The sequence below is a fragment of the Peptostreptococcus equinus genome (genome assembly GCF_027125355.1).
Taxonomy (GTDB): Bacteria; Bacillota; Clostridia; order Peptostreptococcales; family Peptostreptococcaceae; genus Peptostreptococcus; species Peptostreptococcus equinus.
The window spans coordinates 1899426-1957096 of sequence record NZ_CP114052.1 but is presented as its reverse complement, the minus strand read 5'-3'; the positions used below and the strand labels follow the sequence as shown (position 1 = coordinate 1957096).

Sequence of the window (57671 nt, the reverse complement as noted above, 5' to 3'; positions counted from 1 at the left end):
AATCTAAATTCTAGTTCGCCAGAATTATAGTCATAACTTAGGGATTTATTATTAGATTTAAAACTTCCCTTGGATCTTAATAAATTACCTAAATCGCTAGAGTTCTCTATTTCATTAAATATGTTTTCGAGTTTATTTTCATCCATTTCTAAATCTGTATTTAGTGTTATACTTTCAAAATCGCTATTAAGATCATGATTTTCATGGCAAGAGCAAGACTCTCCAGGTTCATGGTAATGAGTGTGTATATTAGGAGAAAACATACTCAATTTATTGCATGGAAGTATGGAAGAAATCTCAAAGTTATCCCACTCACTATTTACAATATTTAATTTAGGGTTTATAATTCTTATTTTTTCAAGAATTTTATCTATATCTAATTTTTTTTCAATAGCTTTTTGATAACGACTGAAAACAATAGTATTTGAGTTTTTTATTTGATTTTCATAAAATTCGCCAAAATTTTTTAAATACATATCAAATTTGCTAATATCTACTACTGTAACTATTATACCAAATTCAAACAGATCTTTTTTTTCCATACAAATATCTTTAATATCTGATAATTTAGCAATACCAGAGGGTTCTACAAGAATATTTTCTGGTGCGTAATTCTTTTTAATGTCCAAAAGACTTTTTGAAAAATTTCCTGCTACAGAGCAACATATACAACCAGCGTTTATCTCTTTTACATTTACACCAATAGCTTCAAGTATAGGTCCATCAATGCTTACCTCACCAAATTCATTTTCTATAATAGCTATTTTATTAAAATCTTTAGATTCGTCGATAATTTTTTTTATAAAGCTAGTTTTACCAGCGCCTAAAAAACCTGATATTATGTTGATTTTTGTTTTAGTCATGAGTATCTCCTTTATAAACCTAATAACAGTATACAATGTATTTCTAAAGTTTACTTAAAGAAGAAAATAAGAATTAATTAAGATTTATTAACAATAAGCAATAATTTAAGTAATAAATATCAAATAAACTTGAGAGTTATTTGCATTAATAGTATTATAATATAATTACAATATATTTTAAAAAGAAAGCGAGGATGGACATGACAAAGTATATTGATATAATTGTTGGTTTTTTTGAATCTGGAAAGACATCTTTTATTAACTCTATGTTGTTAAATGAAGTGGATATAGAAAGAGAAAAAGTATTAATAATAAAGTGTGAAGAGGGATTTGAGGAATATCTGTTTAAAGATAAAATAAATGTTATAAATATAAATAATAAAAGACAATTAGAAGATGACATTATCAATAAAAAATTAAATGATATCAATCCAGATTATGTAATTATAGAATATAATGGTGTATGGGAGATATCAGATTTATTAAAAAGAAGATTAGCTAAAGGGTATGAAATAAGAAATATAATAAATACAATTGATTATAATAGTTTTGAAAATTATATAAAAAATATGGAAAATATTATTTTGGATAAAGTTCATAATAGTGACTATATAATAATCACAAAATTTGATGAAGATAATGTTGAAAATAGAAAAGAATTAGAATTAATTAAAGCAAAATTAAAATCTATAAACAAATCATCTAAAATTTATTTAAAGAGTGAATTTGATGAACATGATAGAAACTTAATAATAAATAATAATATTAGTCTATCTGATAAGCAAATAATAAAATTTGCTTTGGGATTTATATTTATTAACTTTTTTGTTATGTTTTGTCAGGTATTTTTTAATGAATTTTATAATAACAAAGTGGAAAGGATATTAGCTATATTTTTGAGTATATTAATTCAAATATTACCATTTTTAATACTAGGAGTAATAATATCAAGTTTAATACAGATGCTGATACCGAAAGAGAAATTTGATAAAATATTTGAAAAAACCAGTGTAAAATCTATGTTATTTGCTATGTTTGCAGGATTATTTTTCCCTGTTTGTGATTGCACAATGGTGCCTATAGCTAGTTCTATAGTTAAAAAGGGATATTCAATCCCCGTTGCTATAACTTTTCTATTAGCAGCTCCAGCAATCAACCCAATAGTAATATTATCAACATATTATGCATTTCCTAACCAACCGATGTTTGTATTTTATAGAATTGGTTTCGGTATTTGTATAGCTGTATTTGCAGGGATAATTACTATATTGCTTGCAAGAGATAAAGAAGAAGTGGTAAAAGACTATATAAACAAGTATACGTTAACTGAATCAAGCATTAGTTACAATTATAGGAGTGATGTAGGAAAATTAGAAGCAATAAGCCTTCACACAAAAAATGAATTATATAAAATAGGATTCTATGTGGTAATAGGTGCATTTATATCTGCATCCATACAGGTTTTTGTCCCCAAATATGTATTTATAAGTTTAAATCAAATTAATTATTTATCTGTTTTGAGCATGATATTTGCTGCATTTTTTATATCTGTATGTAGCAATTCTAATGCTTTTGTGGCTAGAAGTTTTTATAATTTAATGCCAAGTAATGCTATATTGGCTTTTTTAGTAATGGGACCTATGTTAGATATTACAAATGTATCCTTGATGTTAGCTACATTCAATAAAAAGTTCATATTTAAAATGATATTATTTCTGACTATAGTATCGTTAGTTATATTTTCTTCAGTCGGAGGTGGTATACTGAATGTTTAAAAGAATCAATTTAGAAATGCTAATACAAGGATTAATAGAACTATCACTTGCTATTGCAATTTTATTTGCAATAGAGAGTAAAAAAATCAACAGTTTTGTACATCCCAAATTTAATGGTTTATTATTAATAAGTTCTATATTTTTAATATTTTTATCATATATGTCATTTAAAAGTATGGAAAAAGCAAAACATATAAATAATATAGCTACTTACTTTGTGCTAGCAATACCATTAATCTGTACTTTTTATATAAATGATAATGCATTTAAATTTAGTCAAAATATAGAAAATACATCTATAAAAATAAGCACAAAAAACAATAATAAAAATGTAGATATTCAAAAGACAAACAAAAAGCTATATGTTGCTAAAGATGGAAAAGACTATATTGATGTTAATGATGACATGTATGTCAAATGGTATTATGAGACGGTATTTAACCTTGAACCATATAAGGATGTAGAATTTAAATTTTTGGTAAGAGTATTTAAAGATTCTAGTCAAAATGAAAAGTTTATTGTTTTGGGTAGGTTAGGAATGGTGTGTTGTATGGCAGATTTACAGCCATGTGGTTTTATATATAAAGATTCAGGATTTGAAAAATTACAAAATAATCAATGGTATTTGGTAAAGGGAAAAATAAAAGATAATCATGATATAACTTATAATTTAGAGACCTTACCTATTATGTATGATGTAGAATTTGAAAGGGTTAAAAAACCAAAAGATGAGTATGTATATTTAAGATAAAAATGGGTATAAATAAATATTTAAACAAAGGATAAAGATTGTTTCAATTTTTATCCTTTTATATTAAAAAGAAAAAGCAGTTTTATATTTAAAAAAATAGCTGTAAACTGGCTAATAGCTTGAAAATATTGCTATTTAATGATAGTATATAATTGAAGAATTTTATACAAAAATATATAAATTTATATATTTTATTTGAAGAAAGGTAAATTTATGGCAAATAGAAATTATAAAGGAATTCTAGTAAAAAAAGCAATAACATCTGTATTAACATTAACAATATTATCAGGTAGTATTTTTAGTGTATATGGTGAAGATAATAAAAATTTAAAACCTTACTTTGTACCTGGAAAGACTAATAATCAAACAGTTACTAGTGGTAATTTAAGTATTACAAATAAAAATGAAAAGGGAACGGAACTTAGAAATTATATAAAAAGAGCTACTACTGGGACTTATACATCAGCGTCAACATCATATGATCCAAGGCCTCTAAACTATATGACTTCCGTAAAAAATCAGCAAAATTTAGGTATATGTTGGGCATTTGCAGGAATATCTGCATTTGAGACATATTTATTAAAAAATAATATGGGATATAATGATTTTAGTGAAGAACATATGAGATGGTGGGCTAAAGGTGGTATATATAACTGGGATATTTCAGATGAAGAAGGGTCTTATAATGATACAGCAGTAGGATATTTTACTTCATGGTCAGGTCCAAAAATGGAAAAAGATATACCATATAATGGAACTGTAAAAGATACAGAAGGAGCAACAAAACCAACTAATTTTGATAGTGCACCTTTGTCTCCATACAAGGTTACTGATGTAATGAAGGTATCTAATAATGCCACTTCTATAAAAAATGCTATATTAAAATATGGTTCGGTGACGTCAGGATATATGCACAGTGAGAAGTACATAGGTACAGATAGAAAATCAATTTACTCAGGGGAATCTGATGGTCAAAATCACGCAATAGATATAGTAGGATGGAATAACAATTATCCACGTTTTAACTTTGATGGATATAATCGTATGCCTAATAGTAATGGAGCATGGCTTGTAAAAAGTAGCTGGGGATCTGAAGAAGGAGAAAATGGATATTATTGGATTTCATACGAAGATACCAACATAATGTCTTCTGATGATAATTTTGCAATAATGAATGCTAGGGATTCTAAAAATCAAAAAATATATCAGCATGAATACTCATTATTAGCAACTATTTTTTCAAATGATGGGCAAATAATGGGAGCTAATAAATTTAAATTTGGAAATAATGAAATATTAAAGAGCGTTATGTTTTATACTGATACTGTAGGCGCAAAATATGAGTTATACTTTGTGCCATCTCCAAATGGAGTTCCAAGTAATACACAGAAAACTTTTCTAAAATCAGGTATAGTAGATCATTCAGGCTATACTACAATAGATATAAATGACTATAAATTGCCAAGTGGATATGGTTCTATTGCTGTTAAGATTAGTAATAGCTCTGGAAGATTGCCATCTTTAGGGGCAGAGGATGCTTTAAATAATAGTTCCTTATTTGTGCCAAAAGCATCTTTAGGAGAAAGTTATACATATGAAAATGGGTATTTTGTGGATCTTAATACAATAAAAGAATTTAAACCTACTAATCTGTCGATAAAGGCTATTACAGATAAAGCGAATTTGAGTACAAATACTAAATTATTATCAGGAAATACTAGATTCGAAACTGCTATAGAAATAGCAAAAGAAGCATTTCCTAAAGGAAGTGATAATGTAATACTAGTTAATTCGTCTGCAATAGCGGATGCACTTACAGCTACATCTCTTGCAAAGTTAAAGGATGCTCCTATATTGCTTACAGGTAGCACAAGTTTAAATTCAAATACATATCAAGAAATTAAAAATTTAAATGCAAAAAATATAACTATAATTGGTGGAGAATCTTCTGTTTCAAAATCGATTGAAGATGAATTGAGAAAAACTTACAAGGTGGATAGATTAGCAGGAAACTCAAGAATTGAAACTAGCGAAAAAATAGCAGATCAAGTGAGAAGTATGAGTGGGGATATAACAAAGGTATCTGTAGTGAATGGATACAATGGACTACCAGATGCAATAAGTTTTTCTCCAATATCTGGAGAAAAAAATATACCAATTTTACTTACTAGCAAAAATGGAACATTTAGTTTACCTAGCTTTATTGATAAATCAAAGTTAGTTGAATCGTATGTGCTAGGAGGAACTTCTAATGTTCCTATAGATGTAGATAGGCAATTAGCTGGAGTTACTAGATTGAGCGGAGATACTAGAAATGACACAAATGCTAAAATTATTGAGAAATTCTATCCTATGGCTCAATTAGATAATGTTTTTGTCGCAAAGGATGGCTATCCAAATTTAGATTCATTAGTAGATGGATTAGCGGTAGGAGTATACGCTGCGAAAACAAAATCACCTTTAGTTATAAGTCATGGAAGCCTAAGTTCTGAACAAGTAAGAGTGTTAAAATCAAAAACTTTTAAGAATATAATTCAAGTTGGATCAGGAGAACACAGTCAATCTGTAACAGAGATTTTAAATATGAACTAAAGTATATATAAATATAAAGTGGAGGTGTCATATGAAAATATATAATACAATGACAAGAAGAAAAGAAGAATTTGTGCCTACTGAGCCTGGAAAGGTAAAGATGTACGTTTGTGGACCAACAGTATATAACTTTATACATTTAGGCAATGCGAGACCATTTACTGTATTTGATTCACTTAGAAGATATTTTGAATACAGAGGATATGATGTAACCTATGTTCAGAACTTTACAGATGTAGATGATAAAATAATAAAGAGAAGCCATGAAGAAGGAATCTCTCCTGAAGAAGTTGCTGAAAAATATATAAAAGAATATTTTATAGATTGTGATGGTCTAGGTATAAAAAGAGCTGATGTCCATCCGCAGGTAACTGATAATATCAAGCAGATAATAGAGTTTGTACAAGATTTAATAAACAAGGGATATGCATATGAAACAAATGGTGATGTTCTATTTAGAACAAGAAAATTTGAAGAGTATGGAAAATTATCTCATCAAAACATTGAAGAATTAGAGCTTGGCGCAAGAATAGATGTAGATGATAAAAAAGAAGACCCACTAGATTTTGTATTGTGGAAGGCAAAGAAGGAAGGTGAACCAGGATGGAAGAGTCCATGGGGAGAAGGCAGACCAGGATGGCATATCGAGTGCTCAGTAATGTCTAACAGATACCTTGGTGATACCTTAGATATACATGCAGGTGGTCAAGACTTACAATTTCCACATCATGAAAATGAAATAGCTCAAAGTGAATGTAGAAATGGTCATCAATATGTAAAATATTGGATGCACAATGGTTATATAAATGTTGACGGAGAAAAGATGTCTAAATCATTAGGAAATTTTTTCACTGTAAGAGATATATCAAAGAAATATGACTTGGGTCTAGTAAGATTCTTCTTGCTTTCTACTCATTATAGAAATCCAGTTAATTTCAGTGACACCGTTTTAGAACAGTCAAAAGCAGGCCTAGAAAGACTTACAAATTCTAGAGATAATGTAGAATTCATATTATCAAAATTAGAAGAGTCTACAATAAAAGAAGAAGAAAAGGATTTAATAAAGGCTTTAGAATCCTATAGAGATAAGTTTATAGAGTCGATGGATGATGATTTAAATACAGCAGATGCAATTAGTGTAATATTTGAACTAGCCAAATTTATGAATACTAATGTAAATCAAAATTCATCAAAGGAATTTGCTCAGAAAAATCTAGATATGTTTAATGAACTTACTGGAGTTCTTAATATAGCAGGTAAATCTGAAGACAATGATGAAGAGCTGAAGACAAAGGTAGAAGAATTGATTGAAGAAAGAACACAAGCTAAAAAAAATAAGGACTTTGAACTTGCTGATCAAATACGAGATAAACTAATTAATATGGGAATCTCTATAGAAGATACAAGACAGGGTGTAAAATGGAAGAGAATATAAAAAAATACTCACAAATAAGTGAACAAGAGTTGGCTAGGATTTCCCCGCTAACTCTTGCTTACTTAGGAGATACAGTTTATGAATCATATATAAGAGAGTACTTGATTAGAAAAAATATATTTATGAAGATAAATGATCTTCATAAATATGCTATAAAATATGTGAATGCAAATGCCCAATCAAAGGCAATAAAATTCTTAGAGATAGATATACTAGAAGAGGATGAGTTGAGTATATTTAAAAGAGGAAGAAATCATAAGAAAAACACAGCGGCTAAAAATGCTAGTATAGTTGATTATAGGCACGCTACGGGTTTTGAGGCAGTAATTGGATATATTTATCTAAAAGGGAATACTCATAGATTAAACTATATTATTCAAAAAAGTATAGAGATAATAGAAGAAAAATAAGGTGGTGAATAAAGTGGCTCTAATAGAAGGCAGAAATCCAGTAATAGAGGCTCTAAAAAATAATAGAGAGATAGACAAAATTTTAGTAAATAAAACTTCAAAAGAAGGATCTATCAAAAAGATTATTGGAATGGCAAAAGATAATAATATTGTAATTCAACAAGTTGATAGACATAAGCTAGATGAACTATCTGAAAGTCATGCCCACCAAGGAGTAATAGCTATCTGTAGTGAATATAAATACTACGAAATAGAAGATATAATAGAGCAAGGAAAAACTAAAGATACAGATTCTCTATACATAATATTAGATGGAATTACAGATCCTCATAATTTAGGTTCTATAATAAGAACTGCAGATGCGGTAGGAGCAAGTGCGGTAATAATTCCAAAGAGAAGAAGTGTACATATAACTCCAATAGTAGCAAAAGCATCAGCAGGTGCAGTAGAGTATATGCCTGTTTGTAAAGTCACAAATATAGTAAGTACAATAAACATGTTAAAAGAAAATGGAATATGGGTAGCTGCTGTAGATATGGGTGGACAAGCATTTTATCAGCAGAACTTAAGAGGACCACTAGCACTTGTAATTGGAGCAGAAGGATCGGGTATATCTAGATTAGTAAAGGAAAACTGTGATTTTACAGTATCAATGCCAATGTCTGGAAACGTCAGCTCTTTAAATGCTTCTGTAGCAGCTAGTATTATTTTATATGAAATCTATAGACAAAGAAATGACTAGGGTTTTATATAAATCTCGAAAAATTTTGATAGTAGATGGATATAATATAATAAATGCCTGGTCCAAGCTAAAGACTATATCCGAAGAAGATCTACAAACTTCAAGAGAAATGTTGGTTAATCATGTACTAGAATATTCAAAAATTAAAGGTTTAGAAGCATATATAATCTTTGATGCTTATAGGGTAAAAAACTCTGAAGAAAATATTCAAAAGTATCATGAGATTACTATTGTATTCACAAAAGAGAATCAAACTGCAGATTCATATATAGAAAAGTTTATATCATCTTTATCAAAGTATGATGAAATATATGTAGCAACTAGTGATTATGCAGAACAGCAGATAGCTTTAGGTAAGGGATGTTATAGAATACCTGCTAGAGAATTAATAAGTGATGTATCAAATGCAAAGGAAGCTTTACGTAAGAAAAGTTCTTTTAAGTCAAAAGAATATAATAGTATGAACCGTTTAGAAAATAAGATAGATAGTTCAGTTTTAGAAAAACTAGAAAAAATAAGAAGAAACAAGTAGTAGCATCATAAGGTTTGGAGGTTTTATGTCTAGATTAGACAACGATATGCTCTCAATCGATAATGGGCAAAATGATTTGGATATCAGTTACTTAAAGAAAGCTAAAGAAGGAGATAAAGATTCGATAGATTTTTTGATAGATAAATATTCTCCTATGGTAAAATCTAAGGCCAGACTATATTTTTTGGCTGGAGCAGATAGAGATGACATAATACAAGAGGGGATGATTGGATTGTACAAAGCCATTAGAGACTATGATGCTGTAAAAACATCTGCATTTAAGAGTTTTGCAGATATGTGTATAACAAGGCAGATGATCACAGCAGTAAAGACATCTAATAGGCAAAAGCACATGCCTCTCAATACTTATATTTCTCTTAGTAAACCAGTATTTGAAGATGACTCAGAAAAGACACTTCATGAGATAATAAGAGATGAGTTGGACCAAGATCCTGAAAAACTGTTATTGGGAAAAGAGAGCTATATAAATACAGAGAAAAATATAATGAAACTTTTGAGTCCATTTGAAGAAGAAGTACTGAATTTATATTTACAGGATAAAAGTTATCAAAATATAGCAGAAAAACTTGAAAAAACAGTTAAGGCAGTCGATAATGCAATACAGAGAATAAAAAGAAAATTGGATAAATATCTTGAAAATAGCTTGGATTAATAGTAAAATACAACCAAGTTTAAAATTATTTTATTAGGAGGAATTAAAATGGCAAAAGCTAAATTTGAAAGAAACAAGCCACATGTTAACATTGGAACAATAGGTCACGTAGACCATGGTAAAACAACATTAACAGCAGCAATAACAAAGACTTTATTTGATAAGTATCAGTTAGGTGAAGCAGTAGACTTCGCTAACATAGATAAGGCACCAGAAGAAAGAGAAAGAGGAATCACAATATCAACAGCGCATGTTGAATATGAAACACCAAACAGACACTACGCACACGTAGACTGCCCAGGCCATGCGGATTATGTAAAGAACATGATAACAGGAGCAGCACAGATGGACGGTGCAATCCTAGTAGTTGCAGCAACAGATGGACCAATGCCTCAGACAAGAGAACATATCCTACTATCAAGACAGGTAGGTGTACCATATATAGTAGTATTCCTAAACAAGTGCGATATGGTAGATGATGAAGAACTATTAGAATTAGTAGAAATGGAAGTAAGAGAATTACTAAACGAATATGAATTCCCAGGAGATGATACTCCAATAGTAAGAGGATCAGCATTAATGGCATTAGAAGAGCCAGGATCAAAGTGGTCAGATATAATAGTAGATTTCTTCGAAGAAATAGATGAATATATTCCAGCACCAGAAAGAGCAGTAGACAAGGACTTCTTAATGCCAGTAGAAGACATCTTCTCAATCACAGGAAGAGGAACAGTAGCTACAGGTAGAGTAGAAAGAGGAGTATTAAAGGTATCTGATGAAGTAGAATTAGTAGGATTATCAGAACAGCCAAGAAAGGTAGTAGTAACAGGAGTAGAAATGTTTAGAAAGTTACTAGATCAGGCAGAAGCTGGAGATAATATAGGAGCACTACTAAGAGGAATCCAAAGAGATGAAATAGAAAGAGGCCAGGTATTAGCAAAGCCAGGTTCAGTACATGCACATACAAAGTTTACAGCAGAAATATATGTGTTAAAGAAAGAAGAAGGTGGTAGACATACTCCATTCTTTGATGGATATAGACCACAGTTCTATTTCAGAACAACAGACGTAACAGGTGAGTGTAAATTACCAGAAGGAATAGAAATGGTAATGCCAGGAGATAACGTAACAATAGAAGTAGACCTAATCAACTCAATATGTGTTGAAGAAGGTTTAAGATTTGCCATAAGAGAAGGTGGTAGAACGGTAGCTTCAGGAGTTGTGGCATCAATAATTGAATAATTAATTTAATTATATAAAGTCAGTAGTTTTTACTACTGACTTTTTTAATATAAAAATAAAAGTAATTAGATATCAATATCTGTATATTGGATTATATTGATAAAAAAAAGTCAACAATATGTAGAATTAATGTGAAGTTTATATGAACAAAAAATCAATTGCAAATTAAAATGAAGGGTGCTAGACTTTAATATGAAAACGGTATTCTTATTGAAGCCAATTCAACGACAATTCGCTGATGACTTTCAGATAGGAGTGATCAGTTTTTTTATGAAAATTTATATTAGGGGAGGACCTTATGTTAACTAGTCTTGCAGTTATATTATTACTAGGTATGTTTTTGGGAGGAATTTTTGACAAACTTCGTCTACCTAGTTTAGTTGGAATGATAATAGCAGGTATTATCGTAGGACCACATGGTTTAAATTTATTGAGTAAGCCGTTAATTGATGTATCGGGTGACCTTAGGCAGTTTGCACTTATAATAATACTTACAAGAGCAGGTTTGTCTTTGGATGTAGAAGATTTATTAAAAGCTGGTAGACCAGCTGTTTTACTATGCTTTTTGCCAGCGTGTGCTGAGATATTGGGAGTAGTTGTTCTTGCGCCACCAATATTCGGAATATCAGTAGTTGAAGCTGCCATAATGGGAGCTGTAATAGCTGCAGTTTCTCCAGCAGTAGTAGTACCAAGAATGTTAAAATTACTAGAAGAGGGATATGGAAAAGAGCACAGAATTCCCCAGATGATTTTAGCTGGATCTTCAATGGATGATATATTTGTAATAGTAATGTTCACAGCATTTATATCATTAGAAGTAAGTGGATCTGTATCAGCATCAAGTTTTGCACAGATACCAATTTCTATAGGAACTGGTATAGCCATAGGTATTTTAGTGGGTATTATAATCAATAGATTTTACAGCGAATTAAAATTAAGAAATACAGTTGAATTGATTGTAATGTTATGTGTATCATTTTTACTATTAGAATTAGAACATGTAGCATCAAAGGTTGTTCCAATCTCAGCTTTACTTGCAATTATGAGTATGGGTATGGTAATAAATAGAAAAAATCCAAATCTAGCTAGCAAATTAGCCAACAAATATAATAAAATATGGGTCGGCGCAGATGTAATGTTATTTGTACTAGTAGGAGCAACAGTCGATATGAAATATGTAATGGCATCAGGTGGACTAGCTTGTATATTAGTAGTAGGAGCATTATTATTTAGAATGGTAGGAGTTCTACTTTGTCTAGTAAAAACAAAGGTAAGGAAAAATGAAAGAGCATTTTGTATGCTTGCGTATACACCAAAGGCAACTGTCCAGGCTGCTATAGGTGCAATACCGCTATCTATGGGATTGCCTTGCGGTCAAGTAGTATTGACTGTGGCTGTAGTATCTATATTACTTACTGCACCATTTGGAGCATTTATTATAGATAAGACATACAAAAAATTATTGACTAGGACTTAATGTTTTAAAATCAAATATTTTAAAAAAATCAGATAATTTGTTTAGATTATCTGATTTTTTGGTATATATTTATCATAACCGGAAAACGGTACAAATAGAATTAATATTTTAGGAGGTAGAGATTATGTCAAACAATAATTATGTAGAAATTTTGAAGTATGCAATGAATATGGAAAAGAAAGCTGAAGAATTTTATGGTATGTATTTAAACAAGGTACAAGCGGAGTCAAACAAAGAAATATTTAAAGAATTAGCAGAAATGGAAGATGACCATTATGAAATCCTTAAAAAAGAATTAGATAAGATTAAGGCAGATGGTAAATTCAATGATATAGACACTAGCGCACTTAAAGGTGGAGAAGATATTTTTAAAACTAATGAAAGAGATATAAAAAATATAGATTTTTCAAAGGTTGTAGAAGATTTACCTATATTGAGGATGGCTTATGCTATGGAAAGTGACTTTGCTAAATTCTATACAGAAGCTGCAAAATCAGCAGATGATCCAAATGCTAAGAAGTTGTTAGAGGTATTAGCTGATTGGGAAATAAAGCACAGAGATTCATTTGATGAAGAAATCAAACTAGCAACTCAAAATTCTTGGTTTAATAATAGTTTTGCACCATTTTAAATATTAATAAAATATAAGATAATAATACAGGTTTCGTGTATGGGTCGGAAAATTAATTTTCTGGCCTTTTTTATTACAATAGAAATTTAATAGACTATTTGATTTGTATAACAAATGGGGTAGAATAGTATTAAGGATATTAATCAATAAAATATCTAATATATTAGTAATTTAGGAGGTTTATATATTATGAAAATAGCAGTAACGACAGAAAAAGATGTGATTTGTGGACATTTTGGGCACGCTAAGAACTTTACAGTATTTACAGTAGCAGGTGGTGAAATCATCTCTAAATATGAATTAAATCCTGAAGGTAACCATTGTTCTTCAATGCCGGAATTTATAAAGGAGAATGATATAGACGTTGTAATTACTGCAGGTATGGGACAAGGTGCTGTCGATAGCTTAAAAGAAAAGGGAATAAAATCTTTTTCCGGTGCAGAAGGTAATCCAGAGGAAGCTGTACAAAAATATATTGATGGCAGGCTAGGAGATGCGGGTGCAAACTGTATTGGTCACGCATTTGAACATGAAAATGAAGATGGTAAGGTATGTAAACACTAAATTTAAATAAAATACTGAGTTGTATTTTATTTACAATCAATATAAAATATTTAAACCTCCAAAAGTTAAAACTAATAATTTAACGATTGGAGGTCTATTTTTTATACATATATCTTATAAATGCTCCTTTGCACTTAATTCAGTTACTTCTAATTTGAACACGCCAGTGCGTGATAATATACTGTTTGGAAAATCCCAATTGTCTTTTCCTGTAGCATGTTTCATAATAAGCTTTAAGGCATGTTTTTTATCATTAATATCTTCGATAGGAGATACTTTGCCCGTTCCTATGATTGATTGGTAGAAATATGAGTGACCACATGCCGTATCATTCTCCTCAAGCTTTCCATTAGTATCCATCTCGAAACCAACGCATGGATTTTGAGATATTAATATAGCCTTTCTACCTTCTTTAGCACCGTGAAAATAAAGAGTAAATTTTGAATTATGCTCATAAAAGCCGAAATTAAGTGGAAGTATGTAGGGACCATTTTCGTGGTTAAAAGCGATTCTCGTTACTTGGCATTTTTCCATAATTTGTGATATTTTGTATATATCGGTGATTTGTCTATCTCGTCTTCTCATATTTTACCTCCATTAAATTAAAAAAATTAAAAAAGTTTTCAACAAATTATAATGAATTATATAGTATACTATCTTTTCTTAATTTTATTATATATACATCAAAAGATGCAAGTAAAAATATAAAGCAAGAAATATATTACTATCTTCCAAATAGTGTATAAAAATAAAAAACTTTATTTATTTTAGCATAATATTTATAAATTTAAATATTATATATAAAAATTAAGAAAATTTAATTATTTGTATGAAATACCTTGACTAAAACTTGATAAAAATATAAACTGGACTTGTAATTAAAATATTTAATTAATCACATCATGTCTCTGATAGTTAGTTGCTTTTATCACTTATTTATTATCAGTGACAAATAATTTTAAGGGGGTTAGTCATGGAGACTAGTGTAAAAAAAACGAAGTACCCTTTAGGGTTCTATATTTCATGTTTGACTTATACGTTTGAAAGATTCGCTTTCTACGGAAGCAAGCCATTATTAATTTTATTTCTAATAACAGCCGTAGCGAAGGGTGGTTTAGGTATTAATGAAGCTGAGGCAGCAATAATTACAGTTAACTTTACTGCATGGACTTATATAGCACCAGTTGTTGGTGGTTTTATTTGTGATAAGTGGTTAGGTGCTAGATATGCAGTTTCAATAGGCTGTTTGTTAATGGGGCTAGGATACTTAATAGGTTGGAAAGCTGATTCTGTAACTATGGTAAATATGATGATAGCGGTTGTATCTGTAGGTACAGGTTTATTTAAGGGAAATCTTGCAGGTATTATTGGTAGATTGTTTGATGATCCTGAAATTTTGGATACCGCTTTCTCAGTACAGTATTCATTTGTTAATATTGGTGCTATGTTAGGTTCGGCATTAATGGGATACCTTTATATGACAGCATTTATGGATGGTAAAATGCTTGGGTTTAGAACAGTATTTCTAGTGTGTGCTATACTTGTATTTTTAGGAGGTATATTCTTTACACTAAGTTACAAGACTTTAAGAGGTCAAGGTATTAAGCCATTTAAATATTTTACAGATGTAAATGGAAAAATAATAGGAGAAGAACCAAATGAAACAAAAGAAGAAATAAAGGAAGAGGCCGCAGCACCTCTTACTAAATTAGAAAAGAATAGAGTCGCTCTTATAGTATTTATATCTTTTGTATCAATAATATTCTGGTTGTTCTATGAACAGCAATCAGTATCTTTGACTATATATATGTCTAAATATGTAGATATGACTGTAGGTGGTTTTAGATTCTCAGAAGCACATGTTTCAACTACTTGGAATGGTCTATTATGTGTATTCCTAAGTTTAGCAGCAGCTAAATTATGGGCAAGACTTGCTAAGAGACCTCAGGGAGATATGTCTATGTTCCATAAGGTAACTTGGTCATTTGTATTCCTTGGACTTTCTTATTTAATACTTGTATTTATGGAAATGTCAAGAGGTGTAGGGGCTCCAGAGACAGTTAAGACAAGTGTACTTTGGTTATTTGCTTTTGGATTTGTTTTAACACTTGGAGAAATCTGTTTCTCTCCACTTGGAAACTCATTTGTAAGTAAGTATGCACCAAAGAAATATTTATCACTATTATTAGGTGTATGGCTATTTGCTACATTTGCAGCTAATAAGTTAAGTGGTTATGTTGAAGGATTTATTGTAAAATTAGGTATAATGAATATATTTATTACGTTCACTATAGTATCATTTATAACTGCAGCAATAATGTTTGTATTAAGCAACAGATTGACAAAATTATTAGATCAAGAATAAAAATTTTAAATTTTAATTTCAAAAAAGGTATTCGATTAATCGAATACCTTTTTGTTTTTTAATTTTTTAATATCTATTAAATATATATGGTTAGTCATTACCTATTATAGTTAGTTCTTTATTAAAATTATTTAATACTTCGCAACCATCTTCAGTAATTAAAACCAAATCTTCTATTCTTACACCAAATTCTCCGGGTAAATAAATACCTGGCTCTATAGAAAATATCATACCAGGTTGGGCAATATCTGTATTTATAGAAGAAACATCGCCGTAATCATGATCTTCTAAACCGATGTGATGTCCAGTTCTATGAGTAAAGAATTCTCCATATCCTTTTTCAGTGATATAATCTCTACAAGCTGCATCTATATCGCAGAATCTAGCACCAGGTTTAGAAGCCTCTATACCTCTTTTATTGGCTTCTAAAACGATTTCAAATACTTCCTTTGCCTTTGGGCTTACTTCCTTCCAAAATACTGTTCTAGTCATGTCTGAGCAATACATGTCTTTTTTACAACCAATATCTATTATAATAGCATCTCCTGGTTTTGCATATCTATCCCCTGGTTCTCCGTGTGGATTAGCTCCATTGGCTGCCATACCTATAATAGGGTCAAAAGATAAGCCTTCAGCACCCATTTCTTCGTACATTTTAATCAGTTCACTAGCTATCTGTTTTTCTGTCTTATCGTCTGTTATCTTTCCTATGATTTTTTCGCAAGCTTCATCATTCATCTTAGAAACTTTTTTCATAAGATTTTTTTCTTCTTCATCTTTATACATTCTAAGTGTATCCACAATGTATGATGCGTTTATAAATTTACTTTTACCACATTTTTCCATCAGGGACAATAAAAATCTAGCAGGCCAGTTTTTATCTACCCCCATAGGAGCATTTTTATCAACGTATTTTGAAACTATTTCAATAGAGTCATCAGTGTCGGTAAATATTATCTTTTCAACCCCTAAATCCTCTTCAATTGGAAAAAGTGCATTTACAAATAATTTGTGGTCACCTTTTTCACTTAAATACAAGGCGAAAAGTCTTTCACCAGGATTTAAAAAATAACCTGTAAGATAGAATATTGAAAGTGGATCGCTTACCAGAAATTGTGGTATATTATCCTCTTTCATTTTTTTCAATACACGACTTACTCTGTTTTCCTTCATAATAAGATTCCCCTTTAATTCTTATATTTTGAATAGAGTGAGAATAGCTATTCAATTAATATATATTATATCACTCAACTGAATAAAATTAAACGAATCATCAAAATATTATGATATAATAAAATTAAGTATTTTTGAAAATTCTAAAATTTTTATGAATGAAAAGGAGACTTTAAAATGGAAAAATTGAGGGAACTTTATCCAGCTATCGAAGCAAATTTTACGGATTTTATAAAGGTAGATGATATTCATACAATTTACTATGAAGAATCAGGAAATCCTGAGGGAAAACCAGTTGTTTTTTTACATGGTGGACCTGGATGTGGAACCGCACCATCGTGCAGACAATTTTTTGATCCAAAATTTTATAGAATAATACTTTTCGATCAGAGGGGAAGTGGAAAATCAACTCCTCATGCTAATTTACAGAATAATGATACTGATAGTATTATTTGTGATATGGAAAAGATTAGAGAAAAGCTAAAAATAGATAAATGGTTGGTATTTGGAGGAAGTTGGGGCTCCACTCTAGCACTTTCTTATGCACTAAAACATCCTGATAAAACAATAGGACTTATATTGAGAGGCATATTCCTAGGGCGTCAAGAAGATATAGATTGGATATACCAAAAGGGTGGAGTATCAAATATATTTCCAGATAAATGGGAAAATTTTGAGAAAATTATACCTGAAGAAGAGAGAAATGATATGGTCAGTGCTTATTACAAAAGACTAACAAGTGAAGATAGATCTACTAGAGTGGAGGCTGCAAGAGCATGGTCTATGTGGGAAGGTAGTCTAGTAACTTTAGAGCCTAATGATGAACTAGTAGAGGATTTTGGTGATGAAGATTATGCTATTTCTATGGCCACTATAGAGTGTCACTTCTGGATGAATAATATGTTTAGAAAAAATATGAATTATATATTGGATGAAGCAGATATAATAAAAGATATACCTACTCATATAGTGCATGGAAGATATGATATGGATTGTAGATTCATAGGAGCATACCTATTGAGTAAGAAATTAAACAATGTAAAGCTAGATATAACTGTATCTGGTCATTCATCAGGAGAGCCTAAGATAGTTGATAGTTTGGTTAGGGCTACAGATGAGTTTAAAAAACTATTTTAACTAATATCTGTTATAAAATAATACAAACAACAAAGTAGACATATTTAATTTATATAATTTATTTTAATTTATAATCAAAAACGTAAAAAGGAAGGTAATTTATGAAGGTAAGTCAGAGAATTGAAGAACTTAGAAATTTGATGAATCAAAATAATATAGACATGTATATAGTACCTACGGCTGACTATCACGATAGTGAGTATGTAGGCGAACATTTTAAAGAAAGAGCGTTTATTACAGGATTTACAGGATCTGCTGGAACAGCTCTTATATTGAAGGATAGTGGTGCAAAGCTTTGGACAGATGGTAGATACTTCTTACAAGCTACTCAGCAGCTTGAGGGTAGTGATGTAGATCTTATGAAGATGGGAGAAGCAGGAGTGCCTACATTGGAAGAGTTTATAGAAAGTAACTTAGAGCCGGGACAAACTGTAGCCTTTGATGGTAGATCTATTTCATTTGGTCAAGGAATGTTTCTAGAAGAAATTGTAAAATCAAAAAATGGTAGTATAATTTATAATATTGATTTAATAGATAAAATATGGACTGATAGACCAGAGCTTTCTAAGGAAAAGATATTTTATTTAGAAGAAAGCTTCTCGGGGGAATCAACTCATAGTAAAATCTCTAGACTTAGAGAAAAAATGAAAAAACTAAAAGTAGATTCACATATAATCACTACTTTAGATGATACTGGATGGTTATTTAATATTAGAGGTAAGGATGTTGAATATTTTCCACTAGTGCTATCATATACAGTAGTGTATAAAGATAAAGTAGTTTTATATATAGATGATGAAAAAATTCCAGAAGATATAAAAACCATTATAAAAAATAATAATGTAGAAGTTAAACCGTATAATGATATATATGAAGATGTGAAATCACTAAGTATGAGTGTATTAGTTGATCCAGATAGATTGAATTATGCTATGTATAAAAATATTCCAGATTCAGTGAAAATTGTGGAAGCTATGAATCCAACTATACTTATGAAAGCCATGAAGAATGAAACAGAAATATCAAATATAAGAAAAGCGCACATTAAGGATGGTATTGCACATACAAAATTCATATATTGGATGAAAAAACTGGTAAAAGAAGGAAAAATTAATCAGGAAACAGAAATTTCAGCCTCAGATAAATTGGAGGAGTTGAGAAAAGAGCAAGGTGATTTTATCTGCCCTAGTTTTGAGCCTATAGCAGGTTTTGCAGAACATGGAGCTATAGTTCACTATGCAGCTACAGAAGAAACTAATAAAAGGTTAGCAATGAATAATTTATTCCTTACTGACACAGGAGCTAACTACTTACAAGGATCTACTGATATAACTAGAACTACAGCATTAGGTGAAATTAGCCAAGAGATGAAAGATGATTATACTACAGTTCTTCAAGCTAATCTAAGATTAGCAAAAGCAATATTTATGTATGGATGTACTGGTATGAATCTAGATATATTAGCCAGACAGCCATTCTGGGAAAATGCAAGAAACTTTAATCATGGTACAGGGCACGGTGTAGGATATTTAGGAAACATTCATGAGCCACCATCAAGTATTAGATGGCAGTTTAGAAAGCATGAAGTACATCCTTTCGAAGAAGGAATGGTTATAACTAATGAACCAGGGATATATATTTCAGGCTCCCATGGGGTTAGACTAGAAAATGAAATGTTAGTGCATAAGACAGTAAATAATGAATATGGACAGTTCATGAGATTTGAAGTACTGACATATTGCCCCTTTGATTTAGAGGCCATAAATATGTCTATGCTAACAGAAGAGGATAGAAAAGAGCTTAACAATTACCATGCGCGTGTATATGAAACAATTAGCCCATACTTAAGTGAAGATGAAAGATCTTGGTTAAGAGAAGCTACAAGATCTATATAGCTTGGTCTAAATATTATATAGAAATAAATAGAATAACATAAATTATCTTAAAAGAGATTGTTAATATAAATTAATAATTTATATTAACAATCTCTTTTTTTATTTTTATAACTAAATCAAAAAATTTTAAATCTAATATAAAATAAATATTAATAAAAATATAAATGGGTATATTATAGGTATATCGATTTCCTAAAAAGGATAATATAAGATTTAAATTTATTTAAGCAAAGTATTAATAAAGGAGAACAAAAAATGAGCAAAAAAGAAATTTTAAGCGGTAATCAGAGTATTGCTAGAGGTTTTTACGAAGCTGGTGGTGGGGTTGCAACAGCATATCCTGGATCACCAACTGTAGAAGTTATTGAAACAATGAAAGAATATCATGAGGATATATATTCAGAGTTTTCTATGAATGAAAAAGTTGCATTAGAAGTTGGTATAGGTGCATGTTACGGTGGTTTGAGGACTATGGTAACTATGAAGCATGTAGGTGTAAATATATGTATGGATCCATTGATGAGTTTTACGCAATCTCCTGTAGATGCTGGTTTCATGCTTGTTACAGGTGATGACCCTGGAATGGCGAGTTCTCAAAATGAACAGGATAACAGAATATTAGGTAAGTTTGCAAACATGCCTATATTTGATCCATCTGATTCCCAAGATGCAAAGGATTTTGTTATAAAAGGGTTAGAGTTAAGTGAAGAATATAAGACACCTGTAATGTTAAGAATCACAAGCAGAATTTGTCATGCTAGATCAACAGTAGAACTAGGTGAAAGAGAAGAACATATGGGTCCAAAGTTTGAGCCAGATCCATCAAAATATTGTATGCTTCCGCCTCATACTTTTAAGCACCAGTATACAATGAAAGAAAGAATTGAAAAGTTACAGGAACGTGCAAATGATTTAGAAATAAATAAATTGGAAGAAAAAGGAAGCGATGTACTAGTAATAACTTCAGGTATATGTTATTACAATTTTAAAGAAGTATGTCCAGATGTAGATGTATTTAAATTAGGTATGGTTTACCCACTTCCTATAGATAAGATAAAAAAATTATCTGAAAAATATTCTAAAATAATAGTTATAGAAGAAATGATGCCATTTATTGAAAATGAATTAAAATTACATGGTATTGATTGTGTAGGTAAAGAATTCTTTAGTTTCACAGGTGAATTACATTCAGAAGTAATTGAAGAAGGATTAGTAAAATTAGGTGTTATAAAAGAAAGACAGCTAAAAGATACTTCAAAAGATGATACTACAGCAAGAGGACCATTATTCTGTGCAGGATGTCCTCATAGACCAGTATTTGATATATTAAAGAAAGCAAAAGTAAATGTAATTGGTGATATAGGATGTTATACTATGGGACTATTATATCCATGGGAAGTATTAAATGCTAATATTAGTATGGGCTCATCACTTGGTATAATAAAGGGAATGAGATTAGCTATGGATAAACAAGGAGATGATCAGAAGCCAATAGTAGGAGTTATAGGTGATGGTACATTCTTCCATAGTGGTTTGCCAGGTTTTGCAAATTTAAAATACCAATTAACAGGTGAAGAGAACATCACTATGATAGTTTTAGACAATGCTACAACTGCGATGACTGGAGGTCAACCAACAGGAGAATCTTACCATATGGATAACATGGGTCAAGATATGTCAGTAGAAGATATCATAAGAACTATGGGGTATGATGATATACAAAGAGTAGATCAGTTTAATTACAAAGAAGCTAAAAAAGCTATAGTGGATGCAACTAAGAGAAAAGGTGTGTCGGTTATTATTACAACTAGACCTTGTGCATTAAGATATAAGATAAAGGAAACTCCATTTGAAGTAGATCCAAGCATTTGTATAGGTTGTAAGACTTGTATAAAGACAAATTGTCCTCCTCTAAGAATGAAGAAGTACGAAGGATTTGATAAAGAAAAATCATCTATCGATCCAAACCAGTGTGTTGGATGTGGAATTTGTGCTCAGGTTTGTCCAGTAGGCGCAATAAAGAGAAAAAAAGAATCTAAGTAGGCATAGGGAGGTTGATTGAAAATGGTAAATACTAATATAATTTTAGCAGGTGTAGGTGGTCAAGGTCTTGTAATGACTACAAAGATAATAGCTGAGGCAGCATACTTATCAGGACTTGATGTAAAGACTAACGATGTTGTAGGTTTATCACAAAGAGGTGGTAAGGTATGGGGTAGTGTTAGATTGGGTGAAAAAGTATTCTCACCTAATGTAAGACCAGGAGAAGTTGATATATTGTTGGGATTTGAAGCTCTAGAAGGTAGAAGATTTAGGAAAGAGTTAAAGAAAGATTCTTCAGTGGCTATAGTAAATAAATATCAGATGGTTCCAACTCTTGTTCAGCAAGGAAAAGAAGAATATGCAACTGATATAGAAGAAGAATTGAATAAATATGCAGGAAAACTTATCTATGAAGATTTTACTCAAAAAGCTGTGGAACTAGGTAATAAAGCAGCAGCTAATATAGTTCTATTAGGTGCATGTTCTGTATATGTAAAAGATATTCCAGAAGAAAAATGGGTTGAAAGTATAGTGAAAAGTGTTCCTCCAAAATTTGTAGAGCTTAATAAAGAAGCTTTTGCATTAGGGAGAAAATTAGCAAAATAGGTTCTCTGATTATATTTACATAAAAAATAACGCTGGCTTTTAGCCAGCGCTATTTTTATTTTAAAAATGTTTATTTAAAATAACAAGAGTTATTCTCGAAATTTATCTTTTTATATCGTCTTCTTTATCTGCTTTTAATATTGCATTTAGAAGTACTGATGCACCTTCTGTACATTGTTCGTCTGATGCAAATTCAGGTTCGCAATGAGATAGTCCGTCTTTTGTAACTACGAATATCATTGTAGTCGGTATCATATAAGCTACGAACTGAGCATCATGACCTGCGCCTGAATGTATTGGCATATTAGCTATTTGAAGTTCATCAGCTGATTCTTGAACAAATTCAACTAACTGTTTGTTCCAATAAACTGTATCTCTTTCCCAAGCTAGCTTTATTTCACATTTACAACCAGCCCATTCTTTTTCTGGTAGAGATTTTACTATTTCTCTAACAGCTTCTAGAACTTTTGGATCTTCATGTCTCACATCTAGTGAAAACTCTACGAAATCTGGAATTACAGTATGTACACATGGATGACATACGATTTCTCCTGTAGTATATACCAATTCTGGTCTATTTAATTTATCAATTTCTTCATGTAGATAACAAAGAGCCTGAGAAGCAGCAAATAAAGCATCTTTTCTCTTATTCATAGGGAAAGTACCTGCGTGGGCTGCCTGGCCTGTGAAATTGATTCTATAGTTGAACATACCAAGTACACAGTCGACAATACCTACTGTTTTATTGTTATCTTCTAGGATTGGACCTTGTTCAATATGTAATTCAAAATCACACATATATTCATCAGGATTTAATCTGTTTTTCTTGTCTCCCTTATATTTAAAGTTTTCAAGCTTGCTTCCAAAAGTTGTTTCTCCATCTTCAACACTCTTAGAATTCATCATATTTTCATATTTGAAGTTTTTAGCAATTTCTGGAGGTAAATAGTCATTACATACTATACCAGAAGACATCATTGCTGGTGGATATAGAGAACCTTCTTCGTTTGTCCATATCATTGCAACTATATCATGTCTGTGTGGTATATTTTCTGCTACTATTGTTTCTAGTACTTCCATAGCACCCATAACACCTAAGATACCGTCGTAGTTACCACCATTTTTAACTGAGTCACAGTGAGATCCTGTAACTATTTTCTTTAAACCAGGTTCAGAACCAGGTAGAGTTGCATACATATTAGCTAAATCATCATATGTGATTATAGCACCTATTTTTTCCATTCTCTCTTTAAAGTAATCTCTAGCTTGTATTGCTTCAGGGCTTAGAGAGTATCTAGTAATACCTCCGTGACCAGCATCTCCAAATTTTGAAAATGTATGTATTTTTTCTGACATTCTTTCTAAATTACATTTGTACATTTAAAAATCTCCTTTCTTTATAACTAATATAAAACTCTCGCACTAAGTTTTACATTAGTAAAATATGTATTTTTATTTGATATTATTTTTATTAAAAATACATGGACTATTATTTTGTTTTCCACAAAAAATTGTTTATATATTTGTTTATATTTTCTTTATGTATTTATTTTTATAATTATATTATTTGAGTATTAATTGTATTTTATTTACTTTTGTTTATATATTAATTTAATTTTTTATATTATAAAACCTCCGGCTTTTCTCTCTTTAATAGTTGTCCTCTAGAATCCTTACCCACATATTCTCCATTTTCAGCTATTAATTCACCTCTAGAGAATGTAGCCACTGGATAGCCTTTAACTTTATAGCCTTCATATGGAGTATAGTCAACGTTTTCATGTAGATTATCTACAGAAAGTGTAACTTCCTTATTTGGATCGAATACTACTAGGTCAGCATCAGAATTTACAGCGATTGTACCTTTCTTTGGATACATACCAAATATCTTTGCTGGGTTAGTAGATGTAAGTTCTACAAATTTTCCTAAAGAAATTTTGCCTTCATTTACACCGTAATTGTATATTAGAGCCATTCTTGGTTCAACTCCTGGTGCACCATTTGGTATCTTTGTGAAATTATCGATACCCATTCTCTTTTGTTCCATAAAGAAAGGACAATGGTCTGTTGCTACTGTCTGTAGTTTTCCTAATCTTAGAGACTGCCATAATAATTCATTATTAAATCCATCTCTTAATGGAGGACTCATTACATATTTAGCTCCGTTGAAATTTTCTTCTTTGTAGTTTTCTATTGATAAAAGTAAGTACTGTGGACAAGTTTCACCCATAGTCTTAAATCCGTTCTTTCTAGATTTTGCTATTACATCAGCTGCTTCTTGATTACTTACATGTACTATGTAAATAGGAGCGTCTAACATTTCTGCTAATTTAACAGCTCTATTTGTAGCTTCAGCCTCGCATTTTTGAGGTCTTGAAATTGCATGATATAGAGGTTCTGTTTTACCATCATTTAATAATTTATTGATATTATAGTTGATTGAATCGTAGTTTTCAGCATGTACACATACTAAACCATCATGGTCTTTTGCTATTTGAAGTATTTCTAATAGTTCCTTGTCAGTAAGTCTCATACCATCGTAAACCATAAATACTTTGAATGTAGGGAAGCCGTTCTTTAATAGAACAGGAAGTTCTTCTCTTGTTTGGTCATTTAATTTTGTAACACCTAAATGGAATCCATAGTCAATTACAGCTTTTCCTTCAGCTTTTTGGCTCCATATTTCTATAGTTTCATTTAATGATTTTCCTTGTGGTTGAACAGCATAGTCAATAATTGCAGTAGTACCACCTATAGCGGCAGCTTTTGTTCCTGTTTCAAAGTCATCACTTGAGAATGTACCACCAAAAGGCATATCCATATGTGTATGTACATCAATACCTCCAGGAATTACATATTTTCCACCTGCATCGTAGACATTATCACCATCAATAGAGCTAGCTATTTCTACTATCTTTCCGTCCTTTATACCTATATCAGCGGTATAATTATCAGAACTTGTTAAAACATTGGCATTTTTAATTACTAAATCATAATTAGACATATAAAAACCTCCTTATGTGTGTTGTGTTTTAGAACACAAAAATAATATTTAATTATTAAAATTTTTGGCTGAATTTTTAAAGTAAATTAAAAAAAGAAAGTATTATTCGATTTTATTTAGATTTGATTTGATTGATTTGTTTAAAATGAGAATATCACTACCATTCTAAAAAGTCAATAAAAAAGTTTAAAAATTCAAAAAATATCTATATAAATTCTAATAAAGTTTGAATATTAGGGTATTTATATAGATATTTTGACTTTAATATGATTATACTTTGTATTATAAAGAAAATATTATTTAACAATCTTTAGTATATAATATTTAGTTTTTATTTTATGTATTAAATATAATTTTATATTATAAATTTATTTACAGTACTTATTAATTAGTCTATTTGCAGTACTTTGAGACAAATTTAAAGCTTCTGCCAACTTGTATGAAGAAGGGTAAGTAGAATAGTATTTTCTAATTATTTTTCCTTCAGTTTCTTCCAATATAATTTTGTAATCAGCTTTTTCGGGAATATTTATATTAATTTGATGTTCTTCCATAATTGATTCATTTTCATTATTTAAAATATTTACCGGAAGTTCATTGATTGAAATGACTCCATTTTGGCAGTTTATTACCAAAAATTCAATCAAATGCTCAAGTTCTCTTATATTACCTGGCCAATCATAGTTGTTAAGTATATCGTATATTTGTGCTGGCATTTTTACTTTGGAATCATATTTATTATTGTAATACAGTAAAAAATGACTTATTAATACGCTAATATCTTCTGATCTATCTTTAAGTGCAGGCATATTTAATTGAACTACATTTAATCTGTAATATAAATCCTCTCTAAATTTTTTGTTTTTTACTGCATCTTCTAGATTTTTATTTGTCGCAGTTATTATTCTAATGTCTGCAATAAATTTTTTATCAGAGCCGATAGGTAGAAATTGCTTTTCTTGAACTAATTCTAAAAGCTTTGCTTGTGTTGCCATTGGGATTTCACTTACCTCATCCAAAAATAAAGTCCCACCCTCTGCTTGTTCAACAAGACCTTTTTTACCACTGCTTAGGGCACCAGTGAAAGCACCTTTTTTATAGCCGAATAATTCTGACTCTATAAGATTTTCTGGTATAGTAGTACAGTTTATATTTATAAATGGTTTATTTTTTCTATCGCTATTATCATGTATAAATTTAGCAAGTGAAGTTTTACCAGTACCAGATTTACCTGTAATTATTAGGTTTACATCTTTGCTCGCAAATCTAAGCGTCTTTACCAAAGTTTCTTGCATATTCTTACTTTTAAAATAAGAGAAAGTATTTTTTATACTGTCTTTTCTGTTGGATATAATTTTTTCTTTACTAAGTTGCTTTTGAGTTTGATCAAGAGTGTTGTGTAGAATTTCATACTCTGTTATATCTCTGCAGTTTTCCACTACATATAAAACATCTCCATCTGAGTTTAGAACTGGTACAGATGTATTTAATATAATGCGTCCTTTGGCTGTTTTTTGTTTATATGTGATTTCTTTTTTATTTTTTAAAACATCATCGAATAGTAATATATCTACATAATTATTATCAATAATATAGGATATATGTTGGCCCAATATATCAGATCTTTTTACACCATAATTTTTTTCAAATGTGTTATTGCAATATATACAAATACCATCACCATTAGCCACAAAAATTTCGTCGTAAGAGTAATCAATTATTTTTTGAAAAAATTCTGCTTTATTTTTAGGAAGCAACTGCCCTACATCCATATATTCCCCAGTTTTTTTATCTAACATATAATTCTCCTTAAGCATTAAGTCATTTATGAATCATATTCTAGCAAAAAAATGTAAAATAATCAACAAAAATATTTTTTTAAGTCAAAAAAGACTTGTCAAAGTGTTATAGTGAGTCAAAAATGAATTATTGATAGTGCGAATGATAAACACTAGCATTAATGAATTTTTAAAATGTGTAAAATTCAACATAAATAGTTGTTTTATGATTTTGGCATGGAATTTGCAATAGTACTAAGTGTGAGTGAATTGAAAGTTAGATTTGATTGATTTGAACCGAGTTTACTTAGCATGATTTGATTGAAAAATTAAATATTTGGAGGTGTTCTGATGAGTTTTATTGTTGCTCTGTCTTTATCTACAGGGATATGCTGTGGTATATGGGCTCTTATTGCGTCTTTTACGTCGCTACACTTAGTTACTTGGATTGGTTTTGCTGGTTGTACAGCATATTTTGCTTCAGGTCGACATGGTTTAGACGGAATAAAATCAGCCTTTTTTGCACTTATGTCCGGAGTTCTTTCAGCCATAATAGCTGTCTGGATTAGTGGGAGATTTCCTGAGATAGGGGCAGTTGCTATTTTAATGACTGGAGTAATATCAGGTACTATGTGTCTGCAGTCTGTAGCAAAACCTCTTTGGTTTATACCAGGAGCCTTCATAGGTTGTTTTTCAACCTTTGCGTTTTTATCTTCTGGAGCAAATCTTTTCGGTCCAGATATAATCACACACATTCTGTCTTTGTCTCTTGGTACTATTTTAGCTGTATCTTGTGATAAAGGAGCAGGATTATTATTTAAACACTTTGGAAAAGAAGAAGTGTAATACTCAAATCAAAAAGCAAATTACTAATATTAATGGGGGGTTTACTATGAGCTATGTAGAAAAAATTAAATATGGAGAAAAAGCAGAAAAAGATTACGATATAAGAACTGCTATGGAAGAAGCCACTAGATGTCTGTTGTGTGAAGATGCTCCTTGTAGTAAAGGATGTCCAGCAGGAACAAACCCTGGAAAGTTTATAAGATCTATCAGACTTAGAAACTTTAAAGGTGCAGCAGAAACTATCAGAGAAAATAATATTTTAGGTGGTTGTTGTTCATTAGTCTGTCCATACGGAAATCTTTGCGAAAAAGAATGTGCAAGATGTGGTATAGATGAACCAATAAAAATAGGTAAGTTACAGAAGTTTGCAATTGACCATGAAAAAGAAAGTGGTATGCAAATTTTAAAAGCATCTGAAAAGAAATTAGGTAAGAAAGTTGCTTGTATAGGTTCAGGGCCTGCTTCACTTGCATGTGCAGCGAAATTAGCTCAAGAAGGTGTAGATGTAACAATATTTGAACAGTTTGAAAAAGCAGGCGGTGTATTAACTTACGGAATTACACCATCTAGATTACCTCAAGAAGTAATCGAACATGATATAGACCAAGTAAGAAACTTGGGTGTTGAATTTAAGTTTAATACTAGAATAGAAGGAAAAGAAGGTATAGAAAACTTATTAAAGGAATATGATGCTGTATTTGTAGGTGTTGGTTTATGGTCTGGATCTATTCCTGATATAAAAGGAAAAGACTCTAAGGGAGTTTATTCAGCTCAAGAGTTTTTAAAGAAAGCTAGAGAAAATAATGGAGATATAGAAATTGGAGAAGATGTTCTAATCATAGGTGGTGGAGACGTTGCTATGGATTGTGCTTCTACTTCAAAGCAGGTAGGTGCAAAGAACGTGGCTATAGTATATAGAAGAACTATAGAAGAAGCACCATCTTATTATGAAGAAATAAGATATGTTCAATCAATGGGTATTCCAATTCACACTAGATTTGCCCCTGAAGAAATATTGGCTGATTCAAATGGAAATGTAGAAAAAATGCTATTTAAATCATGGGACAATGTTTCTGAAATGACTATGAAGGCAGATACTGTAGTATTCGCTATTGGACAAAAGCCATCAGAAGATTACAAGGATGTAGAATATCCTAAGGGAGTATTTGTAAATGGAGATATAGTAAATGGTGGTTTAACAGTAGTTCAGGCAGTTGCTGATGGAAAACAATCTGCAGAAGAAATTTTGAATTATTTAGCTTAATTAAGGGGGAAAATCATATGGCATTAGTAAAAGATCTTTCAATAGAATTTTTAGGAGTAAAGTGCGAGAATCCTTTCTTCTTGTCTTCATCTCCAGTATGTAGTAATTATGAAATGATAAAAAAAGCTTTTGAAGCTGGTTGGGCAGGAGTATATTATAAGACAATAGGTATATTTATACCTGACGAATGTTCACCAAGATTTGACATAACAAGAAAAGAAGGTGCAGTTTGGACTGGATTCAAAAATATGGAAATGATTTCAGACAAACCTTTAGAAAAGAACTTAGAATATATAAAAAGATTAAAAGAAGAATTTCCAACTAAAGTTATGGCCGTAAGTATAATGGGTAGTGATGAAGAAGAATGGAGAATACTTGCGAAGAAAGTAACTGAAGCAGGCGCAGATCTTATTGAATGTAACTTCTCATGTCCACAGATGACAAGCCATGCTATGGGATCAGATGTTGGCCAAAATCCAGAATTAGTAGAAAAATATACTAGAGCAGTTGTTGAATCTACTCATCTTCCAGTAATAGCAAAGATGACTCCAAATATCGGTAACATGGAAGTTCCTGCTCTAGCAGCTGTAAAAGGTGGAGCAAAAGGTATAGCGGCAATAAATACAATCAAATCAATCACTAATATAGATATAGAAAACCTAACTGCAATGCCAGTTGTTAATGCAAAATCATCTATTTCAGGCTATTCTGGAGCAGCTGTAAAGCCTATAGCTCTTAGATTTATCACTCAGATGAAGCAACATGAAGGTCTAACAGATATTCCTATCACTGGTATGGGTGGTATAGAAACTTGGAATGATGCTTTAGAATTCCTATTAGTAGGAGCAAGCAACTTACAGGTTACAACTTCTGTAATGCAATATGGTTATAGAATAGTTGAAGATATGATAAGTGGTTTATCTCACTTTATGGAAGAAAAGGGCTTTGATAAACTAGAAGATATGGTGGGATTGGCACTTCCAAATATAGTACCAGCAGAAGATCTTGATAGATCATTTAAAATCATACCAAAGATTGATTATGACAAGTGCGTAGGTTGTGGAAGATGTTATGTATCTTGCTTTGATGCAGCTCATCAGGCTATTGACTGGGATAAGGAAAACAGAAAGCCAATTATAAATGATAAGTGTGTAGGCTGTCACTTATGTTTAAATGTATGTCCAGTCTTAGATTGTATTCTACCAGGAGAAGTTAAATTTAAAGAAGGTAGACAAGAACATGAAATAGAAATGAAGCATAAATATATATAAAGATTTATAAAAATTTAGCATTTTTCATATTATATAGAAGAAAAATTATTATGATGTAAGTTATATAAAATATAAAGGGGTGGATTTATCCATCCCTTTATAAAATAGGAATTATTGTATTTTAAAAGGTGAGTATTATGGAAGAAAATAAAAACTCAAAAGAATTAGTTAAAACGGTAGGGCTTGCTACGGCGACTTTTACAGTGGTAGGTTCTATTATAGGTGCAGGTGTTTTCTTTAAACCTCAAGCTATATATACAGCAACAGGTGGTGCGCCGGGAATAGCGATGCTCTGTTGGTTAATTGCTGGATTAGTGACAATTTGTGCAGGACTGACAGTATCAGAATTGGCTACATCAATACCTAAAACAGGTGGTATGGCTATTTATATAAAGGAAATGTATGGAGATATGTTTGGGTTTCTTGCAGGTTGGGTCCAAGTATTTTTGTACTTCCCTGCTATGATAGCGGCGCTTGCAGTAGTATTTGCAGATCAATTTGTAGCCTTGTCTGGAATGCCATCAATGAAGATGCCGATTACAGTATTAATGTTGATAATAGTATTCTTCTTTCATTTGCAAGGTGGAAAACAAAGTGCAGCTATAGGTAATATATCTACTGTAAGTAAAGTATTGGTTCTTTTTATAATTATAATAGCAGGATTTATATTAGGAAAGAATAATGCCTCGATAACGCAACCTTTTATAGGTGAAGGCGTAAATCCAGTTGTGGCTGGTGGACAGGTATTACTTGCACTTTTTTTTGTATTTGATGGTTGGATTAATGTTTGTGCATTAGCAGGTGAAATGAAAAACCCAGCTAAAGATTTATCTAAGGCAATAGTAGGTGGAATATTAATAGTACTTGCTATTTATGTGATAGTAAATATAGCTTACTTAAGAGTTTTACCAGCTAAAACACTGGGGGGCTCAGCTTCTCCTGGTTTAGATGTAGCTAAAGCTATATTTGGAGACATAGGTGGACTAATTATAGGAGCTGGAATAATGATATCAGTATTTGGATGCGCTAGTGCATTTAGTTTTACTGGATCAAGAGTATTATATGCAATAGCCCAGGATGATGTGCTTCCTAAAAGTGATAAACTTTCTAAATTAAATAAAAATGGTGTACCAGGAAATTCAATTATAGTAATTGGTATAATATCTTTTATATATGCTATGAGTGGACAATTTAACTTATTATCCGACTTTGCTATATTCTCTATTTGGATATTTATTGTACTGACATTTTTTGCTGTATTTAAAAACAGAAAGCTAAAGGATCCAAAAACTTTTGCATTTAGAGTACCAGCATATCCACTTGTTCCTATATTAGCTATATTAGGTGGAGCATTTGTATTAGGAGTTCAGCTCATAACTAGCACATTATTATCATTGGGTAGTATAATAATATTACTTTTAGGAGTGCCTATTTATAAATGGGGATCTAAAAAAGTAAAAAATAATAATATATAGTATATAGACAAAAAATATTTTAAATTCAAAGCTTAAATAGCTTTTTATATAGAAAAATAGATTGACTTTATATACTATTTATGGTAAATTATCTAAGACGGCTTTCTATGGTCGTCTTAGTTTAATTTGGAAAAAATAGGCTACATGCTTTGTAAAAGCTCCTGTCTGTTCCGTTTTTTTCAAGTTTAATATTTATTTTTGGAAGGTAATAGTTACTTGATTTTTTCAGGAGCTATATCATCATATATAAATTTTTTTGGAGGTGTAACAGATGAGAGTGAAAGTAACATTAGCATGTACAGAATGCGGTCAGAGAAACTACAATACTACAAAGAATAAGAAAAACAATCCTGACAGAATAGAATTACAGAAATACTGTAAGTTCTGTAAGAAGCACACAACTCATAAGGAAACTAAGTAATTAGATTTTTTAAGGAAGTGAGTATATGGCTAAAGAAAATGTAGAAGTTTCAGAACAGAAAGTTGGCTTTATAAAAGGAACAGTTAAAGAACTTAAACAAGTTACTTGGCCGACAAAAGGCGAACTTGCTGGTAAGACAACAGTCGTACTAGGAGTTGTAATAGTATCTACTTTATTTGTATGGTTAGTAGATACGGGGCTATCCAAGCTGCTAAGTTTGATAGTTAAATAATGGCTACGTTGAAAGGATGATTTTGATGTCAGAAGAAAGAGATTTAAATTGGTATGTCGTTCACACATACTCAGGACATGAAAATAAAGTAAAAACTACAATTGAAAATACTGTAAAAAATAGAGGTATGGAAGATATTATCCAACAGGTAATAGTTCCTACTGAAGAGGTAGTGACAACTACTAAGACTGGTAAAGAAAAAATTAGTCAGAGAAAAGTATTTCCAAGCTATGTTATTATCAAAATGGAAATGACAGATGAATCATGGTATATTGTCAGAAACACTAAGGGTGTTACTGGATTTGTAGGTCCTGGGTCTAAACCAGTATCATTGACAGTAGATGAAGTTAAGGCTATGGGAATAGAATTACCTGAATCAAAGATTGTCAGTGGAGAAATTGATTTACACAAGGGCGATACAGTAAAAGTAATCAGTGGTGCTTTTGTCGATAATGTAGGAGAAGTTGACGACGTAAACATTGAAAAAAGAGAAGTAAAAGTCTATGTAAATGCATTTGGTAGGAAGGCTCTAGTAACATTAGGGCTTGAAAATATAGAAAAAGTATAAGGAGGTGCAATAAAATGGCTAAGAAAATTATTGGACAGATTAAATTACAGATACCTGCAGGAAAGGCAACTCCAGCTCCACCAGTTGGACCAGCACTAGGACAGCACGGTGTTAACATTATGGCGTTCACAAAGGAATTCAATGCTAAGACAGCAGATCAGGCAGGTATGATAATACCAGTAGTAATATCAGTATACCAGGATAGATCATTCAGTTTTATAACTAAAACTCCACCAGCTGCAGTTCTTATCAAGAAGAAAATCAACCTTCAGTCAGGTTCAGGAGAACCAAACAAGAAGAAAGTTGGTAAAATAACTTCAGCTCAGGTAAGAGAAATTGCTGAATTAAAGTTGAAAGACCTTAACGCTTCTTCAGTTGAATCAGCAATGAAAATGATAGCTGGAACAGCTAGAAGTATGGGTGTTGAAGTAGTTGACTAATAACTACTAATATTTATTTTTATTCGCTATAGAGGACAAGTCGTTCGCTATTAGTGGGAGGTTTAAAACCGTATTACCACAAGGAGGAAAGAAAATGGCAAAAAAAGGTAAGAGATATGCAGAAGTATCTGCAAAAGTAGACAGAAGTGTTTACTATGATGCATCTCAGGCTCTACAGTTATCAGTAGACACTGCAGCTGCAAAATTTGATGAAACAATAGAAGCTCACATTAAGTTGGGTGTTGACTCTAGACATGCTGATCAGCAGGTTAGAGGTGCTGTGGTATTACCACACGGAACAGGTAAGACGAAGAGAGTATTAGTTTTCGCTAAGGGTGAAAAGGCTAAGGAAGCAGAAGCTGCAGGAGCAGATTTTGTAGGAGCTGACGAATTAGTAAAGAAAATCCAGGGAGAAAACTGGTTTGAATTTGATATAGTAGTTGCTACTCCTGATATGATGGGTGTAGTTGGTAGACTAGGTAGAGTATTAGGACCTAAGGGATTAATGCCAAATCCAAAGTCTGGAACAGTTACATTTGATGTAGCAAAGGCTATTGAAGAAATTAAGGCTGGTAAGGTTGAATATAGATTAGATAAGACTAACATTATTCATACTACAATCGGTAAAGCTTCATTCGGACAGGAAAAGTTATTTGATAACTTCAAGGTTTTAATGGAAGCTATAGTTAAGGCCAAGCCATCAGCTGCTAAAGGACAGTATTTGAAGTCTATAACAGTATCTTCAACTATGGGACCTGGCGTTAAGATTAACCCAGTTAAGTATGCTGATTAATAATCGATTGAATTAATAATCGAATTACTGTTGACACAGGTTGACAAATAGTATATAATTGTCAATGTTAAAAAAGAATAGATTTGCCGTAGACAGTGGGTGCAATATGCTTAATTTTCCCGCCGAGGTTACGATATACGTGATACTTGAACCCTTATTGTCTACTTGATAATAAGGGTTTTTATTTTATACGGTAAGTGCTAAACTTTATTTTTGTGAAGGAGGTGCACTAAGAATATGAGTAATGCTATTGAAATGAAATCAGCAGTGGTTTCAGAAATTGCAGAAAAATTACAGAAAGCTTCATCTGTTATCGTAGTTGACTACAAAGGTTTAACAGTTGAACAGGTTACAGAATTAAGAAGTCAGATGAGAGAAGCTGGTGTTGATTACAAGGTATACAAGAATACACTTGTAAGAAGAGCTGCTAAGGAAGTTGAAGGAGAAGCTTATGCTAACTTCAATGATGAACTATTAGTAGGACCAAATGCTATAGCTTTTGGATATGAAGATCCAGTTGCTCCAGCTAGAATACTTAAGGGATTTATGGATAAGAATCCTAAGAAGTTATCTTTAAAGATGGGTATAGTAGAAGGCGAATTCTATGATGAAAAGAAAATTGTTGAACTTGCAGATATACCATCAAGAGAAGAACTTATCGCAAAACTTCTTGGCAGCTTGAAGGCTCCACTATCAAACTTTGTTTACTTATTGGATGCTGTTGCAAAGAAAGACGGCGAAGAAGCTACAGAAGAAGCATAATATTAAAGTCCAGTTAACTGGCACATATTAAAATTTAAATTATAATGACACACGGAGGTGCAATAAAATGACAATAGAACAGATATTAGAAGCTATAGAAAATATGAAAGTTTTAGAATTAAATGAATTAGTTAAGGCTGCAGAAGAAAAATTCGGTGTATCTGCATCTGCTCCAGTAATGATGGCTGGTGCTGCTGCTGGCGGTGCTGCTGCTGGTGAAGAAAAGACTGAATTTGATGTAATATTAACTTCAGCTGGTTCTTCAAAGGTTGGAGTAATCAAGGAAGTTAGAGCTATAACAGGTCTTGGATTAAAGGAAGCTAAGGAAGTTGTAGATAACGCTCCAAAGGCTGTTAAAGAAGGCGTTTCTAAGGAAGAAGCTGAAGAAATTAAGAGTAAGTTAGAAGCTGCTGGTGCATCAGTAGAAGTTAAGTAATTAAAATTAATTTCAAAAATAAAAAATACTATCAAAGGGTTGTCTGTATCATTTTGGATCGGGTGGCTCTTTTTTTATGTAAATAAATATATGTTTTGATTATGGACTTGTTTTAACTAAAAAAAATAGAAATGGCTATTTATGAGCCTTTGACTTATGTCAAAAAGCTACCCAAAAGTTATTATTTCGGTTATAATGGATATAATGAGATTTTTATATACATTTTGATAATATATAAATTTGTGACAAGATAGGTGGTAATTTATGAATAAGAAAGTGATAGCATTGTCTGGTATTACAATTATAAGTGCTAGTATTTTTATAAATTCTAATATTTTCGCAGCAGATTCATCAAAGACTGACGCTGAATCTATAGCTTGGACTAAAGCTTTTATAAAAAGAGAGATGGGCAGGAATATTAGTGATACAGAGAAAGAAATTAATAAAGTTAATGAAGATAGCGATATAAAAAAATTTGATATGTCTAAGGCTCAAAAGAGGTTTGAAGATACTTTATTTGTGGGTGATTCTGTAACTGAATATTTGAGAGAAGCTAATATACTTGATTCTTCTAGTGTGGTTGCCAAAAAAGGTGAACATGTAAATCAAGCAGAAAAGCATTTAAATGAAATAAAGGACTTAAAACCTAAACAAGTAGTTATACTTTATGGTGCTAATGACATAACATATTCTTCTCCAGAAAAATTTAAAGAAGAGTACATAAAGTTGGTAAAGTCTATAAAAGAAGTTGATAAAGATGTAAATATATTTATTCAAGCTCCTTTACCAGTTTACGAAAAGGTAGCTGCAGCCAAGGATTCGAGAATAAATAATGAAAATATTAAACTATTTACAGAAAAGGCTAAACAGGTAGCTAGTATGACTGGCGCGCATTTTCTTTCATCCGATGGATTAATTACATCTGATGAAATGTATGAGCCAGATGGAATACATCTAAAATATGCTTTCTATAGAAATTGGTTGCATTTCTTGAGTGAAAACATATAGAGGAGGTGTAGTTTTGAATAATAATAATGATGACAAGAAGAAGGAAAAAGCAAAAAAAGAATCTAATACTAGTAATTTTGAACAAACAGCTAGGCTTAGAATAATTACTAGTGAAGAAATTGAACATACAAGAAAAGGCAAAGATGATGAAATTAACCCTTTTAGAAACTTTGTAAAAAGAAAACCTCTAAAAACAAGTTCTATATACAGAAAAAAATATGCTATTTTATGGGTTGTTGTATTTCTAGTGTTTGTACTTGCTTATCAGTTTGTGAAGGTAAAAGAAATTAATTTTTCTGAACTGAGCACACAAATTGAAAATAATGTCAGTATGGACGAGCTTCAAAAAGGAGATGAGTCTACTCTTAGGAAATTATATGGTATAGATAGAACGGATATTGAAAAATTCTGTTCATATGCTCCGAAGAGTAATATGATAGCCAGTGAAATTTTAGTAATAAAAGCTAAACCAGAAGCTGTGCAGTCGATAGTGAATAAAATACAGGTTAGAATAGATTCACAATCTAATAGTTTTAAGAATTATGCTCCAGACCAATACAGTATAATAAGCCAAAGTCAGTTAAAGGTTAAGGGAGATTATATTTATTATATATCAGCAAAAAATATGAATAAAATTGATGAAGCTATAAAGGCTAGTTATAAATAAAGGACGGTGAAGAAAGATGAGTTTTACAAGTTTAACGTTTTTGATCTATTTCTTCCCGTTGGCGGTTATTTTATATACGTTCACGCCGAAGAAATTTAAAAACAAAGTTCTCCTATTGTTGAGTTTGATATTTTACAGTTGGGGAAATCCTATATATCTATTGTTGATTATTTTATCCATAGTCATTACCTGGCTAGGGGTAAAGCTTATGTACAATATTAAAAACAAAAGAGAAGAAGCAAAATTTTATATGGTATGTCTAATAGTTTTCAATGTTTCTATACTGGCATTTTATAAATATTATGGATTTCTGATAGATAATATTAGCATACTTACTGGATTAAATCTAAAGATAATTAACTTACCACTTCCTTTTGGTATATCATTTTATACTTTTAAGATAATTTCTTATATAGTGGATGTGTATCTTGGTAAATGTAAACCTCAGTCAAGGCTTACGAGTTTTGCTTTGTATGTGTCTATATTCCCACAAATTGGTGCAGGACCAATAGTTCAGTACTCTGATATGGAGTCAGAGCTATTTGAAAGAAAAGTAACTCCTGAGAAGTTTGGCAAGGGTGTAGAGAAGTTTATAATGGGGCTTGGTAAAAAAGTATTGATAGCTAATAATTTGTCTCTTATATGGGTGCAGGTAAAGTCTATACCAGGATTAGAGATGTCAGCTTTGACAGCTTGGTTAGGAATTATAGCCTTTACACTATATATATATTTTGACTTTAGTGGATATTCTGATATGGCTATAGGTCTTGGAAGAATGTTAGGATTTACTTGGGCTGAGAACTTTAATTATCCATATATATCAAAATCAGCTAGTGAGTTCTGGAGAAGATGGCATATATCTTTAGGTAACTGGTTCAAGACATATATTTATATTCCTCTAGGAGGTAATAGAGTATCAAAATTATTGAACCTAAGAAATATATTTGTTGTATGGATGGTTACAGGTTTATGGCATGGTGCTAACTGGAATTTTATATTCTGGGGGTTATTTTATGGAATTATAATTTATTTAGAAAAAATAAAAATAGCTAAGCCACTTTCGAGAATGAATAGTAAAATACAGGTTTTATACTGTCTTTTCATTGTTGTAATAGGCTGGGTAATGTTTGATTTACAGTCTGTAGGGCAGATATTTAAGTTCTATGCCAATATGTTTATTATAGGCTCGACAGGTTTAGTTGACTCAAATGCTCTTTATATAATTAGAACATCATGGAAGTTGTTTTTAATAGCTATCCTAGGTTCTACACCATTTGTTCTTGGTTTATATGAAAATATAAAAAGAAGGTTTGGAAAGAATGGTTATATATTCTTAGCAGTATTTTATGCGATTATAGTATTGTTATCTATATCCTCATTGGTAGCTGATAGCTATAGTCCATTCTTGTATTTTAAGTTTTAGTAGGGGGTGAAGTTAATGAGTAAAAAGATAAGATATCGTGAACCCGACATGCCTGAAAGTTTAAGAAAACTACTAGAACTAGATGTAGAAGACCCTAGATTTGATGATTATTATAGGAAAAATAGATCATCAAAAACTAAAAGACCACAATCGACTTCAAATTCAAAGAAAAAAGCTATTGCTACAAAAAAATCTACACATACTAAGAAAAAGTTAGGTACTAGTAAATCTAATGATCAAAGAAAAAATAGTCACTCAAGTAGATTAGGGGATTTAAGTAAGTCATCTAAAACAAATAATAGCGCCTCAAATGCCAATTTAAGAAAGGGAAGATCTTTTTCCAATAGAAACCATGGGGAATTAGACAAAAGGCCTAAAAAAAGCAATAAAAGGGCTGAGATACATAATTCAAACAAATATAAGCTAGACAAAGAGAATGTTGTTAAAAATAATAGAAATGCAATAAAAAATAAATCCTCTAATATAAAAAGAAACACATATATAGGGGATAGAAGAAAATCCTCTCAATCAAAACCTAAATCACATGTAAGTATAAGTGGTATTTTATTTTATATACTTAATTTACTTCGCATGTTAATAGATTTTGTAATCAATGGCGGTGATAAAAAATTATATATAAATAAGGAAAATAAAAAGAAATTAGATAAGAGTTATTTTAGAATTAATACAGCAATTTTATTTGTTATTGTTTTTGTTCTATTGTTGCTTAATATTGTGACACCTTCAAATAAAATATCAGAAGCGGAGAATAGAACATTGGCTCAGGCTCCAAAATTTTCTATAGATAGACTTATACATGGCAAATATGGTGAAGATTTTTCCACGTATGTGTCTGATCAGTTTGTATTTAGAAAGAATTTCATTAAAACAAAAGCAAATTTTGATAGATTTATGGGCAAGAAAGAAATCAATGGAGTATATATCTGCAAGGATGACTATTTGATGGAAGGCTTTAAGAGAAGTGATGATAAGACAACAGATGCTAAAGTGAAGGCTATAAATAACTTTTCTAACAAGAATAAGAGTATAAAAGTAAGTGTATTATTAGCTCCGAATAAAGTAGAAGTTTATAATAATTTAATGCCAACTAATGCACCAGTCGATTCGCAAAAAGAATATTTAAATTATGTTAAAAAAGGATTGGATGATAAAATCAAATTTGTAGATGCACTTGATCCTATGCTAAGAGCAAAGAATAACGAACAGCTATACTTTAGAACAGATCATCACTGGACTGTAGATGGTGCTTATTTAGCATATAAAAGCTATTGCAAGACTTTGAATATTGAGCCAGTAGGTCTTAATTCATTTACAAAGTCTCTTGCAACAGATAAGTTCTATGGTAGCCTGTATTATAAAAATGCAGCCCAGATAGGTAAACCTGATAAGCTAGAGATGTATTTACAACAAAATGATTTAGTAGTTCTTTCAAAATATTATGATACAAAGAAAAAAATTCCTAGTTTGTATGATGCAGAAAAGTTGGATACAAAGGATCCATATCAGGTTTTTACTGGAGGTAATCATACTCAGATAAAGATTAGAACCAATGTAGATACAGATAGAAAGTTATTAATATTTAAAGATTCTTATGCTAATGCTATGCTGCCATTTTTGGTAAATAATTATTCGGAAATCATGGTAGTTGACCTTAGGTATTATACAGGAAAAGTTCAAGATTTAACTTCTAATGGTTCATTCACTGATGCTTTGATATTGGCTAATGCCAATACATTTAATACAGATTCTTCAATATTGAATCTTAATTATTAATAAGCAAATCAGTTATAAATTAATTTTAAAATATCAAATATAAAAAGCCTAGTGAAAATATTTTTCACTAGGCTTTTTATTCTTTCTCCCTCTTTTTATTTTTTTAATCTGGCATATTAGAAAAAATATCGCTTATACTATCTTTAACCTTATCGACTTCATTAGCGATGTTCTTTTCTATCTTATTTTGCCTCTGAGAAGGATTTAATTGTATAGCTCCGCCACCGATTATGGATTTTAAAAACTCAACTTCATTTTTTATATATTTATATTCTATTAGAATTCTTTCTATGGCTTGACTCTTTGTATTTATATTATTTTCTTCCATGTAGTCTAATATTATTTGATCAAGATCGGGGCTTATATATGATGTCAATCTAATTCTGTTATTTTTCAAGTTTTACACCAACCTCGTATAATCCCTTTGCAGTGGCCATTTGGCTATCTTCAACTTTAATGTATCTATCATCTAAACTCAAATTAAGCGCTGTACCTCCTGATACATATATATCCATTTCATCCAAGTTATTCCAAGTTTCTTCAATGATTTCGTTTGTATCATCAGAAGTTAATTTGTAAGCTAATTCCTTTAATTCTGGATAATCATCGGCTGAATCAATTTCAGGTAAACTCTTAGTGATTCCATTTTCTACCAGTCTTTTTTGTACCATTTTTAATGCATTTTGATTTCCAGATTCTATAGTTGTGCTTAGTTTATCATTGAATTTAAAGCCCTTATCAAAGTAGCTAAGTTCAGTAGTTCTAAATCCTATATTAACCATACCTACTGGTTTATGCTCGTTTATTTTACTACCCATAGCATATATTAAAGCTGCATCTGCTTCTCTAAATATGTTTACATTTTCTATCTTTATAGTTTTGACGCTGTTATTTATTTTATTCTTTACAGAGACTGTAGAATCCTTATATTCCCTCTGTATTTCCTTTAGCGTGCTCTTCTTGAAAATTTTGTATGGAACGCCTATTATCAGACTTACATTGTCTGATACGGCTATTTCACTTAGTGCTGCACTTATCAATATTCTAACTACTGATGATGTTTTACTGTCTCCAGCATTTCTGATGCTTTTCATACTTTCTTTTTCTGAAAGGTCTCCTACAAAGTATTCTGCACCATCTATTTCTACATATATTGGATTCTCTTTGTAGTCATCTAATGAAATATTTCTACCATCGCCATATATACTTTTGAATAAACAAGTATACTCTTTTTCGTTGTATAATGAATATCCTTTTACATAACCTCTACCAATATCTAATCCTATTATTTGAGTGTCCATCTTATTTTCATTCTCCTTCTTTTTAATATTTGTTTTATTTTGGTCTTTTTTCAATAATTTTGATTTTTCTTCTTCATTTTTTACTGTTTTATCTTCTGAATACTGTTTTTCATCTGATGTATATTTTTCAACTATAGTATTTTCAAATGTTTCGATATCATTGATATCTGTATTATTTATTTTTTTATCCATAATAAATACCTCCATAAACAATTATAACATATATGACACTAATACGCTACACTTTTATAATATATTACAAAAGTATCACTAAAAAAACACTTAAAATGATTCTATTACGTAATAATAATACACTAATAAGGAACTATAAATGATAAAATTATAAAAAGTAACACTATATAGTGATAAAATAAAACTTAAAAAGGAACTATAAAATATTGTCTATATTTTAGATAATATTTTGAAATAGAACTTGAATATTTAGAAAAAAATAAATTGAAAATAAAATGATACAAAAAATTAAAAATAACATATAAATAATGAAATAAAATTTAAGAAAAGAACTAGCATTAAATTTGTTAATTATAATGTATATAATATAGAAACAATTAACTGGTTAATAATTTAAAATTCGTTGACATCAAAGAGAAGTAGTGCTAAAATAATAAGGTATGTAATCTTTAAATAATTAATTATTACATCAATTTTAGTGAAGACTAAAGCATCAAAACAATTAATCAATATGCAAGGCATATTGGTAAGGTTGGCGGTCACTGATTATGATCGGAAATTAAAAAGAAGGAGGTGCAGTTGATGCCAACAATCAACCAATTAGTACGTAATAGTAGAAAAGCGCTAGAAAAAAATTCTACAGCGCCAGCACTTCAGAAAGGTTACAATTCTTTAAAGAAGAAGTCAACTAATCTGAGTGCACCACAAAAAAGAGGGGTTTGTACTTCAGTTAAGACAGTAACACCAAAGAAGCCAAACTCAGCTCTTAGAAAAGTTGCCAGAGTTAGATTAACTAACGGTATAGAAGTATCTGCTTATATTCCAGGTGAAGGACACAACTTACAGGAACATAGTGTTGTTCTTATAAGAGGTGGTAGAATAAAGGACTTACCAGGTGTAAGATACCATATATTAAGAGGTACACTAGATACTGCAGGTGTTGACAAGAGAAGACAGTCAAGATCTAAGTATGGTGCTAAGAGACCAAAAGAAGCTAAAAAGTAATCCTATATAAATAGTATATAAATTACAAAAAAAGCCTACAAAAAACGCAAGTAAACAAGTGAAATGGCTGTTTACAGCCTATTGATTATAGTTCGATGCTTTAAATATATATATTTATGGCATCACGGCAATTTATGTCGAGTACCTATGATTTAACTTTTATAATTAAGGAGGGAAGCGCAATGCCAAGAAAAGGTAATGTTCCAAAGAGAGATGTACTACCAGATCCAATGTACGGAAGTAAGGTAGTTACTAAGTTAATAAACAATTTAATGTATGATGGTAAAAAAGGAAAGTCACAGAAATTAGTATATGACGCTTTTGCATTAGTAGCTGAAAGAACTGGAGAAGATGCTCTAGAAGTATTCAACAAGGCTATGGAAAACATCATGCCAGTATTAGAAGTAAAAGCTAGAAGAGTCGGTGGTGCAAACTATCAGGTGCCTATCGAAGTTAGAGCTGACAGAAGACAGACTTTAGGTCTTAGATGGTTAGTAAAATATACAAGAGCTAGAGGCGAAAAGGGAATGGTTGAAAAGCTTGCAAAGGAAATAATGGATGCAGCAAACAACACTGGAGCTTCAGTTAAGAAGAAAGAAGATACTCATAAGATGGCAGAAGCTAATAAGGCGTTTGCTCACTACAGATGGTAATCTTTTAACTTTATATATATGAATTTATAAATAAGTTAAGGAGGAAAAAGATGGCTAGACAATTTCCATTGGAAAAAACTAGAAATATAGGAATAATGGCCCATATAGATGCAGGAAAAACTACAACTACTGAAAGAATCCTGTTCTATGCTGGACGTACTCATAAAATAGGAGAAACTCATGATGGTGCATCACAGATGGACTGGATGGAGCAGGAAAAAGAAAGAGGTATCACAATTACTTCTGCCGCTACTACTTGTCAGTGGAAAGAACATAGAATCAATATTATAGATACTCCAGGTCACGTCGACTTTACTGTTGAAGTTGAAAGATCTCTTAGAGTTCTTGATGGATCAGTTGCAGTTTTCTGTGCTAGATCAGGAGTTGAACCTCAATCAGAAAATGTTTGGAGACAGGCTGAAACTTACGGTGTACCTAGAATAGCATTTGTAAATAAAATGGATAGACAGGGTGCTGACTTCCTAAATGTTGTACATATGATGAAGGATAGACTAAAGGCTAATGCAGTTCCAATGCAGTTACCAATAGGTAGCGAAGATGATTTCACAGGAATTATAGATCTTCTTACAATGAAGGCCAACATTTATAAGAACGATGAAGGTACTGATATAGAAGTAACTGAAATTCCAGCAGACATGATAGAACTTGCTGAAGAATACAGAGAAAAATTAGTTGAATCAGTTTCTGAAACTGACGAAGATTTAATGATGAAGTACCTTGAAGGTGAAGAAATATCAGTCGAAGAATTAAAGGCAGGAATAAGAAAGGCTACAATAGCTTGTGAAATGAACCCAGTACTTTGCGGTACAGCTTACAAGAACAAGGGTGTTCAGTTATTACTAGATGCTGTTATAGAATACCTTCCTGCACCAACTGATATAGAATCAATCACTGGTATATTACCAGATGGTGAAGAAGCTGCTAGACACGCTTCAGATGAAGAACCTTTCTCAGCTTTAGCGTTCAAGATAATGACTGACCCATTTGTTGGTAAGTTAGCATTCTTTAGAGTTTACTCTGGTACATTAGAATCAGGTTCTTATGTATTAAACGCTACAAAGAATAAGAGAGAGAGAATTGGTCGTATCCTACAGATGCATGCCAATACAAGAGAAGAAATAACTAACGTTTATGCGGGAGATATAGCTGCTGCAGTAGGTCTTAAGGATACTACAACAGGAGACTCACTATGTGATCCTAATGAACCAATAATACTAGAATCAATGGAATTCCCTGAACCAGTTATATTCGTTGCTATAGAACCAGCTTCTAAGGCAGCTCAGGAAAAGATGGGTGTAGCTCTTCAGAAACTTGCTGAAGAAGATCCAACTTTCACTGTTAGAACTGATAAGGAAACAGGACAGACTATCATCGGTGGTATGGGTGAACTTCACCTTGAAGTTATCGTTGACAGACTTCTTAGAGAATTCAAGGTTGAAGCTAATGTAGGTGCCCCTCAGGTTGCTTACAGAGAAACAATTACAGTTCCAGTAGATGTTGAATACAAGTATTCTAAGCAGTCAGGCGGTAGAGGTCAGTACGGTCATGTTAAAATTAGAGTTAACCCACTTGAACCAGGTGAAGGATACAAGTTTGAAAATGTTACTGTTGGTGGATCTGTACCTAAAGAATATGTTGGTCCAGTTGATCAAGGTGTTCAGGGCGCTATGCAGTCAGGTATAGTTGCTGGCTATCCAGTAGTTGACGTTGGTGTTGAACTATATGATGGTTCTTATCATGAAGTCGATTCATCAGAAATGGCCTTCAAGATGGCAGCATCTATGGCATTTAAGGATGCTATGAAGAAGGGTAATGCAGTATTACTTGAACCTATATTTGCAGTTGAAGTTGTTACTCCAGAAGATTACATGGGTGATGTTATGGGTGACTTGAACTCAAGAAGAGGTCTTATCCAGGGTATGGAAGCTAGAAACGGAGCTCAGGTAATAAAGGCTCATGTTCCGCTATCTGAAATGTTTGGATATTCTACAGACTTAAGATCTTCAACTCAGGGTAGAGCTACATATACAATGATATTTGATCATTACTCACAGGTTCCAGCATCTGTTGCTAAGAAGCTTACTGAAGGTAAGTAATAGCAAGTAATTTTTCTTGTAAAAGTTGATAAAGACAAGAAAAAATGATATAATTATTAAGGATTTACAATTTTTTGTAAAATAGGAGTATGAATGTGCTCCAGATAAATAAACATAAATTTTATTAGGAGGAATCAAAATGGCAAAAGCTAAATTTGAAAGAAACAAGCCACATGTTAACATTGGAACAATAGGTCACGTAGACCATGGTAAAACAACATTAACAGCAGCAATAACAAAGACTTTATTTGATAAGTATCAGTTAGGTGAAGCAGTAGACTTCGCTAACATAGATAAGGCACCAGAAGAAAGAGAAAGAGGAATCACAATATCAACAGCGCATGTTGAATATGAAACACCAAACAGACACTACGCACACGTAGACTGCCCAGGCCATGCGGATTATGTAAAGAACATGATAACAGGAGCAGCACAGATGGACGGTGCAATCCTAGTAGTTGCAGCAACAGATGGACCAATGCCTCAGACAAGAGAACATATCCTACTATCAAGACAGGTAGGTGTACCATATATAGTAGTATTCCTAAACAAGTGCGATATGGTAGATGATGAAGAACTATTAGAATTAGTAGAAATGGAAGTAAGAGAATTACTAAATGAATATGAATTCCCAGGAGATGATACTCCAATAGTAAGAGGATCAGCATTAATGGCATTAGAAGAGCCAGGATCAAAGTGGTCAGATATAATAGTAGATTTCTTCGAAGAAATAGATGAATATATTCCAGCACCAGAAAGAGCAGTAGACAAGGACTTCTTAATGCCAGTAGAAGACATCTTCTCAATCACAGGAAGAGGAACAGTAGCTACAGGTAGAGTAGAAAGAGGAGTATTAAAGGTATCTGATGAAGTAGAATTAGTAGGATTATCAGAACAGCCAAGAAAGGTAGTAGTAACAGGAGTAGAAATGTTTAGAAAGTTACTAGATCAGGCAGAAGCTGGAGATAATATAGGAGCACTACTAAGAGGAATCCAAAGAGATGAAATAGAAAGAGGCCAGGTATTAGCAAAGCCGGGTTCAGTACATGCACATACAAAGTTTACAGCAGAAATATATGTGTTAAAGAAAGAAGAAGGTGGTAGACATACTCCATTCTTTGATGGATATAGACCACAGTTCTATTTCAGAACAACAGACGTAACAGGTGAGTGTAAATTACCAGAAGGAATAGAAATGGTAATGCCAGGAGATAACGTAACAATAGAAGTAGACCTAATCAACTCAATATGTGTTGAAGAAGGTTTAAGATTTGCCATAAGAGAAGGTGGTAGAACAGTAGCTTCAGGAGTTGTTGCATCAATAATTGAATAATTAATTGAATTATATAAAGTCAGTAGTTTTTACTACTGACTTTTTTTGTGTACAAAAAATATGGCTATCTAAAAATTAAATAAGAATATAATAAAAGATAAAATAAATGTGGCAAAAATGGTAGGTAATTAAGTCAGAAAAAATATTAGAATAGGATAAAGTTATAAAAATATATTAATAAAAAATTAAAAGATTAATTATTCTATATAATATTAGGTATATATCTAGTATAAGCTTCTAAAAAATATAAAATAAACTTATGTAAGAAGATATAAAAATTGACAATTGACAATAATATGATAGAATTGAAATAAGATAAAATGTGGCAAAATATGACCAAATATAGCCAAACACTAAGATGGATTTTATTTCCTCTTAGTGTTTATTAGGATGAAAATATATATTTTGAAAATTAATTGAAGTGTATAAGGAAAAATATGGATTTTAAAAAGAAAAACAGTGGATTATGTGGAGGATTTTATGAAAAAACGATTTAAGAAAGTAACTAGTGTATTTATGGCACTAGTTCTACTGGCCAGTTCTTTGCCTGCAAATGCTCTTGCAGCTGATTCTGTAACACCAACAGGAGTGTCAACAGATAAAAAACTGTTACAGCAGATGCTGTAGGAGAAATAAAAAATGTCAAAAATACAATGTCGTTAACAGGTAGCCATGATCAACTATGCTTAAGGCCTTTGTCAGGAACGCTAGATTTTAAATGGCCTGATACAGCTAGTTATGTAGATGTTGTATTTGTACAGGATTTTTCTGGATCATTTGATGGTACTATTGCAGATGTTGGTAAGGCTGTAAATAATATAATAAGTGGTTTAGATATGGGAACAGATGCAGATGGAATTTCACCTAAAGATAGAGCGATGTTTACAACATTTCAAGGTTCGCAAGGTATGGCATATATTAATAGTTCTGGGGCAGTACTATATGAAGACTCAAACTATTCATATAAAATAGATAACTTACCTTATGAGAATAGTCCTTTAATAACAAGAAAAGATGCTGCAACTTCTTCTGTAACAAAATATTTTAATGATGTGTATACAGAGGGAGGAACTCCGACAATAGATGGCATGAGAAAAGCTCAAGATACATATCAAAGAGCAACGAATACAAATAATATTTATAATAATAAGTCGTATGTATTGCCAAATGGAGCGAAAAGACAGCGTGAAACTATTTATGTATTGGTTACAGATGGTGCTGCTAACACTGCAACTTGGACAAATATACCGGATAGTACTAAGAAATTATTCAACTTATATGATGCTCCTAACTCTCAATTTGAGCCAGGAAATATTAATAGTGCAGTATGGAATACTGCTAGGGAAACTGATGGATATAGCATAGAAGTTTCATCTAGAGATAATGCGTTAGCACGTAGAGGTAGTATATACTCCGGATATACATATTATCATGGAGGAGGTTATTATCAATATGGGGGATACACATATTATAATAAAGGACAAATTTACTACCCTGGTAGTAACGATAAAGCTTATTTATGGTCTGATGAGAGGCAATCTCCAGATGGAGATATTGTAGTTGGTGATAGGGTTGGTCGTACTGAAGACTATAAGGTTATGCTTGATGGTATGAAAATTATCTCAGATGAGTTAAAGTCTACAGGTGGCTTAGATAGAAGTAATGCTACAATGGTTACAGCTTTTTGGGAAAACTTAAATCCTACCTCTGGATTGATTTCTAATTATTACGGTTATTCTAGTGGTTGGTATAATATGAGGCCCAAAATTATGAATACTATGACTTCAATGGCCACTAAACCAGAGTATTTTGCAACATCATCAAATATAACAGATTTTGCAAATAAATTAATACAGACATTCAAAAATGCAAATAATAATAATATAGAAAGTGTTAAATTTAATTTTAATAGGGCTCTGATACCAGGGGCTGATTATAAGCTCATTAAGATTGGAGATAACCCAGACACAACCGGTATAGTTGAAACAGAGTATGAAATTAAACCTGGTATAAACACAAAAATAGAAGGCTCAGATCTTACTATTGATATGACTAATTTACTACCAGGTAATTATAGAATTGAATATACAGCGACAGAAGGCGAATTTATGCCTAATGCATATAATCCGCTGTCCAGTATAGACTTTACATTTAATAGTACAACTTCTTCTTTAAATACTAGTGGATTAGAGACCGAAGCTAATCCTAAGAAAGATTGTGATATAGATATAAAGAAATATGTAGCATCAACCGAAGAAGACTATAATAATGGTACTACCTATAAAGAGTTGGATAAGAGAAGACAGTCATTTTATTTTGACACAGTATATACTTTTACAGCAAAAGTTCAAGAAGTCAACAATACAATGGTTTTAAAGGATAATATTGATTCAAGGTTAGATATATTGGATGTAAGTTTAGTTGAGACACCAAATAATACACTTGTCGCAGAAATGAAAGGTGGAGATTCAGGTGATATAGCAAGTACTCCAGCTATTTCAGTAGATAAAACTACTAATACTGTACAATATAGCTTACCGCAAAACCCAAAGATAATAGATGGAAGAACTTATCCATTTGGAGGTTATGAAGGTAAGGAATATGTATTTAAAGTAAAGGCACAGATAAAATCTACTGTGACAGATGCTCAGATAGAAGAGATGATAAAAACTCCTGATTCTATTGATGGTAAATCTATAGGTATACCAAATACTTCACAAATAGAAACGGATGGCAACATTAAATATTCAAATAAGGCGCGTGTAGTTCCACCAGAACTTAAAATCCCAACTATACAGAAGTTTATTGCAAAAATACCTACAGATAATTCTACTCCTGATTGGAAGGGTGGGCTTGAGATATTAAACGACTCAAGTGAAAAATATAGACATAAAATTGAGCTTACCATGCCAACTGATACTACAGGTTATGAATCACTAGTTGTTAAAGACCCTTTGGATTCGTATTTGAATTATGATGCTAATTCTGTAAAAGCATATTATATAAAAAAAGATGGATCTAGAGTAGATATACCTGCGGAGAATTTAACTAAGAATACAGATGCTTCCAATGTAGTTAGCTACACTATAAAAGAAACTTCTACAACACCAAATCTATTCGAAGATATGGCAGAAGGAAAAGTATCGTTTGAATTTGATGTCCAAATAAAACCAGGTTCTAACTTAATAACGAAATATTCTAATGATAGACATAGATATGAAATTGACAATACATCAAGTTTTTCAATAAATGGACGTGATTTTATACCTTCAAATAAGGTTACAGCAGTAATACCAACACCAGAAATTAAATTAACAAAGTTTGGTAAATTAAGAGATCAAGATGGAAATAGACTTACATTGGCGAATGTAATATTTGAATTGAAAGACACTACAGGAGCAGAACCAGATAGAAAGTTAAATACTGAGGTGGATGGAACCATGAAAATTAGTGAGCTTACCCCTGGTAAAAACTACACACTAACAGAGTTAAGCACTCCAGAGGGGTATGTAGTAGATAAGACTCCATGGAATATTATTGTAAATAATGATAATAGTGTATCTATTACAGGAGGCCCAACAGATCCATTACTAGAAAATAAAATAGATAATGCTAAAAAAACGATCTCAGTTAATAATAATGGTCCAGTGTCTCCAATACCGGAAAAAATGTTGTTAGGGGAATTTGATTCTAATAAAGATTATAAAAAACCTACTATGAACTCTCCATATATTTTAAAGAAGAATGGTGAAAATGTAACCTACCAAATTAGAGTGCCTATAAAATCTGTAGAAGGATACACATCTATTAAAATCGAAGATAAATTTGATAAATATTTAAGTGTAGATATGAAAACAGCCAAGGCATATATACTACCAGATCCTGGATCAACTTCACAGGTTGAGGTAGATGGTACTTTTATAGTAGCAGAAGGCAATTTATTTACATGGGAAAAGACAGGAGGTTTCAAAGATTTAGAAAACAAGACTCTTGTAATTGAGGTTGAGGCTAAGATGTTGAATACTGTAGATAGAATATTCGCAGATACTTCAACTTCATATTATCCTCAAGGTAAAATACCGAATAAAGCTAAATTGACTCTAAATGAAGAACCATCAAAAGAAACAAATGAAACAGTTATTCAGCTTACAAAGGCTGAAGTAAGTCTTACAAAACTAATTAAAGGAACAGGCGCAGCTGATTCTACTGCAACTCCTCTTACTAGTGATTTAAGTGCTTCATTTACACTTTATAAATTAAGGGATCCGTCACAAGCAGAACCTAGTCCTATTCCTGATGAGACAAAAGATAAGAGTTTACACACATATACAATAACAGGAGACCAAACGCTAAAGATACCTTTATTAGATACGGGTACATATTATTTTATAGAGACCTCTACACCAAGAGGCTATACTCCTATAAAAGGACCAATTCCTAATGCTTTAATCAAGGTTCCTGATAATCAGGGAGGTGTAGTAGATGTTGGACAAGCACTAAAGCCAATAAATGAGAAGACTACAACTCCTACAATAACTAAAAAAGCTAGAATTAAAGCAGAGAGTGGACAAGCAGTAAATGCATATTCTAAAAATGATTTGCCTATAAGTATAGGTCAGACTTGGCAATATGCTATTGATACTCCTATGCCAGCACCACTTGATTCAAGTAAGACTTACACTATTACAGATAATATACCGAAAGCCTTTGATATCACTGGTGTGAGAGTGCAGGTCGGCGATGGTAGTACATTTACAGATAGCCCAGAACTTGATAAATTATTAAAACAGAATATTGATTATGCAAATCCTAATGATTTAAAATTAATAATTGAGGGCTCCAATATATCCAGTCTAGGAATAGAAGGTAAGGTGATCAGGATTGAAGTTGATGCGAAAGTAAAACATGGTGTGAACTTACTTGAATCTGGATATTTAAAGAATGGTGTAGTACCGAATACAGCTCATTTGGAATTTGGAGATGTTAAACTTCAATCGACTGTGAATGTAAAGCCTCAAATTTTAAGGAATTTTGTATTTACAAAAACGCTTGGTAAGGTAAAAGAACCAGGAGCAACATTTAAACTATATAAAAGAGGCTCTGACGGATCGATGTCAGTTGAACCTGCCAAAGACCCTTTCACTGGTCAAGCATATTCATCTACATCTAACGATTTAGGGGAGGTAACATTTAATAATGTTGTAGCTGGAGATTACATAATGGTAGAGAGTCCATTAATAGGAACATTCCCAATATATGAAAATATATGGGTAACAGTATCAGATACTGATATACCTAGTACTGATCCCGATGCTATAGTATTTAGAACTTTGTCAGGTGCTATTATTGAAGAAAATCAAGTCGTAAATAATGAGCCTGCAACAATCTCAGGTGTTAAAACTTGGGACGACGAAGATAATAGATATAATAATAGACCTGACTATATAGCAATTAATCTATACAGGTACTCAGTAGATGAAGGAGGGCCAGATTCAAAGAAGCTCATAGATACTAAAAGGGTGAGTAAGCCGTGGACATATGAATTTAAAGATACTATCGTAGATGGTAAAATGACGAATAAGTATCCTAAGTATGATAATAACGGTGATGAATATACTTATGTTGTAGAGGAAGAACCTGTTCCTGCTTATTCAAGAGTCACAGAAGGCGTTACTGGATATGATTTAAAAAATAAAATAGATCAAGTATCACTTAATATGATTAAAAAAGATACAAATGGAACACCTTTAAGCGGAAGAAAATTCGTTATTACAAACGCAAATGGTAATACTAGAGAGCATACGACTGATACAAATGGTATTTTATCAATTCCTGATCTTACTAAGGGTCAGAAATATGTGTTAAAAGAATTATTTACTCCAGACGATAAGTATTTAGAATTAAATAGTACATTTAGTATTGAAATAGATTTGCAAGGCAATATAAATATAGCTGGCTTGAAAAGAGTACCAGTGTCTGTTGATTTAGATAATAATCCTAGCACTAAGGATTATGCTTTTGAAGTTATAAATCATGAAAAAGTAACTCCGGTCAAAAAAGTCGGACCTGCTAATGGAACATTACCAGATTCGGAAAACTATAAACTCAACAATTTGAAGGACAAAGTTACTTATTCAATAACACAGGAAAAGATAAATTTACAAGGTATAACTGATATTGTTGTAAAAGATACAGTAGATCCCTCTATGGCGATTGTAAATGGAAGCGGTAAGGTAGTAGCTATTGATAATACGGGCGCTGAAGAAGATGTTACAAGTATATTCTCAAAAGATATATCTGATGTGGGTAAGACAATAACATTTACAACAGGTTCTAACTATCAAGACTTCACTAAGTTAAATGGTAAAAAATTAAGATTTACATTCAATGCTTATGTAGCAATGGATACAGATAAATTGATTGAACTGCATCCTGATTTAATTATACCAAATACAGGAACTATAACATTTAACAATGATTCTAAAACTACAACTAAAACCAATAATGTAAATATAGTGACAAAATTAGTTAATTTAGAATTTATGAAAAAGGTACAGGGGCTAAATGGTTCCGGAAATATAATTACTGAAAGACTACCTGAAGGAACTTCTGCATCGTTTGATCTATATAATATGGAAACAGATAAGAGATATGAAAGACCATATTCAACTGATATTGGTGGTAAAGTAAGTCTACCAAACTTTGATGTAGGTAAATTTATGCTTAGAGAGACAAAAGCACCTGAAGGATATAATAAGGTTGAGGATATATATTTTAATGTAGTCTACAATAGCGAAAAAGATAAATTAGAAGTACAAATGCTAGACGGAAAAGATGGTAAGGTGACTAAGACTATAGAATCTAATCCAGATACTGGTTTAATAACCCTAGATGATGTAGTAGATCCAATGCCAGACTTGCCTACAATAAATAAGATGGTAAGACCGGATGGTAAAGAATTAGTAGCAGAAGACCCAACTACACCTACTCCAGAAAATAAGTCCTACGATATGCCATATTGGAATTCAAAATTTGATTATATAATAGATATAAAGATTCCAGATGATACTAGTAAATTGACAAAACTAGAATTATATGATTTAATTCCTGATGGTTTGATAATGTATGATATTACTAAAGTAAAAAGAAAAATTGGTACTGGTGAAGGCAGCAACTTTACTACAGGTGAGGAACCTACAGGGCTCAACTTTACTTACAACTCTGGTATAAACAAAGATGGAATATATGATCTTAGCCTAGATACTAGTGATAAATACACAATAAATCAATTAGCTGGTAAAACAATAAGAGTAACTATTCCGGTTATGATAGACCAATCATTGAAATATATAACAGAATTATTAGTAGAAAATGGTAAACTAGTTAATACTGCTAGTTTAAAAGTAAATGATAAATATAAATTAGAAAGTGTAGCGACAGCAACACCGCCTAAACAATATGGAGCTGAATTTATAAAAATGTCTCCAGATGAACATAAGCTAAGAGAGGCAACTTTCAAACTAGAGCAACATACTAATGCAGACGGTGTACCAGATGGGCCACCTATACCAGATGGTTATAGAACGGATTATATATCTAGAGACAATGGTACTTTCATAATGGATAAGAGTCTGCTAGGTGGTAAGTATTTTCTAACAGAACATTTCCTTCCGACTAGTTGGATTGATGGAAATGGAGTAACTCATTGGGCAACTTTTACGGCAGATTCATATGGATATACAATTGAATTTTTAACAGAGCAGAAAAAAGATGCACAAGGAAAGCCTATGACTGATCCACAAGGAAAGCCAATAATGATAGATGTTGTGAAGTTATATGAGAGAACAGTGGTTGAGGGTCCTGATGGTAGCAAAAAATATGGAGAAGAAAAATTGATAGGAACATATGATGGTACTGTTGAGAATCCAGTTAAATTACTAAATCTCCAAACACTTATTGTACCTGTTGTAAAAAGATGGGATGACAATAGCAATATTAATCAAACAAGACCTAAAAAAATAAATTTCTTGTTACAACGTTCAATTATAAATGGAGAGAAGGATGATATAGATCCAACGACAGGACAATTAAGTCCAAAACCAGGAGATGCGCCAGATACTTTGGATGTAGCATTTAATGACTTTGCAAAAAATCATGATGTTTACAATAAGACAGTAGATGTTTCTAGTGGAAATTTACAGGAGATAATATTTAATTCCGATACCTATTTAACATTTGGTAGCACAAATAACTTCAATATTCTTAGGACATCTGCTGATGGCAAAACATATTCATATTTTGTACAAGAAATTGGAACAAATGGTTATAAGGCAAGTTATTCCGTAGAACCACTAGCCAATAACAATCCAAAAAGTATTGATGAATCAGTTACTAGTGTAATTAATGTAACAAATACATTAAAAACTACTGACTTAAAGATTAATAAGGTAGACAATTCAGAATCAGAGCAACCTGTAGGAGGAGCTACATTTAATTTATCTTATGAATCTAATGGATCTACAGTTGTAAAGACACTTCAGACAGAAACAAATGGACAGCTAGACTTGAGTCCAGCTATATACCCAAATAAAGTATATAAATTAAAAGAAATAGAAGCACCAACAGGATATTTGAAAAATCCTACTGAGTATACAATTGTTACAGATACAAATAATATACCTACAGTATATTCTAAGTATGTAGGGCCTGGAGATGCAGGAAATGTAGTTGCACCAGAATTTAAGTCTACTGTAGACACAGCAGTAGATCCTAATGTGACTAAATATACTTTAAAAGTAGTAGACAATAAAACAACTACGCCAATACCTGAAAAGAAGGTTAATGGACAAACTTCATATACATTAGAATCATTAAGTAAAGATTTTGAATACAGTGTGGAAATACCAGTTACATCCATAGAGGGATATAAGTCATTTGTAATTGAAGATACAGTAAATGATTTATTGGATATAGTATCAGGAACAGCAAAAATAACAGCTGATGGAAATGATATATCTACGAAGGGAACTATCGATATAGCAAATAAGACAATCAAATTTACTATGACAGATAACTTTGCTGATATACAAAATAAGAAGGTCAAGTTAACATTTAGAGCTAAGGTTGCTGATGGAGTGACATTAGATCAATTGAAACAATATGTTTCTCAACCCGAGAATAATGCGGGAATAGCGAATACAGCTAAATTGACTGTAAATGACAAGTCAGCTAATTCTAATGAAGTTTATGTAGTACCTGATAATCCAGGAGCACCTCCTGAGGTTACAAAGACAGTAAACGGAGTAAGAGATTTAGATTTAAAGACAAATGATCAGGTATTCAATTATAGGGTAGAAGCTAAAGTTCCTACAAATGTCTTAGGATATGGAAATCTATCACTAACTGATACACTTTCTAAGGTGCTTGAAGTTAGCGGTGGTATAAAATTAAGTGTGGTAGACACAAATGGCGTAATTACTCCTCTAACAGAAAGTAAGGATTATATCCTCACAAATACTGCTAATTATGATCCAAAGGCAACATCTGATGGTATAATAACGGCTAAATTTGTAGATGAGTATGATTATACTAAATTAGCAGGCAAGACAATAGTGATGGAATTTTCATCAAGAATGAAGTCTGGCCTTACACAGGAACAATTAACTACATATGAGACAGGAGCATTATTCTTCAAAAAGATTGAAATACCTAATACAGCAAATATATTATTGAATAACCAACCTGGAACTGAATCTAAGGCTACAGTTACACCGCCAATAGATCCACAAATTGAAAAGGGTGCATTAGATGAATCAGGTAATTTGCAAGCAGAAAGCATCAAGCTTCAAAAGGAGCAATTAGAACGAGCAACTGATGCAGCTGCACTCAAGCCAATTACATTTGAAATAGATGCTTATGTACCAGTAAATACAAGTGGTTACAATAAGTTTGTAATATCTGACCAATTAAAGGAAATATTAAA

The 57671-nt window shown here is 31.6% G+C and carries 46 protein-coding genes and 1 other annotated feature (2 of these 47 cut by a window edge); of the genes, 38 read left to right on the top strand and 8 right to left on the bottom strand.

Annotated features, from left to right (window positions below; translation table 11 throughout):
• A protein-coding gene (locus tag O0R46_RS09860) for a GTP-binding protein (RefSeq protein WP_269311569.1) crosses the window boundary here: on the bottom strand, positions 1 to 863 show its 5' portion. Its footprint begins 82 nt before the window's first position; only the first 863 of its 945 coding nucleotides appear in the window; it begins with the start codon at positions 861 to 863; its stop codon lies off the left edge, out of view.
• A 200-nt stretch (positions 864 to 1063) separates the two neighbouring features.
• Between O0R46_RS09860 and O0R46_RS09855 the strand changes: the two genes are divergently transcribed.
• The 12 genes from O0R46_RS09855 (at position 1064) to O0R46_RS09800 (ending at position 13687) form a co-directional block, all read left to right on the top strand.
• Positions 1064 to 2638: a permease gene (locus O0R46_RS09855; protein ID WP_269311568.1), complete on the top strand. Its 1575-nt coding sequence runs from the start codon at positions 1064 to 1066 to the stop codon at positions 2636 to 2638.
• On the top strand, positions 2631 to 3389 hold the full coding sequence (locus O0R46_RS09850) for a TIGR03943 family putative permease subunit (protein WP_269311567.1): 759 nt from the start codon (positions 2631 to 2633) through the stop codon (positions 3387 to 3389). The genes O0R46_RS09855 and O0R46_RS09850 overlap by 8 nt, the downstream gene beginning before the upstream one ends.
• A gap of 213 nt (positions 3390 to 3602) precedes the next feature.
• Positions 3603 to 5981 carry a cell wall-binding repeat-containing protein gene (locus tag O0R46_RS09845; RefSeq protein ID WP_269311566.1) on the top strand — a complete coding sequence of 793 codons (2379 nt, stop codon included), beginning with the start codon at positions 3603 to 3605 and terminating at the stop codon, positions 5979 to 5981.
• A gap of 31 nt (positions 5982 to 6012) precedes the next feature.
• Positions 6013 to 7416 (top strand): cysteine--tRNA ligase, encoded by a 1404-nt coding sequence (gene cysS / locus O0R46_RS09840; protein WP_269311565.1) that lies wholly within the window; start codon positions 6013 to 6015, stop codon positions 7414 to 7416.
• Positions 7401 to 7826, top strand: coding sequence for a Mini-ribonuclease 3 (locus O0R46_RS09835; protein WP_269311564.1), 426 nt, complete (start codon positions 7401 to 7403; stop codon positions 7824 to 7826). The genes cysS and O0R46_RS09835 overlap by 16 nt, the downstream gene beginning before the upstream one ends.
• A gap of 13 nt (positions 7827 to 7839) precedes the next feature.
• Entirely contained in the window at positions 7840 to 8568 is a 729-nt protein-coding gene (gene rlmB / locus O0R46_RS09830) for a 23S rRNA (guanosine(2251)-2'-O)-methyltransferase RlmB (protein ID WP_269311563.1), read from the top strand.
• On the top strand, positions 8540 to 9100 hold the full coding sequence (locus O0R46_RS09825; RefSeq protein ID WP_269311562.1) for an NYN domain-containing protein: 561 nt from the start codon (positions 8540 to 8542) through the stop codon (positions 9098 to 9100). The genes rlmB and O0R46_RS09825 overlap by 29 nt, the downstream gene beginning before the upstream one ends.
• Positions 9101 to 9125: 25 nt before the next feature.
• Positions 9126 to 9773, top strand: coding sequence for an RNA polymerase sporulation sigma factor SigH (sigH, locus tag O0R46_RS09820; RefSeq protein WP_269311561.1), 648 nt, complete (start codon positions 9126 to 9128; stop codon positions 9771 to 9773).
• 48 nt (positions 9774 to 9821) lie between these two features.
• Positions 9822 to 11015, top strand: a complete 1194-nt coding sequence (gene tuf / locus O0R46_RS09815; RefSeq protein WP_269311528.1) for an elongation factor Tu — start codon at positions 9822 to 9824, stop codon at positions 11013 to 11015.
• A gap of 298 nt (positions 11016 to 11313) precedes the next feature.
• Positions 11314 to 12492, top strand: coding sequence for a cation:proton antiporter (locus O0R46_RS09810; protein ID WP_269311560.1), 1179 nt, complete (start codon positions 11314 to 11316; stop codon positions 12490 to 12492).
• A gap of 124 nt (positions 12493 to 12616) precedes the next feature.
• The gene (locus O0R46_RS09805) at positions 12617 to 13123 is read left to right on the top strand and encodes a ferritin family protein (RefSeq protein ID WP_269311559.1); all 507 of its coding nucleotides are present in this window, start codon (positions 12617 to 12619) and stop codon (positions 13121 to 13123) included.
• Between the two features lie 189 nt (positions 13124 to 13312).
• Positions 13313 to 13687: a NifB/NifX family molybdenum-iron cluster-binding protein gene (locus O0R46_RS09800; protein ID WP_269311558.1), complete on the top strand. Its 375-nt coding sequence runs from the start codon at positions 13313 to 13315 to the stop codon at positions 13685 to 13687.
• Between the two features lie 114 nt (positions 13688 to 13801).
• Here O0R46_RS09800 and O0R46_RS09795 read toward each other — a convergent pair whose 3' ends face one another.
• A complete protein-coding gene (locus tag O0R46_RS09795; RefSeq protein ID WP_269311557.1) occupies positions 13802 to 14272 on the bottom strand; it encodes a pyridoxamine 5'-phosphate oxidase family protein in 471 nt (156 codons plus the stop codon).
• A gap of 388 nt (positions 14273 to 14660) precedes the next feature.
• On the opposite strand from O0R46_RS09795, the gene O0R46_RS09790 reads away from it, so the two are divergent.
• On the top strand, positions 14661 to 16052 hold the full coding sequence (locus O0R46_RS09790; protein ID WP_269311556.1) for a peptide MFS transporter: 1392 nt from the start codon (positions 14661 to 14663) through the stop codon (positions 16050 to 16052).
• Between the two features lie 90 nt (positions 16053 to 16142).
• On the opposite strand, the gene O0R46_RS09785 is transcribed toward O0R46_RS09790, so the two are convergent.
• Positions 16143 to 17225: a M24 family metallopeptidase gene (locus O0R46_RS09785; RefSeq protein ID WP_269311555.1), complete on the bottom strand. Its 1083-nt coding sequence runs from the start codon at positions 17223 to 17225 to the stop codon at positions 16143 to 16145.
• A 177-nt stretch (positions 17226 to 17402) separates the two neighbouring features.
• Here O0R46_RS09785 and pip point away from each other — a divergent pair, with 177 nt between their 5' ends.
• The 4 genes from pip (at position 17403) to O0R46_RS09765 (ending at position 22906) form a co-directional block, all read left to right on the top strand.
• Positions 17403 to 18362 carry a prolyl aminopeptidase gene (gene pip, locus O0R46_RS09780; protein ID WP_269311554.1) on the top strand — a complete coding sequence of 320 codons (960 nt, stop codon included), beginning with the start codon at positions 17403 to 17405 and terminating at the stop codon, positions 18360 to 18362.
• Between the two features lie 101 nt (positions 18363 to 18463).
• Complete coding sequence (locus O0R46_RS09775) at positions 18464 to 20257, top strand: aminopeptidase P family protein (protein WP_269311553.1); 1794 nt, start codon at positions 18464 to 18466, stop codon at positions 20255 to 20257.
• 255 nt (positions 20258 to 20512) lie between these two features.
• Positions 20513 to 22300, top strand: a complete 1788-nt coding sequence (locus O0R46_RS09770; protein WP_269311552.1) for a thiamine pyrophosphate-dependent enzyme — start codon at positions 20513 to 20515, stop codon at positions 22298 to 22300.
• Positions 22301 to 22321: 21 nt separating this feature from the next.
• The gene (locus O0R46_RS09765) at positions 22322 to 22906 is read left to right on the top strand and encodes an indolepyruvate oxidoreductase subunit beta (protein ID WP_269311551.1); all 585 of its coding nucleotides are present in this window, start codon (positions 22322 to 22324) and stop codon (positions 22904 to 22906) included.
• A 102-nt stretch (positions 22907 to 23008) separates the two neighbouring features.
• On the opposite strand, the gene O0R46_RS09760 is transcribed toward O0R46_RS09765, so the two are convergent.
• The 3 genes from O0R46_RS09760 to O0R46_RS09750 all read right to left on the bottom strand — a co-directional run bounded on the left by O0R46_RS09760 (position 23009) and on the right by O0R46_RS09750 (position 27709).
• Positions 23009 to 24286: a Zn-dependent hydrolase gene (locus O0R46_RS09760; RefSeq protein ID WP_269311550.1), complete on the bottom strand. Its 1278-nt coding sequence runs from the start codon at positions 24284 to 24286 to the stop codon at positions 23009 to 23011.
• A gap of 244 nt (positions 24287 to 24530) precedes the next feature.
• Positions 24531 to 25910, bottom strand: a complete 1380-nt coding sequence (gene hydA / locus O0R46_RS09755) for a dihydropyrimidinase (RefSeq protein WP_269311549.1) — start codon at positions 25908 to 25910, stop codon at positions 24531 to 24533.
• Positions 25911 to 26278: 368 nt separating this feature from the next.
• Positions 26279 to 27709, bottom strand: coding sequence for a sigma-54 interaction domain-containing protein (locus tag O0R46_RS09750; protein ID WP_269311548.1), 1431 nt, complete (start codon positions 27707 to 27709; stop codon positions 26279 to 26281).
• Positions 27710 to 28039: 330 nt separating this feature from the next.
• Here O0R46_RS09750 and O0R46_RS10190 point away from each other — a divergent pair, with 330 nt between their 5' ends.
• From O0R46_RS10190 to O0R46_RS09675, 15 genes are all read left to right on the top strand, one after another.
• A complete protein-coding gene (locus O0R46_RS10190; protein WP_269311547.1) occupies positions 28040 to 28534 on the top strand; it encodes a DUF1097 domain-containing protein in 495 nt (164 codons plus the stop codon).
• A 46-nt stretch (positions 28535 to 28580) separates the two neighbouring features.
• Positions 28581 to 29798 carry an FAD-dependent oxidoreductase gene (locus tag O0R46_RS09740; RefSeq protein ID WP_269311546.1) on the top strand — a complete coding sequence of 406 codons (1218 nt, stop codon included), beginning with the start codon at positions 28581 to 28583 and terminating at the stop codon, positions 29796 to 29798.
• Positions 29799 to 29815: 17 nt separating this feature from the next.
• A complete protein-coding gene (gene preA / locus O0R46_RS09735; RefSeq protein ID WP_269311545.1) occupies positions 29816 to 31069 on the top strand; it encodes an NAD-dependent dihydropyrimidine dehydrogenase subunit PreA in 1254 nt (417 codons plus the stop codon).
• Between the two features lie 137 nt (positions 31070 to 31206).
• The gene (locus tag O0R46_RS09730; RefSeq protein ID WP_269311544.1) at positions 31207 to 32544 is read left to right on the top strand and encodes an APC family permease; all 1338 of its coding nucleotides are present in this window, start codon (positions 31207 to 31209) and stop codon (positions 32542 to 32544) included.
• A 271-nt stretch (positions 32545 to 32815) separates the two neighbouring features.
• A complete protein-coding gene (gene rpmG / locus O0R46_RS09725) occupies positions 32816 to 32965 on the top strand; it encodes a 50S ribosomal protein L33 (protein WP_036762401.1) in 150 nt (49 codons plus the stop codon).
• Between the two features lie 25 nt (positions 32966 to 32990).
• Positions 32991 to 33197 (top strand): preprotein translocase subunit SecE, encoded by a 207-nt coding sequence (secE, locus tag O0R46_RS09720; RefSeq protein ID WP_269311543.1) that lies wholly within the window; start codon positions 32991 to 32993, stop codon positions 33195 to 33197.
• A 25-nt stretch (positions 33198 to 33222) separates the two neighbouring features.
• Positions 33223 to 33765, top strand: coding sequence for a transcription termination/antitermination protein NusG (nusG, locus tag O0R46_RS09715; protein ID WP_269311542.1), 543 nt, complete (start codon positions 33223 to 33225; stop codon positions 33763 to 33765).
• A 14-nt stretch (positions 33766 to 33779) separates the two neighbouring features.
• The gene (rplK, locus tag O0R46_RS09710; protein ID WP_269311541.1) at positions 33780 to 34205 is read left to right on the top strand and encodes a 50S ribosomal protein L11; all 426 of its coding nucleotides are present in this window, start codon (positions 33780 to 33782) and stop codon (positions 34203 to 34205) included.
• A 94-nt stretch (positions 34206 to 34299) separates the two neighbouring features.
• Complete coding sequence (gene rplA, locus O0R46_RS09705; RefSeq protein ID WP_269311540.1) at positions 34300 to 34998, top strand: 50S ribosomal protein L1; 699 nt, start codon at positions 34300 to 34302, stop codon at positions 34996 to 34998.
• 68 nt (positions 34999 to 35066) lie between these two features.
• Positions 35067 to 35191, top strand: a sequence feature (ribosomal protein L10 leader region).
• A 44-nt stretch (positions 35192 to 35235) separates the two neighbouring features.
• Positions 35236 to 35760, top strand: coding sequence for a 50S ribosomal protein L10 (gene rplJ / locus O0R46_RS09700; protein ID WP_269311539.1), 525 nt, complete (start codon positions 35236 to 35238; stop codon positions 35758 to 35760).
• 67 nt (positions 35761 to 35827) lie between these two features.
• The gene (rplL, locus tag O0R46_RS09695) at positions 35828 to 36196 is read left to right on the top strand and encodes a 50S ribosomal protein L7/L12 (protein WP_269311538.1); all 369 of its coding nucleotides are present in this window, start codon (positions 35828 to 35830) and stop codon (positions 36194 to 36196) included.
• A gap of 264 nt (positions 36197 to 36460) precedes the next feature.
• Positions 36461 to 37204 (top strand): GDSL-type esterase/lipase family protein, encoded by a 744-nt coding sequence (locus O0R46_RS09690; RefSeq protein WP_269311537.1) that lies wholly within the window; start codon positions 36461 to 36463, stop codon positions 37202 to 37204.
• Positions 37205 to 37217: 13 nt separating this feature from the next.
• Positions 37218 to 37871, top strand: coding sequence for a DUF4358 domain-containing protein (locus tag O0R46_RS09685; protein ID WP_269311536.1), 654 nt, complete (start codon positions 37218 to 37220; stop codon positions 37869 to 37871).
• Between the two features lie 208 nt (positions 37872 to 38079).
• A complete protein-coding gene (locus O0R46_RS09680; protein WP_269311535.1) occupies positions 38080 to 39294 on the top strand; it encodes an MBOAT family O-acyltransferase in 1215 nt (404 codons plus the stop codon).
• 15 nt (positions 39295 to 39309) lie between these two features.
• Entirely contained in the window at positions 39310 to 41088 is a 1779-nt protein-coding gene (locus O0R46_RS09675; protein WP_269311534.1) for a DHHW family protein, read from the top strand.
• 103 nt (positions 41089 to 41191) lie between these two features.
• Here the strand turns inward: O0R46_RS09675 and O0R46_RS09670 are convergent, their stop codons facing one another.
• The gene (locus O0R46_RS09670; RefSeq protein WP_269311533.1) at positions 41192 to 41485 is read right to left on the bottom strand and encodes a hypothetical protein; all 294 of its coding nucleotides are present in this window, start codon (positions 41483 to 41485) and stop codon (positions 41192 to 41194) included.
• The gene (locus O0R46_RS09665; protein WP_269311532.1) at positions 41475 to 42581 is read right to left on the bottom strand and encodes a ParM/StbA family protein; all 1107 of its coding nucleotides are present in this window, start codon (positions 42579 to 42581) and stop codon (positions 41475 to 41477) included. Before O0R46_RS09665 ends, O0R46_RS09670 begins: the two co-directional genes overlap by 11 nt.
• Positions 42582 to 43163: 582 nt before the next feature.
• Here O0R46_RS09665 and rpsL point away from each other — a divergent pair.
• The 6 genes from rpsL to O0R46_RS09635 form a co-directional block, all read left to right on the top strand.
• The gene (rpsL, locus tag O0R46_RS09660; RefSeq protein WP_269311531.1) at positions 43164 to 43586 is read left to right on the top strand and encodes a 30S ribosomal protein S12; all 423 of its coding nucleotides are present in this window, start codon (positions 43164 to 43166) and stop codon (positions 43584 to 43586) included.
• A gap of 182 nt (positions 43587 to 43768) precedes the next feature.
• Positions 43769 to 44239, top strand: a complete 471-nt coding sequence (gene rpsG, locus O0R46_RS09655) for a 30S ribosomal protein S7 (RefSeq protein WP_269311530.1) — start codon at positions 43769 to 43771, stop codon at positions 44237 to 44239.
• Between the two features lie 50 nt (positions 44240 to 44289).
• A complete protein-coding gene (fusA, locus tag O0R46_RS09650) occupies positions 44290 to 46356 on the top strand; it encodes an elongation factor G (protein WP_269311529.1) in 2067 nt (688 codons plus the stop codon).
• Positions 46357 to 46495: 139 nt separating this feature from the next.
• On the top strand, positions 46496 to 47689 hold the full coding sequence (tuf, locus tag O0R46_RS09645; RefSeq protein ID WP_269311528.1) for an elongation factor Tu: 1194 nt from the start codon (positions 46496 to 46498) through the stop codon (positions 47687 to 47689).
• A gap of 480 nt (positions 47690 to 48169) precedes the next feature.
• Positions 48170 to 48316, top strand: a complete 147-nt coding sequence (locus O0R46_RS09640; protein WP_269311527.1) for a hypothetical protein — start codon at positions 48170 to 48172, stop codon at positions 48314 to 48316.
• A 26-nt stretch (positions 48317 to 48342) separates the two neighbouring features.
• Positions 48343 to 57671: the 5' portion of an isopeptide-forming domain-containing fimbrial protein gene (locus O0R46_RS09635; RefSeq protein ID WP_269311526.1), read on the top strand. The gene runs 5827 nt beyond the window's last position; only the first 9329 of its 15156 coding nucleotides appear in the window; the start codon lies at positions 48343 to 48345; its stop codon lies off the right edge, out of view.

Excerpts from the sequence above, each read along its gene's own strand:
- O0R46_RS09855 (WP_269311568.1), top strand. The coding sequence starts at position 1,064 with ATGACAAAGTATATTGATATAATTGTTGGTTTTTTTGAATCTGGAAAG.
- O0R46_RS09850 (WP_269311567.1), top strand. The coding sequence starts at position 2,631 with ATGTTTAAAAGAATCAATTTAGAAATGCTAATACAAGGATTAATAGAA.
- O0R46_RS09845 (WP_269311566.1), top strand. The coding sequence starts at position 3,603 with ATGGCAAATAGAAATTATAAAGGAATTCTAGTAAAAAAAGCAATAACA.
- cysS (WP_269311565.1), top strand. The coding sequence starts at position 6,013 with ATGAAAATATATAATACAATGACAAGAAGAAAAGAAGAATTTGTGCCT.
- O0R46_RS09835 (WP_269311564.1), top strand. The coding sequence starts at position 7,401 with ATGGAAGAGAATATAAAAAAATACTCACAAATAAGTGAACAAGAGTTG.
- O0R46_RS09825 (WP_269311562.1), top strand. The coding sequence starts at position 8,540 with ATGAAATCTATAGACAAAGAAATGACTAGGGTTTTATATAAATCTCGA.
- sigH (WP_269311561.1), top strand. The coding sequence starts at position 9,126 with ATGTCTAGATTAGACAACGATATGCTCTCAATCGATAATGGGCAAAAT.
- tuf (WP_269311528.1), top strand. The coding sequence starts at position 9,822 with ATGGCAAAAGCTAAATTTGAAAGAAACAAGCCACATGTTAACATTGGA.
- O0R46_RS09810 (WP_269311560.1), top strand. The coding sequence starts at position 11,314 with ATGTTAACTAGTCTTGCAGTTATATTATTACTAGGTATGTTTTTGGGA.
- O0R46_RS09805 (WP_269311559.1), top strand. The coding sequence starts at position 12,617 with ATGTCAAACAATAATTATGTAGAAATTTTGAAGTATGCAATGAATATG.
- O0R46_RS09800 (WP_269311558.1), top strand. The coding sequence starts at position 13,313 with ATGAAAATAGCAGTAACGACAGAAAAAGATGTGATTTGTGGACATTTT.
- O0R46_RS09795 (WP_269311557.1), bottom strand. The coding sequence starts at position 14,272 with ATGAGAAGACGAGATAGACAAATCACCGATATATACAAAATATCACAA.
- O0R46_RS09790 (WP_269311556.1), top strand. The coding sequence starts at position 14,661 with ATGGAGACTAGTGTAAAAAAAACGAAGTACCCTTTAGGGTTCTATATT.
- O0R46_RS09785 (WP_269311555.1), bottom strand. The coding sequence starts at position 17,225 with ATGAAGGAAAACAGAGTAAGTCGTGTATTGAAAAAAATGAAAGAGGAT.
- pip (WP_269311554.1), top strand. The coding sequence starts at position 17,403 with ATGGAAAAATTGAGGGAACTTTATCCAGCTATCGAAGCAAATTTTACG.
- O0R46_RS09775 (WP_269311553.1), top strand. The coding sequence starts at position 18,464 with ATGAAGGTAAGTCAGAGAATTGAAGAACTTAGAAATTTGATGAATCAA.
- O0R46_RS09770 (WP_269311552.1), top strand. The coding sequence starts at position 20,513 with ATGAGCAAAAAAGAAATTTTAAGCGGTAATCAGAGTATTGCTAGAGGT.
- O0R46_RS09765 (WP_269311551.1), top strand. The coding sequence starts at position 22,322 with ATGGTAAATACTAATATAATTTTAGCAGGTGTAGGTGGTCAAGGTCTT.
- O0R46_RS09760 (WP_269311550.1), bottom strand. The coding sequence starts at position 24,286 with ATGTACAAATGTAATTTAGAAAGAATGTCAGAAAAAATACATACATTT.
- hydA (WP_269311549.1), bottom strand. The coding sequence starts at position 25,910 with ATGTCTAATTATGATTTAGTAATTAAAAATGCCAATGTTTTAACAAGT.
- O0R46_RS09750 (WP_269311548.1), bottom strand. The coding sequence starts at position 27,709 with ATGTTAGATAAAAAAACTGGGGAATATATGGATGTAGGGCAGTTGCTT.
- O0R46_RS10190 (WP_269311547.1), top strand. The coding sequence starts at position 28,040 with ATGAGTTTTATTGTTGCTCTGTCTTTATCTACAGGGATATGCTGTGGT.
- O0R46_RS09740 (WP_269311546.1), top strand. The coding sequence starts at position 28,581 with ATGAGCTATGTAGAAAAAATTAAATATGGAGAAAAAGCAGAAAAAGAT.
- preA (WP_269311545.1), top strand. The coding sequence starts at position 29,816 with ATGGCATTAGTAAAAGATCTTTCAATAGAATTTTTAGGAGTAAAGTGC.
- O0R46_RS09730 (WP_269311544.1), top strand. The coding sequence starts at position 31,207 with ATGGAAGAAAATAAAAACTCAAAAGAATTAGTTAAAACGGTAGGGCTT.
- rpmG (WP_036762401.1), top strand. The coding sequence starts at position 32,816 with ATGAGAGTGAAAGTAACATTAGCATGTACAGAATGCGGTCAGAGAAAC.
- secE (WP_269311543.1), top strand. The coding sequence starts at position 32,991 with ATGGCTAAAGAAAATGTAGAAGTTTCAGAACAGAAAGTTGGCTTTATA.
- nusG (WP_269311542.1), top strand. The coding sequence starts at position 33,223 with ATGTCAGAAGAAAGAGATTTAAATTGGTATGTCGTTCACACATACTCA.
- rplK (WP_269311541.1), top strand. The coding sequence starts at position 33,780 with ATGGCTAAGAAAATTATTGGACAGATTAAATTACAGATACCTGCAGGA.
- rplA (WP_269311540.1), top strand. The coding sequence starts at position 34,300 with ATGGCAAAAAAAGGTAAGAGATATGCAGAAGTATCTGCAAAAGTAGAC.
- rplJ (WP_269311539.1), top strand. The coding sequence starts at position 35,236 with ATGAGTAATGCTATTGAAATGAAATCAGCAGTGGTTTCAGAAATTGCA.
- rplL (WP_269311538.1), top strand. The coding sequence starts at position 35,828 with ATGACAATAGAACAGATATTAGAAGCTATAGAAAATATGAAAGTTTTA.
- O0R46_RS09690 (WP_269311537.1), top strand. The coding sequence starts at position 36,461 with ATGAATAAGAAAGTGATAGCATTGTCTGGTATTACAATTATAAGTGCT.
- O0R46_RS09680 (WP_269311535.1), top strand. The coding sequence starts at position 38,080 with ATGTACAATATTAAAAACAAAAGAGAAGAAGCAAAATTTTATATGGTA.
- O0R46_RS09675 (WP_269311534.1), top strand. The coding sequence starts at position 39,310 with ATGAGTAAAAAGATAAGATATCGTGAACCCGACATGCCTGAAAGTTTA.
- O0R46_RS09665 (WP_269311532.1), bottom strand. The coding sequence starts at position 42,581 with ATGGATAAAAAAATAAATAATACAGATATCAATGATATCGAAACATTT.
- rpsL (WP_269311531.1), top strand. The coding sequence starts at position 43,164 with ATGCCAACAATCAACCAATTAGTACGTAATAGTAGAAAAGCGCTAGAA.
- rpsG (WP_269311530.1), top strand. The coding sequence starts at position 43,769 with ATGCCAAGAAAAGGTAATGTTCCAAAGAGAGATGTACTACCAGATCCA.
- fusA (WP_269311529.1), top strand. The coding sequence starts at position 44,290 with ATGGCTAGACAATTTCCATTGGAAAAAACTAGAAATATAGGAATAATG.
- tuf (WP_269311528.1), top strand. The coding sequence starts at position 46,496 with ATGGCAAAAGCTAAATTTGAAAGAAACAAGCCACATGTTAACATTGGA.
- O0R46_RS09640 (WP_269311527.1), top strand. The coding sequence starts at position 48,170 with ATGAAAAAACGATTTAAGAAAGTAACTAGTGTATTTATGGCACTAGTT.